Genomic DNA, 57671 nt, shown 5'->3' with positions numbered 1-57671 from the left:
CGTCGAGATCGAGGAAATCCTCCAGCACCTGGAGGACATCAGCTTCGTCGCCCACCGCGACACCAAAGAGGCCCTGCCGGCCATCCGCCCGTTTGGCGTCACCATTGCGCGGCGCTGGATCGAGACGGCCCGCGACCTGTTCTTCCATGACCGGGAGTCCGGCAAGAGCTTTATGCGTCACTCCGCGCGGCTGGCCGAGCACATGCAGACGGTGGAGCTGTGGCTGGAACAGGCGACCCGCTTCAAGGAGTGGGTCAATTCCAACTACGCGCTGGAAGGCTTCATGGCCCAGGCCGACCGGGTCTACGCCACATGGGGCGAGGAAGGCGAGCGCGAGTGGGCCGAGATCGGCCTGCGCTGGTGCGCGCGCAGCCTGCCGGATGCCCGGGCCTATTTCGAGACCGACTTCGAGAAGCTCGCCGGCGGGCGTGGCATCGACGGCCTGCGCGCCCTGATCGAGCCGGCCGAGACGCTGTTCGACGAACGCGGCCTGACCCTGGACGCCTATCTCGAGGGTGCACCGATCGCCCGCAACCTGGTCGGCGACCAGGGCCTGCTGTCCTGGGCGCGGCGCGGCGCGGACCTGCTGAAGGCCGGGCGCTCGCGCGGCGAGGCCTACTTTCGTCTGGAGAGCGACGAGAGCCTGAAGCTGCTGCTGGAGGCATTGCCGGGCTTTCGCCCTCGCATGCACGGGCGCTTCCTGCGTCTGGTGCTGATGGCCTGGCTGGACGCCGACATCCCGCTGGCCGATTCCAGCTGGAAGCCGGGCGAGGGCCGCCCGATGCTCGAGACCGACGGCCGACGGCTGTACATGCCGGCGGTGATGGACTCGCGCGAGGAGGCGATCGTCGCCACCCAGCATGCGGCCGCGCATCTCGCCTTCGATACCTATGCGCACAGCGACGTGGAGCGCCTGTTCGCACGCGCCGGCGCCGAGCATCCGCCGCTGGACGACAAGTCGCGCATCACCTGGCGCCCGCTGTTCGCGCCATTCGAGGCGCGCATGTTCCGCTTCCAGGTGCTGTTCGATCTGGCCGAAGATCTGCGCGTAAATGCGCGCCTGGCCCCGCGCATCCCGAACTTCCTGCCACGCCTGGTGGCGCTGGCCGAGGTCCACGGTCGCCCGGAGGGCGTGGCCGGCGTCTATTTCGACTTCGCACTGCAGGCCCACCAGGCCCTGCTGCGCGACGAGCCGCAGGACCCGCGTCTGGCGCGTGTGCTGGAGCCGGACGCGGACGTCGTAACCGCCTGGGCGGTCGGCGAGGAGCTGTTCGCCGACGAGGCCTTCCCCGAGATCACCATCGAGGATCGCGCCGAGGCCTATCTGCCCGGGCTGTCGCTGAACCAGTCGCTGCCGGTGTATCCGCAGCGCAAACGCGACGGCAGCCTGGCCGACTTCCGCGACCACGAGGCGCACGACGAGCACCGCTTCGAGCATCAGAAACAGGAAGAACAGCCGCAGCAGGCCCCGGAGCAGGCGCAGAAGGACCCGGACGCCGACATCCAGACCCCGCAGCAGGAGACTTCCGGCACCGGCGGGCGCATCGGCACGGGCATCCCGCAGCCGGCGCAGGTGGCCAAGCGCGCCGCGCCCTACACCCCGAAGAAGGACGGCATCCCGTATCCGGAGTGGGACTACCGCGAGCAGCGCTACATCTCCGACTGGGTGAATCTCTACGAGCGGGTGCTGGACGACGAGGACCCGGAGCGGGCGGCCACCATCCTGTCCGAGAACGCCGACACCCTGAAACGCCTGACCCGCGGCCTGGAGATGCAGCGCCCGATGCGCCTGGCGCCGCTCAGGAAACAGCTCGACGGTGACGAACTGGATACCGAGGCGGTGATCGACTACATCGCCGACAAGAAGGCGGGGCTGTCGCCCAAGGCCTTCATCTACCGCCGCCGTGCGGTGCAGCACCGCGATACCGCCGTGCTGATGCTGGCGGACATGTCCACCTCGATCATGGCGCGCCACCCGGGCGGGCAGGGCAAGATCGTCGACCGCGTGCGCGAGGGGATGATGCTGTTCGCCGAGGCGATCGAGAAGGTCGGCGACCCCTACGCGATCTCCGGCTTCGCCTCCAAGCAGCGCGACCAGGTCAACTACTACTGGCTGAAGGACTTCAACGAGGACCTGAACGACACCGTCCGCGCCCGCATCGCCGGGGTTTCCGGGCGTCTGGCCTCGCGTATGGGCGCGGGCATTCGGCACTCGCTGGAGGCATTCCGGCGCAGCTCGGCCCAGCGCCGGCTGCTGCTGATCCTGTCCGACGGCCGCCCCGCTGACTACGACGACGGCGGCGATCAGCGCTACCTGCACGAGGACACGCGCATGGCGATGAAGGAGGCGGTGGACGCCGGCGTGCACCCGTTCTGCATCACCCTGGACCCGTCCGGTTCGGAATACCTGCCGGCGATCTTCGGTCCCGGCCACTACACCATCATCGACCACGTGGACGAGCTGCCGCGCCGTCTGCCCGAGATCTACCTGAGGCTGCGCCAGTGAGTGCCACCCCCGAAGCCATTGACGCCTCCACCGGGGCCGCGGCCCGGCACCCGGAGCCGGCCCGTCGTCATGCCACGCTGTTGCATGCCCCGCGCTATCGCGGGCACAGCTACGGCGACAACCACCCGCTCGGGATCCCGCGTGTCTCGCTGACCATCGACCTGATCGAGGCCTACGACGCGATCACCCCGGCGGAGATGGCCGTCACCCGCCGCGCCCAGCCCGCCGAGCTCGAGTGGTTCCACACCCGCGAGTACGTGGCCGCGATGCAGCGCGCCGAGGCGCTGGGCAAGGTCTTCCAGCGCTACCGCGACCGCCACAACATCGGCAACTTCGAGAACCCGTTCTTCGCCGGTTTCTTCGCGACCCCGGCCACTGCGACTTTCGGCTCCATCCAGGGCGCCGAGGTGGTGCTGGACGGGCGCATGGCCTTCAACCCGGCCGGCGGCATGCACCACGCCGCACCCGACCAGGCCCGCGGCTTCTGCTACTTCAATGACCCGGCGCTGGCGATCCTGCGCCTGCGCCAGGCCGGGCAGCGCGTACTCTATCTGGACATCGACGCCCACCACGGCGACGGGGTCGAGGCCGCGTTCACCGACGATCCGGACGTGCTCACCGTCTCCCTGCACATGGACACCGAGTATGGCTATCCCTTCGAGGGCGGGCGCATTGAGGACACCGGACCGCTGGGCAACGCCGTCAACCTGCCGCTACCGAAGGAGACCAACGACACGGAGTTCCGCGCCGCCTTCACGGCCGTCTGGGAGGCCGTGCGCACCCGCTGGCAGCCGGATGCGGTCGTGGTCCAGGCCGGGACCGATGCGCTGCTGCCGGACCCGCTCGGCAAGTTCGGCATCTCCACCCAGTGCTTCCTCCAGTGCATCGACGACGTGATCGAGACCAGCCCGCGCCACGCCGACGGCACGCCGAAGCTCCTGGTCCTGGGTGGCGGCGGTTATCACCCGCTGGCGCTGGCACGCTGCTGGACCGGGGTCTGGGCCCTGCTGACTGGTCGCGAGCTACCCGCCGCGATCCCGGCGGCCGGCCAGGCCCTGCTGCGCGAGGTCGACTGGGACATGGACGAGGAGGAGGACTGGTACGAGAACCTGTTCGTCTCCCGCCTCGACGCCGACCGCTCGGGCCCAGTCCGCCCCGAGCTCGAGGCGCGACTGGCGCAGCTGCGCGCCACACACCCCTTGCTGCGCGGCTAGCGCGGGCGGCCTGGCCCTGCGGCGGCAGGGGCGGCGTCCTTAGTGGAGGACCGGTCCCCTCGGTCCCCGGTGTAAAGATGTCCGACGCCTCTACGGTGGATATTCGGCGTTCAGCGTCGGATCTTTTTACATAACAGCCTCTCGGGGTGAACATATTCACGAAAACGCATAAACAAACCAGCCGCTTACGGATTTGGTCCGGCGTTTGCTTCGTATTCCAGCAAGGGGCGATGGGCGCCCTCGAAGGCCGCGGGGCCGGGAGCTGGAGGTGGGTGCGATGCGCAAGTGGTGGGCGAATCAGGTTGCAGTGCTGGCGGGCGTGATGCTCGCGGGATCGGTGGCGAATGCCGCCATCATCGAGCTTCCGGGTATCGATGAAACCTACGACGGGATCCCGGTCGCGCTGCAGTACAACGACTTTTATTCCTATTCCGGTTCCCTGCTGTACCAGTGGGGCTTCCTCACTCAGAACCAGTACACCGGTCAGGGCACGGGATCGCTCGACCTGATCGTGGGCACGGGATCCAGTGGCCAGGACAATCAGAACATCGGGCCGGGGGGTAGCTACAGTTTCGAGAGCCCCATGCCTTTCCCCAGCGGCAATACCTCGGAGTTTGACGGCACCTGGGGCATGGGCACGCAGGCCAATGGCCCGGTCCTGGTGGATAATCTGCTGGCCTACCTCGACGCCATCAATCCGGGCGCGACGATTCCCACCTTCATTTTCGACCACAACCAGACCGGGGGCTCCCCCGATCTGTGGGTGCAGGCCGAGGTCTTCATCTACGACCCCGAGACCGGGGAACGCGTGGCCCGCTGGATCTTCGACGATGGCAACGGCAACCCGGCGCTCTCGCCCGGTAACGTGGAGGTGATCGGCGAATCCGGCACCGTGTACGAGGCCAATGCCAATGTCGGGAGCGGCCGACTGGACTACATCGTGTTCGCGCCGACCATGGACCTCAGTCTGTTTGCCGGGGCCGGCTATCTGTTCGGGATCGATTTCTTCATGAATGACCTGAACAATGGTTTCGAGGAGCTCTACCTCAGTGGCCGGTTCACCAACGGTACGCCGGTGTCGCTGCCCGGTTCGTTCCTGCTGCTGGGGCTTGGCCTGGCCCTGCTGGTGTTAGTCGTACGCCGGCGCGGTCGCGCGGGTCCAGCAGCCCACTAGGCGCCCGGCCCCTCTCGGCCTTTCCGCGCTTGACCCTGCGCCCCGGCATATGCCGGGGCGCAGTGCATTTGGGGTGAAACGGCGCAGTAGTGGCCCGCTCGCGTTGCGGGTTTTCGCAAATCCTGGCCGCTGACGTAGGATTCCTCCCGCGCCCGGACCCCGTTCGGCCCGGGTCGGCCAGCCCCCGCTGGCCGGATGAGGGATGGCTGCGACCGAGCGAGGAAACGCATGGAGTCCGAGCAGAAACTGATACCCGGATACGCCAACGCCAAGGCGACGCGCCGCTACGCGGAGCAGTTCGTGGCCGAGGGCAAGGCCGCCGAGGGGCATTACAGCGAGTTCTCGCGCGCGAAGATGCGCCTGTCGAGCCTCGGCATCGGCACCTTCGGCGGCGCGGCCACCGCCGAGGTGGACGCGCAGATCTCCGCGATCGTCGCGCGCGGGCTGACCGAGGGCGTCAACGTGGTGGATACCGGCGCGCACTACCGGTACGGGCGTTCGCTGGCGGCCGTCGGGGCGGGTGTGCGCACCGCGCTGGAGGCCGGGGTCCCGCGCGAGGCGATGTTCCTGATCTCCAAGGGCGGCTTCCTGACGCTGCGCGGCGGGCCGCCGGAGGACATGGAGGCTTGGTTCCAGCGCGAGATCGAGTCCCAGGGCATGGGGACGAAGGACGACCTGGCCAAGGGCGCGCACCTGCTGACGCCGGAATACATCCACTACCAGATGGAGCTGTCGCGCTCGCTGATGGGGGTGGAGACGCTGGATGCCTTCATCATCGACCAGCCCGAGGTGCACATCCACGAGATCGGCAAGGAAGCGACCAACCGCAAGCTGGAGCCGGTGTTCGAGGTGCTGGAGCGGGCCGCGCGCGAGAAGAAGATCCGCGCCTACGGCATCTCCACCTTCGAGGGCTTCCGCGAGGAGACCGATGCCGCGGTGTTCCAGTCGCTGACCTCGATGCAGGGGCTGGCCGAGCGCGCCGCGCAGACCGTCACCGGCGACGACCATGCCCGGCATCACTTCAAGATCGCGATGCTCCCCTTCAACCAGGTGATGCTGGAGGGGTTCACCCGCTTCAACACCGCCACCGGGCAGGGCAACGTGGCGAGCCCGCTGCAGGCCGCCCACCAGCTCGAGGTGTACATGATCGCCTCGCACTCCATGCTCAAGGGGCACCTGGCCCAGCAGTCGGTGGAGGTGGTCGAGCAGCAGCTGGCCAGCCTGCCTAATCCGGCTCAGCGCGCGATGCAGTTCAACCGTTCCACGCCAGGGCTGGGCACCTCGCTGGTCGGCATGAGTACGCCGGCGCACCTGGACGACATGCTGGCGGTGATGCGCGAGCCGATGATGGACAAGAAGGCCTACCTTGGCATGTTCAAGAAGGCCGAGGAGTAAGCCGGAGCCGGGTCTTTCCCTTGTGGGAGCCGGCTTGCCGGCGAAGCCCCTGCCTGCATCCGGCTTTGGCAGGGGCTTCGCGTGCAAGCACGCTCCCACAGGGTCCCGGGCCCCGGCTGCAATCGCGAATTCATGCACAAGGGTATGCCATGCAGGTTGATCTGAAGGTCCTCGAATTTCCCGCGATCCAGCGCCTGCTGGAGCGCCTGACCGCCACCCCCTACGGTGCCGATGCCGCGCGCGGCCTGGAGCCGGCGCCGAACCTGGATGCCGCCCGGGCCCTGCAAAAGGCGGTAACCGTCGCGCGCCAGCGCCTGGACGCCGGCACCCTGCCGAGGCTGGGCCAGCTTCCCGACGTGCGCGCGGCGCTGCGCCAGGCGGCCAATCCCGGCGCGGCCCTCCCGGTGCAGGCGCTGCACAACCTGCAGACCATCATGCGTCATGCCCGCGAGCTGGCGGACCAGCTCGCCGATACGCCGGAGATCTACCCGGCCGACCTGAACAAACTGTATCCGCCCGAGGCACTGGAAGAGCGTCTGTCCGCGTGCCTGAATCCCGGGGGTTCGCTGCGCGAGGACGCCAGTGCATCACTGGTCGAGGCCTTTGGCGAGCGCAACCGCCTGCGCGGCGAGGTCGAGGCGGTGGTAAAGAAGCGTCTGGCAGCCTCCGATGTCGCGCAGAAGGGCGAGGACGCGCTGAAGGTTCAGTGGCACCAGGAGCGCGCCGTGATGGTGCTGCGCGGGGATGCCGCCAGCGCGGTAAAGGGCGTGCGCCGAGGCACGGCCATGGGCGGGCGCGACCAGATCGTGGAGCCGATCGAGGCGGTGCCGCTGAACAACCAGCTGGATACGGTCAACGGTCAGATCAACACCGAGCAGCAACGCCTGCTACGCGAGCTGACCGATGTGGTGCGCCAGTACGGCGAGCCGCTGGAGCTGATGCTGACCGCGCTGACCTGGATCGATCTCGCCTCGGCCGCGGCGCAGCTCTCGGCCCAGATGAATGCCCACGCCCCGCGGCTGGAGGCCGAGGCGGGCGTGGAGCTGGTCGAGGCCTACCATCCGCTGCTGCTGTTGCAGTTTGCCGAGGGCAACGGCCCGCAGCCGGTGCCGCTGTCGATCCGGCTGGATGGCGAGCAGCCGCTGTTGCTGATCACCGGGCCGAACACCGGCGGCAAGACGGTCGCGCTGAAGACCCTGGGCCTGCTGGTCACCATGGCGTGGTGCGGGCTGCATATCCCGGCCGAGCAGGACTGCCGCATCGGGCGTTTCGATCAGGTGATGGTGGATGTCGGTGACAACCAGAGCCTGTTCCACCACCTGTCGACCTTCGCCGGGCATGTGGAGGTCCTGAAACGCATCCTCGAAAACGCCGGCCCCGAGAGCCTGATCCTGCTGGACGAGCTGGGCACGGGCACCGACCCGGACGAGGGCGCGGCCCTGGCAATGGCGATGCTGGACGAACTGCGTGCGCGGGGCACGCGCGGGATCGTGAACACCCACCTGGCGCCGCTGAAGGACTACGCCGCACAGCATGCGGGCATCGTCAACGCCTCGATGCAGTTCGACGCGGAGACCCTGTCGCCCACCTACCGGTTGCTGATTGGCGAGCCCGGTGTCTCCTTCGGTCTGACCATCGCGGAGAAGAACGGCCTGCCGCCGCAGCTGGTGGCCCGCGCCCGCGAGCACTTCGCCGAGCTGCCCACCGCGCAGGCTGGGGCCGAGCACAGCTGAGCCTTGATCCGAGGTGCTCCCTGGAGATCGCCGCGGCGCTGCGCGCGTCGCGATGACGATTATTTTTCGTGCCGGTCATGGCGAGGCCCCGCCGGGGCCGTGGCCATCTCTGGGCACAACCCCAACGCGGGTTGCGGCAGGCCCCTCGGCGTTGCATGAATTGCACCGATTCCGCGCGTCATGGCGTGAAATGGGGGCGATTTCATATTAGGATGGTGGGCTATTTTGATTTGTGGTGCATGATCGCTCGACGATCGTGCACAAGCCCCCGGTAAGGAAGTCGACCATCATGTCCGAGACCGCAAGTTCCTCCACCGCCATCACCGGCGCCGAAATCTTCTGCCGCAGCCTGCAGGCCGAGGGCGTCGAGGTCGTATTCGGCTATCCCGGTGGCGCGGTACTGCACATCTACGATGCGCTGTACCGGCAGGACAAGGTCTCCCACGTACTGGTGCGCCACGAGCAGGGCGCGGTACATGCGGCCGAGGGCTATGCCAAGTCCTCCGACAAGCCCGGCGTGGCGCTGGTCACCTCCGGCCCCGGCGCGACCAACGCGATCACCGGGATCGCCGATGCGTACATGGATTCCGTGCCGCTGGTGGTGTTCACCGGCCAGGTGCCGACCAGCCTGATCGGCAATGATGCCTTTCAGGAGGTCGACACCGTGGGGATCACGCGTCCCTGCGTGAAGCACAACTTCCTGGTCAAGGACGTGAAGGACCTGGCCACCACCATCAAGAAGGCCTTCTACGTGGCGACCACCGGTCGCCCCGGCCCGGTGGTGGTGGACATCCCGAAGGACGTGACCGCCGACAGCTGCGAGTTCGAGTACCCGGAGAGCATCCACATGCGCTCCTACAACCCGGTCTCGAAGGGACACACCGGCCAGATCCGCAAGGCGGTGGAGCTGATCCTGTCGGCGAAACAGCCGATGATCTACACCGGCGGTGGCGTGATCCTGGGCAAGGGTTCCGAGGCGCTGACGGAGTTCACCCGCAAGCTGGGCTATCCGATCACCAACACCCTGATGGGGCTGGGCGGCTACCCGGCGTCGGACAAACAGTACCTCGGCATGCTCGGCATGCACGGGACCTACGAGGCCAACATGGCCATGCATCACGCGGACGTGCTGATCGCGATCGGCGCGCGCTTCGACGATCGCGTGACCGGCAACATCGAGAAGTTCTGCCCGCATGCGAAGATCGTGCACGTCGATGTCGACCCGTCCTCCATCTCCAAGAACGTGAAGGTGGACGTGCCGATCGTGGGCGAGGTGGAGCCGGTGCTGCGCGAGCTGATCAAGGGCCTGGACGAGAACGGCGGCAAGCCGGATGCCGAGGCTCTGGCCACCTGGTGGAAGCAGATCGAGGAATGGCAGGCGCAGGACTGCCTGAAGTACGACCAGAATTCCGAGCTGATCAAGCCGCAGTACGTGGTGCAGAAGTTCTGGGAGCTCACCCAGGGCGAGGCCTTCGTGACCTCGGATGTCGGCCAGCACCAGATGTGGGCCGCGCAGTTCTACCGCTTCGACAAGCCGAACCGCTGGATCAACTCCGGCGGTCTGGGCACGATGGGCGTGGGCCTGCCGTTCGCGATGGGCGTGCAGTTCGCGCACCCGAACGCGACGGTGGGCTGCATCACCGGCGAGGCCAGCATCCAGATGTGCATCCAGGAGCTGTCCACCTGCTTCCAGTACCAGCTGCCGCTGAAGATCCTGAACCTGAACAACCGCTACCTGGGCATGGTCCGGCAGTGGCAGGAGTTCTTCTACCAGGGCCGCTACGCGATGTCCTACATGGATGCCCTGCCGGACTTCGTGAAGCTGGCCGAGGCCTATGGCCATGTCGGCATCCAGGTCACCCAGCCCGGGGACGTCGAGGGTGCGATCAAGGAGGCCCTGGCGCAGAAGGAGCGCCTGGTGTTCCTGGACTTCATCACCGACCAGTCCGAGAACGTGTATCCAATGATCCCGGCCGGTGCCGGCCAGAACGAGATGATCCTGGTCTGAGCCGGGTACAGGGAAGAGCCGTATGCGTCATATCATCAGTGTCCTGCTGGAAAACGAAGCCGGTGCCCTCTCGCGGGTGGCCGGGCTGTTCTCCGCGCGTGGCTACAACATCGAGTCGCTGACCGTCGCGCCGACCGACGACCCGTCGCTGTCGCGCATGACCATCGTCACCAGTGGTTCCGACGAGATCGTCGAGCAGATCACCAAGCAGCTGAACAAGCTGATCGACGTGATCAAACTGCTGGACATGACCGCCTACCCGCACATCGAGCGCGAGATGGCGCTGGTCAAGGTCCGCGTGCCGGAGGCCGCCGACCGCGAGGAGGCGAAGCGCCTGGCGGATATCTTCCGCGGCCGCATCATCGACGTGACCCACGACACCTATGTCGTCGAGATCACCGGCGAGGGCTCCAAGCTGGATGCTTTCCTCGAGGCGCTCCAGCCGTTCCCGGTGCTGGAGGTCGTGCGTTCCGGCGTCATGGGCATCGCACGCGGCGACGTCAGCCTGCAGATCTGAATCCCCGGGTCCGGCGCTGCCTGCGGTGCCGGACCCGTTTGTTTGCCCGATATCAAGGAAATTGTGATGAATCTCTACTACGACAAAGACGCCGATCTCTCCATCATCCAGGGCATGAAGGTGGCCATCATCGGCTACGGTTCGCAGGGCCACGCCCATGCGAACAACCTGAAGGACTCCGGCGTGGACGTGACCGTGGGCCTGCGCGAGGGCTCCGGTTCCCGCGCCAAGGCCGAAGAGGCCGGCCTGAAGGTCGCCGACGTCGACGCCGCGACCGCCGGCGCCGACCTGATCATGGTGCTGGCCCCGGACGAGTACCAGGCCGCGCTGTACCGCGACGTGCTGGAACCGAACCTGAAGCAGGGCGCGACCCTGGCCTTCGCCCACGGCTTCGCGATCCACTACAACCAGATCGAGCCGCGCAAGGACCTGGACGTGATCATGATCGCGCCCAAGGCCCCGGGCCACACCGTGCGCTCCGAGTTCGTGCGTGGCGGCGGTATCCCCGACCTGATCGCCATCCAGCAGGACGCCTCCGGCAAGGCCCGTGACATCGCGATGTCCTATGCCTCCGCGATCGGCGGCGGTCGCACCGGCATCATCGAGACCACCTTCAAGGACGAGACCGAGACCGACCTGTTCGGCGAACAGGCCGTGCTGTGCGGCGGTGCGGTGGAGCTGGTCAAGGCCGGCTTCGAGACCCTGACCGAGGCGGGTTACGCCCCGGAGATGGCCTACTTCGAGTGCCTGCACGAGCTGAAGCTGATCGTCGACCTGATGTACGAGGGCGGCATCGCCAACATGAACTACTCGATCTCCAACAATGCCGAGTACGGCGAGTACGTGACCGGCCCGCAGGTGATCAACGAGGAGTCGCGCTGGGCCATGCGCGAGGCGCTGAAGAACATCCAGAACGGCGAGTATGCCAAGCAGTTCATCCTGGAAGGCGCGATGAACTACCCGTCGATGACCGCCAACCGTCGCCTGAACGCCGCCCACGAGATCGAGCAGGTGGGCGAACGCCTGCGTGCGATGATGCCGTGGATCAAGGCCAACCAGCTGGTCGACAAGTCCCGCAACTGATGCGGCTCCCCGCGGCGGGCGTTCCGGCCCGCCGTGGTCCTTCATTCCTGCCGAGCGCCCGATGCTGTTTCCGCTAGCCCCTGAAGGCCGCCTGTTCGTGATCATCGCCGCGTGGATGGCGGTCATCACGTTGCTGGTCGGGGAGGCGGAGCTGGGCCTGTTCATGGTGATCCTCACCGTGTTCCTGATGGCGGTGTTCCGTGACCTGCGGCGCAAGGCCCCGGCGCCGGCCCTGGGCGTGATCGCCCCGGCTGATGGCACCATCGAATCGGTCGCCGAGGCCCGCGACCCGTTCACGAAGAAGCCGGCGGTCTGCATCCGCCTGCGCCAGCGGCGGCTGGGCGAGTACAACGTGCACGCCCCGCAGGAGGCCGAGATCCGCGAACGGGTCTGGCCGGGCAAGGAAACCGATGAAGCCCCGGATGCGCAACTGGAGGGCCGCCTGGCCTACGCGCTGGAGACCGACGAGGGCACGCGGCTGACCCTGGCCCTCAGTGTCGATCACTGGCCGCGGATGATCCGCATGCAGAACAACGTCCCGGGGAATCGTCTGGGGCGCGGCAAGCGCATGGGGTTCGCCGGCTTTGGTGGTACCTTCGAGGTGTGGCTGCCGGCCGGGTCGCAGGTGATGGTCGAGCCGGGGCAGCGGGTGCTGGCCGGTTCCGCCCTGCTGGGCGGACTGCCGGAGTCCGAATCCACCGGGGACGCCGAGGGGGCCGTGGAGATGCTGCAATGAGTACAGGCGACGAAGGCGACCGCCGCGCGGAACCCGACTACATCGAGGGCGAGGACACCATCGCCGACGACCAGCCCCCGCATCGTCGGCGCCGGCGCGGCGTGTTCCTGCTGCCCAACCTGTTCACCACGGGGGTGCTCTTCTCCGGCTTCTTCGCCATCGTCTCGGCGATCAACGGCGAATACATCACCGCCGCCATCGCGGTCTTCGTGGCCATGGTGCTGGACACCCTGGACGGCCGCGTCGCGCGCATGACCGACACCCAGAGCGAGTTCGGCGCGCAGTACGATTCGCTGTCGGATCTGGTCTCGTTCGGCGTTGCGCCGGCGCTGATCGTCTACCTGTGGCAACTGCATGACCTGGGCAACTTCGGCTGGGTGGCGGCGTTCTTCTTTACCACCGCCGCCGCGCTGCGTCTGGCGCGCTTCAACAGTCGCCTCGCGGTCAGCGACAAGCGCTTCTTCCAGGGCCTGCCAAGCCCCGCCAGTGCCGCGATCCTGGTCGGCATGGTCTGGGTGCTGGAGGACTGGGGCATCCCCGCCGAGCTGGCCGATCCGTACGTGGTCGGCATCCTGGTGGTTACCGTGCTGTCCGGGGCGGCAATGGTCAGTAACCTGACCTACTTCAGCTTCAAGGACATGGACTTCAAGCACCGGGTGCCCTTCCTGGCGATCGTCGGCGTGGTGGTCGCGCTGATGCTGCTGGCCCTGGATCCGCCCAAGGTCCTCCTCGCGGGCTTCGTGATCTACGCCCTGTCCGGTCCGCTGCTGACCCTGGAGCGCTGGCGCCGGCATCGTCGCCGGGCGCCCTCGGGGGAGTAGTCGCGTGTCGCTGTCGGTGCGCCAGCGCCGCATCCTCGCGGATATGGGTATCCCGGTGTGGCGGTCGCGGGTCGCGGCCGCCCCGGCGATCGAAGCGCCGCCGGGCGAACCGCTGGCCCCGGCCGCCGAGGTGCCGTCCGGGGCGGCGGATGCGGGTGGCGGGGGGCAGGACGCCGCCGTCGCGACCCTGGACTGGGAGGCCCTCCAGACACGCGTGCGTGACTGCCAGGCCTGTGCCGAGCTGGCGCGCGAACGTACGCAGACCGTGTTCGGGGTGGGCGATCCGCGCGCCCGCTGGCTGTTCATTGGCGAGGCCCCCGGCGCGGAGGAGGACCGGCGGGGGGAACCCTTCGTCGGCCGTGCCGGACAGCTGCTGGACAACATGCTGCGGGCGCTGGGGCTGGAGCGGGGCCACGATGTCTTCATTGCCAACGTGCTGAAGTGCCGGCCCCCCGGAAACCGCGACCCGAAACCGGAGGAATCGGCGGCCTGCCGCGCCTACCTCGATCGCCAGATCGCCCTGATCCAGCCCCAGGTCATTGTCGCCCTGGGACGGATCGCGGCCCAGAGCCTGCTGGCATCGGAGGAGCCCCTGGGACGCCTGCGCGGGGCGCAGCACCGCTATCAGGGCGTGCCGCTGGTGGTGACCTATCACCCGGCCTACCTGCTGCGAAAGCCGGGAGACAAGGGCAAGGCCTGGCAGGACCTGCAGCGCGCCCGGGCCTTCCTGGAGTAACCCGATTCCCGTTGTGGAGATGGGAACCCGGGCAGCATTCCCGGGCTCGGAATTCCCGGAAGCGCCCCGTATCCCCTTCGTTCACCCCGTTCAGGAGGAAGCTGCGACATGAGTGCTGAACCCCGCGTCCAGCCCGAGTTGCGCCGTATGCAGACGGCGGATGTGGAGGGGGTGATGCGCGTGGAACGCGAGGCCTATGACTACCCGTGGACCGCCCGCATCTTCGAGGACTGCATCCGTGTGGGCTATGACTGCTGGGTGCTCGAGGTGGATGGCCGCCAGGTGGGCCACACCGTGCTGAGCGTGGCCGCGGGCGAGGCCCACCTGCTGAACCTGACGGTGGACCCGCGCTGGCAGGGCAACGGGCTGGGCCGGTTCATGGTGCGGCGCTTGTTCGACTATGCCTGTGAGCAGGAGGCCGAGGCGCTCTTTCTGGAGGTCCGTCCGTCGAACGTGGCCGCGGTCCAGCTCTACCGTTCCGAGGGCTTCGAGCATGTCGGCACCCGCCCGCGCTACTACCCGCTACCCAGCGGCCGCGAGGATGCCTGGGTTCTGACACGTCGCTGCAACGCCCCGGCCGGGGCCTGACGGGTTCCGCTGGCGGCGTGAAACCGGTCACAGTCCCGGGTGACCTTTGCGTGATGTGCGCCCGTTTTGCCGTCATCGGTTCTCGTCCTGCCACCCCCGCGTTGTGACGGCCCGCCCCCCGGACTATGATCAAAACCGGTATTCGCCCCGACACCGGATGAGGTAACCCATGTCCCGATCCCTGCGCGCACTGTTCGTTTCGCTCCCTCTGGCCCTGCCACTGGCGCTGTCCGCCGGGGCCGTTCAGGCCCAGCAGTCCTTTGGTTATGACGAGGCCGAGCGCCAGCAGGAACTGCTGGAGGTCTGGTACGAGATCCGCGAAAGCAACGCGCAGAAGGGCAATACCGCGGCGATGTTCGACGTGGGTATGGCCAACTACTCCGGGCGGGGTACGCCAGTGGACCACGACCAGGCCGTGCGCTGGTTCGCCCGCGCAGCGGATGCCGACCACGCCGGGGCCCACTACTACCTGGGCTATCTCCTGGCGGCCGGCAAGGGCGCCCCGGCGGACCCCGAGCGCAGCCGCGAGCACTACACCCGCGCCGCCGAACTGGGACATGCCGATGCCCAGTACTGGCTAGGGAGCCACCTGGCCAATGGCGAACAGGACCCGGCCGCCGGTCTCGAATGGCTGACCCGGGCCGCGGATCAGGGGCTGCCCGCCGCCCAGTACTACGTCGGGTTGCTGCACGAGAACGGCCAGGGCACCACGCGCGATGCGGCCGCCGCCGCCCGCTGGTACACCGCCGCGGCGGAACAGGGCTACCGGCATGCCCAGATCGGGCTGGGCCGGCTGCACCAGAACGGCCGCGGGGTCGAGCGTGACCTGGTGCAGGCGCATGTCTGGTACAGCCTGGCCCAGGACGAAGAGCGCATTGCTACGCTCGAGGCCCGCATGAACAACCGCGACCTGGTGACCGCGCGCGGGCGTCTGGAGGAGCAGAACGCGGCGATCCAGGCGGCCGCCGCACGCTGAGCCCGCAGCGGCCAGTGTGGGGTTGCACAACGGCCCCGGCTTCCGGGGCCGTTTGCGTTTCGGGGGCATCCGGCTGAACCGGACCCCCGATTTCGCGTTAAACTTGCGGGCTGTTCCCAGCGGCCCGAATGCATGTCCTTTATCGAGGAAACCCGCCGACGCCGGACCTTCGCGATCATCTCGCACCCGGACGCCGGCAAGACCACCATGACCGAAAAGCTCCTGCTGTACGGCGGCGCGATCCAGCTCGCCGGTACGGTCAAGGGGCGCAAGTCGTCGCGCCATGCCACCTCCGACTGGATGGAGATGGAGAAGTCGCGCGGGATCTCGGTCACCTCGTCCGTGATGCAGTACCCGTACAAGGGGCGCATGGTGAATCTGCTGGACACCCCCGGGCACGCGGACTTCTCCGAGGACACCTACCGCACGCTGACCGCGGTGGACTCCGCGTTGATGGTGATCGACGCGGCCAAGGGCGTGGAAGAACGCACCATCAAGCTGATGGAGGTCTGCCGGCTGCGCGACACGCCGATCATGACCTTCGTCAACAAGATGGACCGCGAGGGCCGCGACCCGATCGAGCTTCTCGACGAGGTCGAGGAGGTACTGAAGATCGAGTGCGCCCCGGTCACCTGGCCGATCGGCTCCGGCAAGCGCTTCCGTGGCGTCTACCATATCCGTCGCGACGCGGTGCACCTGTACGATCCCGAGCAGGGTGGGAAGAAGTCCACCGGCGAGATCATCGAGGGCCTGGACAATCCGCGCCTGGACGAGGTGCTGGGCGATCAGGCGCAGGAGCTGCGCGAGGAGCTCGAGCTGGTGCAGGGCGCCTCGCACGCGTTCGACGCGGACGCCTACCTGCGCGGCGAGCAGACCCCGGTGTTCTTCGGCTCCGCGATCAACAACTTCGGCATCGAGGAGTTGCTGGACGATTTCGTCGAATACGCCCCGGGTCCGCTGCCGCGTCCGACACACTCGCGCAAGGTCGAGCCGACCGAGGAGAAGTTCACCGGCTTCGTGTTCAAGATCCAGGCGAACATGGATCCGAATCACCGTGACCGCATCGCCTTCATGCGCATCTGTTCCGGCACCTTCGACAAGGGCGCGAAGCTGCGTCACGTGCGGATCGGGCGCGACGTGAAGATCCCGGATGCGCTGACCTTCCTGGCCTCCGACCGCGAGCATGTGGAGACCGCCTATCCGGGCGACATCATCGGCATTCACAACCACGGCACCATCCGCATCGGGGATACCTTCACCCAGGGCGAGGACCTGACCTTCACCGGCGTGCCCAACTTCGCCCCGGAGCTGTTCCGGCGCGCGCAGCTGAAGGACCCGCTGAAGATGAAGCAGCTCGCCAAGGGCCTGCAGGAGTTGTGCGAGGAGGGTGCGACCCAGCTCTACCGCCCGCTGACCAACAACGACCTGATCCTGGGCGCGGTCGGCGTGCTGCAGTTCGACGTGGTCGCCGAGCGCCTGCGTACCGAGTACAAGGTCGAGGCGCAGTTCGAGAACGTGAACGTCCAGACCGCGCGCTGGGTCGAGTGCGACGACCCGAAGAAACTCGAGGAGTTCAGGGAGAAGGCCGCGGCGAACCTGGCGATCGATCACGGTGGCGATCTGGTCTATATCGCCCCGACTCGGGTGAACCTGCAGATGGCGATGGAAAAATGGCCGGAGATCCGCTTCGAGGCGACCCGCGAGCACGGCCAGCCGACGGAGTAGATCGCCGCTCCGGGGTGCACTGGAACCGCCATCGGGAGGAGCGAAGCGACGTGGCGAACTCCATCCGAAATCAGCGGCCCCGGGCTTGATGCCAGCTTGAGGCGATTGCCACGGTGTCTTCGACGCCTCGCAATGACGGTGCAGTTGTGTGGTGCAGGAGGAGAATATGGCGTTTCGATTCTTGTCTGTGATTGGCGTGGTCGTGGCGCTGGTGGTTGGCGGCTGCGCGGTGCACAAGACCGAGACCCGGGGCGATGGACCCGAGCCGCGACCGGGTACGGTCGAGCGGATGAACCCGTTCCTGCACTTCCTCGAGAGTCGGCCGACGCCCGAGGAGTTCGAGCGCGTCTACCCCGACGTGATGCTGGTGCTGCCCGGCGACATCGTGACCCAGGAATACCGCACGGATAACAGCCGCTTCTTCGCCGAACTGGACGCGGATGGCCGCATCCATGGCGGCGATTTCCGCTGATTCCCCGATGCTGCGCATTTCCAACAGCGTGAGCGTCCCCGAGCACGAGATCGAGCTGACCGCGATCCGTGCCCAGGGGGCCGGCGGGCAGAACGTGAACAAGGTGGCCTCGGCCATTCATCTGCGCTTCGATATCCGCGCCTCCAGCCTGCCCGACGTCTACAAGGAGCGCCTGCTGCGCCGCCATGACCAGCGCATCACCAAGGACGGCGTGGTCGTGCTCAAGGCGCAGCAGTACCGTACTCAGGAAGCCAACCGCGAGGATGCGCTGGAGCGCCTGGCGGAGCTGCTGCGCGAGGTGGGTCGCCCGATCAAGGCGCGCAAGCCGACGCGCCCCACGCGCGCCTCCAAGCTGCGCCGCCTGGAGGGCAAGACCCACCGCGGCCGCAAGAAGGCCCTGCGCGGCCGCGTCGATCCCGACTGACTGCCAAGAGCTCTTTATTCACCACGAAGCACACGAAGGCACGAAGAAGGGCCAGGTCAATGGCATAAAAGCGGACAGGAAGACGGGAAGGTCGGAAGGATTTCTGGTTGGGGCGCCGGGCACCGGCTGGCCACATCCGCGCGCCCGGGCATCAGGGGCTCTGGGAGACGCACCCTATTCATCTTCCCGTCTTCGTACCTTCCTGTTAACCGCCCTTGAATTCCTTCGTGCCTTCGTGTGCTTCGTGGTGAATAAAAGGGTTCAGGTCCCGGCATTCGGGCGCGGATCGACGGGCGCGGGTTCGTGTTCCTGCTGGTGTTGCCACAGGCGGGCGTAGGCGCCGCCCGCCGCGAGGAGTTCGCGGTGGGTGCCGCGTTCGACCACGCGTCCCTGATCGAGGACCACGATCTGCTCGGCATCCTTCACGGTCGACAGGCGATGTGCGATGACCAGCGTGGTGCGCCGCGCCGAGACCTCGTTCAGCGCCTGCAGGATCGCCTTCTCCGAGCCCGAGTCCAGGGACGAGGTGGCCTCGTCGAAGACCAGGATCGGCGGGTCCTTCAGCAGCATGCGGGCGATGGCGATGCGTTGCTTCTCGCCGCCGGAGACCTTGAGGCCGCGTTCGCCGACGACCGTATCCAGGCCGTCGGGCAGGCGCTGGATGAAATCGTCCAGGTGCGCCAGACGCACCGCGCGCCGGATGGCCTCCTCGGAGGCCTCCGGATCACCATAGGCGATGTTGTAGCGAATGCTCGCGTTGAACAGCACGGTATCCTGCGGGACCACGCCGATCGCACTGCGCAGGCTTTGCTGGGTCACCTCGCGGATATCCTGGCCGTCGATAGTGATGCGCCCGTCCGTCACGTCGAAGAACCGGAACAGCAGGCGTGCGAGCGTGGACTTCCCGGCCCCGCTGGGCCCGACGACCGCCAGCTTGTGCCCGGCTGGGATTTCCAGTGATACGTCCTCGAGGATCGGGCGCTCCGGCTGGTAGTGGAAGGCGACCTGCTCGAAGCGCACATGCCCCTCCGCGACGTCGAGATCCGGCGCGCCGGGCCGGTCCTCGACCTGTACCGGTTTTTCCAGCAGGCCAAACAGGCGCTCGATGTTCGCCAGCGACTGCCGGATCTCGCGGTAGACGAAGCCGAGGAAGTTCAGCGGCATGAACAGCTGGATCATGTAGGCATTGACCATCACCAGATCGCCCAGCGACATCTGCCCCGAGGCCACCCGGCTGGCGGCCAGCAGCATCATCACGGTGATCGCGGCGGCGATGATCAGGGCCTGGCCGGAGTTCAGCAGCACCAGCGACAGCACGTTCTTGGTGCGCGCCTGTTCCCAGGTCGCCAGGCCCTCGTCGTAGCGCCGGGCCTCGAAGCCCTCGTTGCCGAAGTACTTCACCGTTTCGTAGTTCAGCAGCGAGTCGATCGCGCGGGTGTTGGACTCGTTGTCGCGCTGGTTGGCCTCGCGCACGAAGCGGGTACGCCACTCGGTAATCCATACCGACCAGGCGATGTAGGCGGCCACCGCGAGGATCACGGTGACGGTGAAGACCGGACCGACCGCCACCAGCAGGATCACCGCGACCAGCGCGATCTCGATGATGGTCGGCAGGATGTTGAACACCATGAAGCGCAGCAGGAAGCTGATGCCGCTGGTGCCGCGCTCGATGTCGCGTGCCAGGCCACCGGTCTCGCGCGCCAGGTGGAAGCTCAGCTCGAGCCGGTGGAGGTGCTCGAATACCCGCAGGGCCGCGCGCCGCATGGCCCGTTCGGCCACGCGCACAAAGACCGCGTCGCGCAGCTCGCCGAACAGGGTACTGCCGAAGCGCAGCAGGCCGTAGGCGATCACCAGGGCCACCGGGACTGCGACCAGCGCCTCGGTGCCGCCGTCCTCGAAGTGGTCGACGATGTACTTCAGCGCCAGCGGGACCAGCACGGTCGCCAGCTTGGCCAGGCCCATCAGGCCCAGGGCCAGGAACAGCCGGCCGCGGAACTCCGCGAGATAGGGGAACAGGGAGCGAACGATGCGCCAGTTGATCGCATCGTCGGGCGCATCGTGCACGCTGGAGTGACCGCGCATGGGGGAGTCCGGGGCTGGGTAGGCTGCCTACTTTAGGAGGTCCCCGCCGGGTACGCACATGGGCGCGCGTTCCGTGGCGGCTCCCCGGCCCGGTGCGGCCCGGCCGCGCATCTCACCGGTGGATGCGGTAGCCGTCGCCCCGGTCCTGTTCCAGGTCGATCCGCAGGCGCTGGTGACTCCAGCCGTCCTGCGAGCAGCGGGCCTCGATCTGCAGGAATCGCTTGCCATCGGGGATCGACAGCCGGCGCAGGCTGCGGGTAAACGGCTGCTCGTTGACATGCGGGTGGTGCAGGATGCGTTCACCGAGGACGTTCCCATCGGCGTCCAGCACACGCCAGGCATCGGCATAGTGATCCCAGCCGGTATCGGGATGCTCCACGGTGACGGCGACCCGCCACTGGTTCGGGCCGCTGGCATGCAGCTGGGCCTCCAGCATGTCGACCGGGTTTGCCTGAGCGGGCAGGGCCAGAAGGCCCAGAAGGGTGGCGAGGGTCAGTCTCTTCGTGCACATGGCAAGGCTCCTTTTGCCGATCGGGGTGAATGCGTTCCTGCGGTTACCGGGCGGGACGCCCCCGGGGCCGGATTGATTTCACGCGCCCTGTACCCGGTTGCGCCCGGCGTGCTTGGCCGCGTACAGGGCGCGGTCGGCCCGGTCCACCAGGGATTCCGCGCTCTCGCCTGGCTTCAGCTGGGCGACGCCGAAGCTGGCGGTCAGTGGCTGTCCGGTCTGGAAGTCGTGGGTCTCCAGGCAGTGGCGCAGGTCCTCGGCCAGCCGGGCTGTGGCGGCGATGTCATCTTGCGGGCAGAGAATGAGGAACTCCTCGCCACCCCAGCGCGCGGCCCGATCGGTGGCGCGGATGCGGCCCGTTATCAGCTGCCCGACCGCGGTCAGTACCGCGTCGCCGCGACCATGTCCCAGGGTGTCGTTGATCGGCTTGAAGTGATCAAGGTCCAGCAGGATTACGCTGAGCGGGCTCGCGTGACGCTCGGCCCTCAGGATCTCTTCGGCCAGGGCCTCGCTGGCCTTCATGCGGTTGTTCAATCCGGTCAGCGGGTCGGTGGTGGCGAGGTGTTCCAGGTGTTGCTGGGCGGCCTCCAGGGAGTGCGTGCGTTCCCGTACCAGGCGTTCGAGCACCTGTGCGCGCTCCTCCAGCTCCTTCACCGGGTAGGGTTCGTCGTCTCCATGGACGCTCGCGGGGAAGGAGCCATGCAGGTGCTCCAGGCGCCAGCCGTCGGCGGTCGCGTGCAGCACCAGACTGGCCCGCAGGCCGTTCAGTCGGACCCGCTGCCCGCGGGTATCCAGGATCATGTCGAAGATCAGCATGATCAGCGCCACGTCATCCGTCAGCAGTCGGATCTCCTCGCGGTGGATCGCGAAGTCGAAGGGCTCCGGTACCTGTTCGATGTCGCGCCCGGCGATGCGTTCGACCTCTTCGGGGTTGAAGGCGGCCTCGTCGGCACCGGTGCCAAAGCCGCTGACCCCAGGGGTGTGAAAGCGCAGCAGGGCCGCGAGATCGCGCTGGCGCAGCCAGGCGTCCAGGTAGGCGTGAACCGTGCCGCGGATCGCCTCCGTGCGTGGATCTGTCATGTACGGGTTGTGTTCAGTCGATGCCGACGGCGCGCTGTTCCTGGCGGATCCAGGCGATGATATGGGCGGTCTCCTCGCCGGTGACCCCGGCCACCGGCGGCATGTCGCCAAAGTCCCAGTGGTGCGCGTGCACGCCCAGGGCCACGGCGCGATGGAAGGTGATGTCCGGGTGGTGCGAAGGCTCGTAGATGCGGTGGATCAGCGGCGGGCCCTGGTCGGTGCCGCGGGCGTCCTCGCCGTGGCACTGCATGCAGTTGGCGCGGAACAGCGAGCGCCCGGCCTCGGGGTCGGCGGCGAAGTCCTCTGGCGGCAGGCTGTAGTCGAGCTGCGCGGTGGAGCCGGAGGCCGCGCTCGAGTCTTCGCTGGATGCCTGCGCAGGCGCCTCGGCGGCGGTGTCCGGTTCCGGGGCGTCGGAACAGGCGGTCAACGCGAACAGGGCCAGCAAGGCGGCGGGCAGGAGGCGGGCGTTTGTCGGCATCGGGCGTCCTGGATTTTGGTATTCAGGTGGGGAGTTTATCGCGGCGGGTCACGGCGGGCGACTGCGCACCGGGAGGGATTGCGGCCGGCGCGGGGCGGTTGTGGCGCTGGTGGCTTGCAGCAGTGGCGGGCATTCGGCAGTCTTCGTGGCTTGTCTTCCCGTCTGGAGTACGTCCATTGGAACCCTCGGGTCTTGCAGCTGGAGAAGCGCAGGGAAGCGCTCCGGCGGCGGCGCCACTGGAGATCCTGCGCGAGACCTTCGGCTACACGGAATTTCGCGGTCAGCAACAGGCCATCGTCGAGCATGTGACCGCGGGTGGCGACGCCGTGGTGCTGATGCCCACCGGCGGTGGCAAGTCGCTGTGCTACCAGATCCCCGCGCTGGCGCGGCCCGGGTGCGGCATCGTGATCTCGCCGCTGATCGCGCTGATGCAGGATCAGGTGGCGGCCCTGCGCCAGAACGGCGTGGCGGCCGCCAGTCTGGATTCCGGCCAGAAGGCGGACGAGGCCCGCTCCGTGCTGGCCGCGCTGCATGCGGGCGAACTGGATCTGCTGTACATGTCGCCGGAGCGCCTGTTCGCCGCGGGCATGCTGGAGCGCCTGGAGGGTATCGAGCTGGCGCTGTTCGCCATCGACGAGGCCCACTGCGTCTCGCAATGGGGGCATGACTTCCGCCCGGAGTACAGCCAGCTGGCGGTGCTGGCCGAACGCTTCCCGCAGGTGCCGCGTCTGGCCCTGACGGCGACGGCGGACGGGCCCACTCGCCAGGAGATCCGCGAGCGGCTGCGCCTGGAGCAGGCCCGTGCCTTTGTCAGCTCGTTCGATCGCCCCAATATCCGCTACCGCATCGCCCAGGCCGACGGGGGGCGCGGCGGTTCCGCACGCGACCGGCTGCTGCGCTTCATCCGCGAGGAACACGCGGGCGAGGCCGGTATCGTCTATTGCCTGTCGCGCAAGAAGGTCGAGGCGGTGGCCGAGTGGCTGGCGGAACAGGGCATTACCGCGCTGCCCTATCACGCGGGTCTGCCGGCGGCGACCCGCGCGGAGAACCAGACCCGGTTCCTGCGCGAGGAGGGCGTGGTGATGGCGGCGACCATCGCCTTCGGCATGGGGATCGACAAGCCGAACGTACGTTTCGTGGCTCACCTGAACCTGCCCAAGAGCCTGGAGGGCTACTATCAGGAGACCGGCCGCGCCGGGCGCGACGGCCTGCCCGCGAATGCCTGGATGGTCTATGGCCTGCAGGATGTCGTGACCCTGCGCCAGATGCTGGAGGGCTCGCAGGCCGGCGCCGAGCGCCAGCGCATCGAGCAGCAAAAGCTGGAGGCGATGCTCGGGTTCTGCGAGATCACCAGTTGCCGGCGCCAGGCCCTGCTTGCCTACTTCGACGAGCGCATGCCCGAGCCCTGCGGGACCTGCGACAACTGCATGCAGCCGCCGGCCACCTGGGATGCCAGTGTCCCGGTGCAGAAGCTCCTGTCCTGCATCTACCGCACCGGCGAGCGCTTCGGCGCGGGGCACGTGATCGACGTGCTGCGCGGCTCCGCGAGCGAACGCCTGAGCCGCCTCGGTCACGACCGCCTGAGCACCTTCGGGATCGGCAAGGAACTGGACAAGGCACAGTGGCGCGGCGTGGTGCGTCAGCTGCTCGCCCGCGGCCTGTTGCGCCTGGACGAGGAGGGCTACGGCGGGCTGAAGCTGGACCCGGCCTGTCGCCCGGTGCTGCGCGGCGAGGAGTCGATCCACCTGCGCGAAGAGTTGGCGCGCCCGGAACGCGAGGCGCGCACGGCCCGCCCGGCCCGCCGCGACACCGCCCGCAGTGTGGCGGCGATGGACAGCGAGGACCGCGCGCTGTGGGAGGCCCTGCGCGCATTGCGCACCGACCTCGCGCGCGACCAGGGGGTGCCGCCCTACGTGATCTTCAGCGATGCCACACTGCTGGAGATGGTCGCGGCCGCCCCGCGCAGCCGTGACGAGATGGCCGGGATCTCCGGGGTCGGCCAGCACAAGCTGGAGCGCTATGGCGATGCCTTTATCAAGGCCATTGAGGGGCATTTCGGGCTATAGTGGTGCGAAAAACCACGCCGCAATACGATTTCGGGGAGACCGCGTGACCGACAAAAGCTTCCTTGAGGATTTCTACCGCCATCGCGACGGTCAACTTGTCGTGACCCCGGAGCAGGGCAGTGACTTTGCCAAGACGCTCGCCGGCGATTTCAATCCGATCCACGATGCCGACAACCGGCGCTTCTGCGTGCCGGGCGATTTGCTGTTCGCGCTGGTGCTGGATACCTACGGCGCCAGCGCGAACATGCACTTCCGCTTTACCGGCATGGTGGGGGGCAACGTGCCGCTGATCTTCCCGGAGGCCCCGGGCGAGGCCTTTGCGATTACCGACGACAATGGCAAGAGCGTGATCGAGGTCGAGCGCTCCGGCGCGGTGATCGACGAGCCCAACGCGATTGAATCCCTGATCCGCAGTTATGTGAGCTTCTCCGGGCAGAACTTCCCGCATGTGCTGGTGCCGCTGATGGAGGAGCACGGCGTGATGGTGAACCCGAAGCGCCCGCTGGTGATGTACGAGCGCATGGGCTTCCGCCTGCCCGAGCCGCTGGCCGCCAGCGCCGGGGTGCCGGAGCCGCGCCTGAAGGACGCGGTGATGACCGTCAACGGCAAGCGCGGCGAGATCCGCCTGGACTACGAGCTGGTGATCGATCAGTCCGTAGTCGCCGACGGCAGCAAGCACCTGGTGCTGAGCGGCCTGCGCCCGTTCGATGCCGCCGACGTCGAGCAACTCGTCGCCGACTACGAGAGCTGGAAGGCCGCCTACTTCAACCAGACCGCAGCCCGCGCCCACGCCTGAACGTTTTTATTCACCACGAAGCGCACGAAGGCACGAAGAAGGTCAAGGGCTTGGAGCGGACAGGAAGGCGGGAAGATCGGAAGAAAGGCAAGATACGGCTGATCCGGGCGATGCAGTTAATAGCCCTCGATGGCCGGCCGCCCCCCGAGTCCATCTAACCGATCGTTTTTACTTCTAGTCTTCCCATCTTCCTGTTAACCGCCCTTGACCTGGCCCTTCTTCGTGCCTTCGTGTGCTTCGTGGTGAAAAAAGTCAGTAGAACTGGCCGAGTGCGGAGCGGACCTGGACCTCGGTCTCGGGCGTCAGGTGGTCGGCGAGCTTCAGCGGATGGTCGGGCAGCAGCACCACCACCGAGGACCCGAGGTTGAAGCGGCCCATCTCGGCCCCGCGTTCCAGGGTGATATCGCGGTCCGGATACTCGCTTACGCTGATCTCGCGCCCGCGCGGCGGGGTGACCTCGCCGGCCCAGACGGTCTCGATGGAACCGACGTTCTGGGCACCGATCAGGGCCATGGCCATGGGTCCGACAGGCGTGTCGAAGCAGGCCACGACCCGCTCGTTGCGGGCGTAGAGCCGCGGTACGTGGCGCACGATGCGCGGGGCCACCGAGAACAGCCGCCCGGGCACATGGATCATGTGGGTCAGGGTGCCGGTCAGCGGCATGTGCAGCCGGTGGTAGTGGCGCGGTGACAGATACAGGGTGACGAAGTGTCCGTGGCGGAAGGCCTCCGCCAGATCGTCCTCGCCACCCAGCAGCTCGCGCACGGTGTAGTGATGGCCCTTGGCCTGGAAGATCTGGCCGGCCTCGATGCGCCCGGCCGCGCTGACGCGCGAATCGGCCGGGCTGACCACCGTGTTGGCGTCCCCCTCCAGCGGCCGCGCATCCTCGCGCAGGGCCCGAGTGAACAGTGCGTTGAAACTGGCATAGGCCGCGAGGTCTGGCTCGGCGGCCTCGTCCAGGTTCAGGCCGAAGCGGCGCACGAAGGCGCGCAGCAGGGGCTGCAGGCGCGGCGACTCGATGCGCGCCAGCCAGTGCACGCCGCGCGAAAGGGCGTGCTGGGGCAGCAGGTGCGACAGACGCGCCAGCCAGGGGTCGATCTTGCTCATGTGATGTCCGACGGGATGGGTGGCGTACAGGCCGGGTTCGAGACGGTATGATGACCGCCCTCGCACGTAACGGAAAGACCGGGCATGGATTCGACCACCGGATTGCGCAGCCTGCGCGACTTCATTCGCTTCGGCGCCAGTCAGTTTCGCGGCGCCGGCCTGAGCTTCGGGCATGGCACCGACAACGCCTTCGACGAGGCCGCCTGGCTGGTACTGCACACCCTGCATCTGCCGCTGGATCTTCCCGAGTCCTGGTGGGATGCGCGCCTGAGCGAGGTCGAGCGCACGCGGGTGGTCGCGGTGCTGCGCGAGCGGGTCGCCACGCGCAAGCCCGCGGCCTATCTGACCCGCGAGGCCTGGTTCGCCGGGTTGCCGTTCTATGTCGACGAGCGCGTGCTGGTGCCGCGCTCGCCGCTGGCCGAGCTGATTGCCGCTGGTTTCGAGCCCTGGGTCGACCCCGATGGCGTGACCCGCGCGCTGGATCTGTGCACCGGGGGCGGGTGTATCGGGATCGCAATGGCTCTGGCGCTGCCGCAGGCGCAGGTGGACCTGGCGGATGTGTCGACGGATGCGCTGGCGGTGGCGGGGATCAACATCGAGCGCCACCGGGTGGGCGATCAGGTGCGCGCTGTGCAGTCCGACGTGTTCGACGGGCTGGAACCCGGGGATCGCTACGAGCTGATTGTGTCCAACCCCCCATACGTGGATGCCGAGGACATGGCGGCCCTGCCGGACGAATACCGTCACGAACCCGCGCTGGGGCTGGCCGCTGGCGGCGACGGACTGGATATCGTGCGCCGGATCCTCGCTGGGGCCCGTGGACACCTGAAGGAAGACGGCGTGCTGATCGTCGAGGTCGGCAACAGTCAGGCCGCGGTGGAGGCGGCCTTCCCGGAGCTGCCGCTGATCTGGCTGGAGTTCGAGGCCGGCGGGCACGGGGTGTTCCTGGTCTACGCGCGCGATCTCCCCGGCGCCTGAGGGCGCTACGGGCGGGAACGCTCGAACGCACGCGAATCCGAAAACCCGCCGGACGGCCCTGTAAACGGCACCGGTGGCGATGCATACTGCGGGGCTATGGAATCACGTCTGGTGGATATGCAGAGTCGGTCCGAGGAAGAGCGGGCCGAGGTCAGCCTGCGCCCGAAGCGGCTCGCGGACTACACCGGCCAGCCCCGCGTAGTCGAGCAGTTGGGGCTGTTCATCGAGGCCGCCCGCCGGCGCGACGAGGCCCTGGATCACACCCTGGTCGCCGGCCCGCCCGGGCTGGGCAAGACCACGCTGGCGCACATCGTCGCCAACGAACTCGGCGTGGGCCTGCGCCAGACCTCTGGTCCGGTACTGGAACGCGCCGGTGACCTGGCCGCCATCCTGACGGCCCTGGAGCCGCGCGATGTCCTGTTCGTCGACGAGATCCACCGCCTGCCGACGGTGGTGGAAGAGGTGCTGTATCCGGCCCTGGAGGACGGCCAGCTGGACATCGTGATCGGCGAGGGCCCGGCAGCGCGCTCGATCAAGGTGGACCTGCCGCCGTTCACGCTGGTGGGCGCGACCACCCGCGCGGGGCTGCTTTCGGCCCCGTTACGTGACCGGTTCGGTATCGTGCAGCGTCTCGATCATTACACTGTCACCGATCTCGCGCATATTGTGGATCGCGCGGCCGGTTTGCTGGGCGTGGGGATCGAGGCCGAGGGAGCCGCGGAGATCGCCCGCCGGGGCCGCGGCACGCCGCGGCTGGCCAACCGCCTGCTGCGGCGGGTACGGGATTTCGCCCAGGTCCGGGCCGATGGCGTGGTGACCCACAACGTGGCGGCGCAGGCGCTCGACCTGCTGGCGATCGATGCCTCCGGGCTGGATGCCCAGGACCGTCGCCTGCTGGAGGTGCTGGTGGAGAAGTTCGACGGTGGCCCGGTCGGGGTCGAGAGCCTGGCCACGGCGATGAACGAGGACCGTGGCACGCTGGAGGATGTGGTCGAGCCCTTCCTGATTCAGCAGGGCTACCTGCAGCGCACTCCGCGCGGGCGCCAGGCGACCCGGCGTACCCTGGCGATGTTCGGCCTGACCCGGATGGACGAGGGCGATCTGCTGACGCCCGCGGCGGAGGGTCCGCGCCAGCCATGACCGCAGCATTCGAGTGGCCGGTGCGGGTGTACTACGAGGATACCGACGCCGGCGGCGTGGTCTATCACGCCAATTACCTGAAATTCATGGAGCGCGCGCGTACCGAATGGCTTCGTGCCCTCGGCTTCGAGCAGGACCGGCTGCGGTCCGAGTATGGAATTGTGTTCGCCGTGCGGCGTCTGGCTGTGGAGATGCAGCGTCCCGCGCATTTCAACGAGGCCCTGACGGTCACCTGCCGGGTCACGCGCATGCGTCGCGCCAGCGTGGAGTTCGCGCAGGTCGTGCAGCGCGAGGCGACGGCGCTGGCAACCGGCGAGGTCGCCATTGCCTGCGTCGATGTGGCCCGGCAGGCGCCGGTGGCGATCCCCGATGAAGTGGCGCGCGCGATGCGGGCGGCGGACGGAACAACGGCATAACGGGAGATGGACAAGTGACAGTCGACTTTTCGATGTACCAGCTGATCATGGACGCCAGTCTGATCGTGCAGCTGGTCATGGTGATCCTGGTGATCGCCTCGGTGCTCTCCTGGCTGGTGATCATCATCAAGGCGCGCTCGCTGAACGCGGCCCAGCGGGCCAGCGACGAGTTCGAGGAACGGTTCTGGTCGGGCGCGGACCTCTCGCACCTGTACGAGGGCGTACGCCGCAAGTCCGAGATGTCCGGCATGGAGCACGTGTTCTCCTCCGGCTTCAAGGAATTCCTGCGTGCCCGCCAGCACGGCATGGTGGCCGGCGAGCCGGCCCATCGCGCGATGCGCGTGGCCATCGCCCGCGAGACCGACGAGATGGAGCGCTATCTGCAGTTCCTCGCCACAGTCGGTTCCACCAGCCCGTACATCGGCCTGTTCGGGACCGTGTGGGGCATCATGCATGCCTTTCTCGGGCTGTCCGGCGTGCAGCAGGCCACGCTGGCGATGGTCGCCCCCGGGATCGCCGAGGCGCTGATCGCCACCGCGCTGGGCCTGTTCGCGGCCATCCCGGCGGTCATCGCCTACAACCGCTTTGCCGGGGACGTCGATCGCGTGGCCTCGCGCCTGGAGAACTTCAGCGACGAGTTCGTGGCCCTGCTGAACCGCCAGGGCGCGGGCAAGCCGGCCGAGGGCGCCGCCGGGGCGCCGGCCTGAACCATGGCCGAGTCGCGTCGCAACAGCCGCCGCCTGCGGCGGCCCATGTCGCAGATCAACGTCGTGCCGTTCATCGACGTGATGCTGGTCCTGCTGATCATTTTTATGATCACCGCCCCGATGCTGCAGCAGGGGGTGGAGGTCGATCTGCCGGAGGCCGATGCCGAGGCCCTGGACGAGGATCCATCCGCGGCCGAGCCACTGGTGGTCACCGTGGATGCTTCCGGGGCCATGAGCCTGAACCAGGGCCCGTACGTGAACGAGCCGCTGGCGCCGCAGGAGATGACCGAGATCGTGCGCGAGTTCCTCGCCGAGAATCCGGGCACCCAGACCTTCGTGCGCGGGGACCGCAACGTGGACTACGGCCGGGTGATCGATGCAATGGTCGCCCTGCAGCGCGCCGGGGGCGGTCGTGTCGGCTTGATCACCGAACCGCCACGTAACAACCAGGACTGAGCTACACGCCGTGTTCGAGCTCCTGCGCCGTCACCCCCTCAGCCTGCTCCTCGTCCTGATCCTGCACGGGGTGCTGTTCGCGGCGTTGCTGCTGAACGTGAGCCTGATGTCGCCGACCTCGACCCGGGCGGCGGTGGAGATCTCGGTGCAGGAGGATATCGAGGTGATCGACGCGGTCGCGGTGGATGCCGAGACCTTCGACCGCATCGAGCACCAGCGCGAGGTGGCCGAACAGGAGCAGGTCGCCGAGCAGCTGCGAGCGGAAGAGGAGCGCCGCCGTGCCGAGGAGCAGGCCCGGCGCGAGGAGGAACGGCGCCAGGCCGAGGAACAGCGCCGCCGCGAGGAAGCCGAGCGCGCGCGCCAGCAGGCGCTGGAAGAGGCCGAGCAGGCGCGCCGCGAGGCGGAGGAAGAGCGGCGCCGCGCGCGCGAGGAGGCCGAGGCCGAGCGCGAGCGCATCCGCCAGGAACGCGAGGCCGCGGAGCAGGCGCGGCGCGAGGCCGAGGAGGCGCGCGAACGCGAGGAAGCCGAGCGGCGGGAGCGCGAGGAGGCGGAGCGCCAGGCGCGGGAAGAGGCAGAGCGGCGCGAACGCGAGGAGGCCGAACGCCGCGAGCGGGAGGAGGCGGAGCGTCGCGCCGAGCAGGAGCGTGAGCTGGAAGAGCAGCGCCGGCGCGAGGCGATGGAGCGCGAGCGCGAACGTCTGGCCGAGGCACAGGCGCAACGCGAGGCCGCCGAGCGCCAGGCGCAGCTGGACCGGGAGCTGAACGAATGGCGTGCCCAGGTGCAGTCGGTGGTGCAGCGGCGCTGGCGCCAGCCCTCGGGCCTGGATGCGTCGGACCGTGCCATTGTTCTCGTGCGTGTCAACGAGACCGGGCGTATCATCAATTTCGATATCGAGAGCTGCTCGGGCGGGTCCGCCTTCTGCGAATCGGTCCGCCAGACCATGGACCGTTTGTCCTCGCTGCCGCGTCCGCCCGACGCGGATGCCGTGCGCGGCGGGGTGCGCATCCGTTTCGAGCCCGACTGACCGGCCCGCTCCCAACCGGGCCACGAGGAACACCATGCAACGAATGATTCACGCGATGCTGCTGGGGCTGGCGCTGCTGTGGTCGGCGCAGGCTCACGCGGTGCTGGAAGTGACCGTGACCGAGGGTGTGACCGGGGCCATTCCGGTCGCGGTCGCACCGTTCACCTGGGAGGGTGAGGGCCGCCCGGACGAGGATGTGGGGCGAATCCTGGCCGCGAATCTGACCCGTAGCGGTCTGTTCGACGTTGAGCGCGAGGGGCTGCCGCGGGCCCCCTCGGGCCCGGCCGACTTCATCGCGCAGCCCTGGGCCGACGCCGGCATGGAGTACCTGGTGGTGGGCTCCAAGCGCCCGGACGGGGACAACGTGATCGTGGAGTTCCACGTGTTCGACGTGCTGGCGGAGGAGCGCCTGGGTGGCTGGCGCATCCCGGTGCCGGCGGACATGCTCCGGAGGGGCGCCCACCGCGTATCGGACATCGTCTACGAACAGATCACCGGCGACCCGGGCGCCTTCAGCGCGCGTATCGCGTTCGTCAGTGTCGAGCGCCAGAACGACTCGCGCACCTTCCGGCTGGAGGTGGCCGATTCCGACGGGGCCAATCCGCGCACCCTGTTCCGCTCCGAGGATCCGATCATGTCGCCCGACTGGTCCCCGGATGGCCGCGAGCTGGTCTACGTCTCGTTCGAGAACCGCCGTTCCGAGGTCTTTCGCCAGAATGTGGAGACCGGCGAGCGCTCGCGTATCGCCAGCTTCACCGGGATCAATAGTGCCCCGGCCTGGTCGCCGGACGGTCGCCAGCTGGCGCTGAGCCTGTCGCGCGACGGCTCGCCGAACATCTATGTGATGGACCTGGCCTCCGGGGATCTGCGGCAGCTGACGCGTTCCAGCGCGATCGAGACCGAGCCGGTCTGGTCGCCGGACGGCGAGACGATCTATTTCACCTCCGACCGGGCGGGGGCCCCGCAGATCTATGCCCAGCCAGCCGGCGGCGGGAATGCGCGGCGTCTGACCTTCGAGAGCGGCTACGCGGCCGCCGCTACCATCTCGCCGGACGGGCGGTCGCTGGTGTATGTCCATGGGGGTGACGGCGGATTTCAGCTGGCCCGACTCGATCTGGATGACCGCCGTGTGACGCGCCTCACGGACGGACGCGATGCAGAGTCGCCAAGCTTTGCCCCCAATGGCAGCATGATCCTGTATGCCATGACCGACGGGGGGCGGGGCGTGCTCGGTTCCGTCAGCCGCGACGGCCAGGTGCACCAGCGTCTGGCCGCCCGTGAAGGCGAGGTGCGCGAGCCGGCCTGGTCACCCCTGAACTGATTTTCGGACCCTTTGACTGTCACCTTCTTTCGAGGAACCAACACCATGAACAACGCGTTTCGTCTGACCCTTGCCGCCGTGGTGATCGCGGCCCTGTCGGCTTGTGCCACTCCGACCCGCGATGCCGAGGATGCCGAGCGTGCCGCCGAGCGCGAACGTGCCGCCGAGCAGGAGCGGGCCGAACGCGAGGCCGCCGAGGCCCGTGGTATCGGTCGCGACCGGGAGTTCGATGCCGCCGCCCTGGACGACCCGGACAGTCCGCTGGCCGAGCGCCTGGTCTACTTCGACTTCGACCGTGACGAGGTGAAATCCGAATTCATGCCGATGCTGGAGGCCCACGCGGCCTACCTGGCGGAGAACCCCGGCGCGCGCATGCGCCTGGAGGGGCATACGGATGAGCGCGGCACCCGCGAATACAACCTGGCCCTGGGCGAACGCCGTGCGCAGTCCGTGCGGCGGGTGCTGAATCTGAACGGCGCCTCGGATGACCAGCTCGAGGTCATCAGTTATGGTGAGGAGATGCCGGTGGCCTTCCAGCAGAACGAGGAGGCCTGGGCCAAGAACCGCCGGGTCGAGCTCGTCTACGAATCCCGGCGCTGAGTCAGGGTAGGTAAACCCGGGAAGCCAGATGCGATCGATGTTCAGGACGTCTTGCGGAGATGCCCCCTCGGGGGCATTTCTGTTTCGGAACCCGGCGCGCCCGGGGCCGTTCCTGGCGGCCATGCTGGCCGCGGCCTTTGTCCTGACCCCGCTGGCTCTGATGCCGGGGACCGCCGGGGCGCAGGACGACACCGTGTTCGCGACCCAGTCGCAGATCCGCCAGCTGGATCGGCGCCTGGACCGTATCGAACGCGTGCTGGACTCCAGCGCGATGAACGAGCTGCTGCAGGTTTCCGAGTCGCTGAACCGGGACCTGCGCGAACTGCGCGGGGAGGTGGAGACCCTGCGCCACGAGGTGAACCGCCTCAGTACCCGTCAGCGCGACCAGTTCCGCCACCTGGACGAGCGCGTGGCCGCCGTCGAGGGTGGGGCCCCGGTGCCGGACGCAACCCCGCGCGAGGAGGTGGTCGAGCTGGATCTGCCTGAGGCCGACGAGCAGGCCGCCTATCAGGAGGCCTTTGACGATCTGATGGCCGGTGATTACGCCACCGCCATGCGCAAGCTGGAGCGTTTCATCGAGGATTACCCCGAGGGGAGCTTTACCGCGAATGCGTGGTACTGGCTGGCGGAGGCGAAGTACGCCAGCGGCGAATTCGAGGCGGCGCTCGAGGACTTCCAGCGCCTGCGCGAGGATTTCCCCGAAAGCGACAAGAGTGGGGATGCCCTGCTGAAGATCGGGTACTCCCACTACGAGCTGGAGGACTTCGATGCGGCCCGCGAGGCCCTGGAGGCAGTGCGTGCCGACTATGGCGGTACGACACTGGACCGCCTGGCCCGCGAACGCCTGCAGCGGATCGATCGCGCCCAATGACCACCGCCCCGTTGCGTGACGCCCGTGGCTCGGGGGTCGTCGACCCGGCGTCGGTGCGGCTGCGGATCAGCGAGATGTTTGTCTCGCTGCAGGGCGAGGCGGCGCAGGTCGGCTGGCCCACGGCCTTCGTGCGCCTGACCGGTTGCCCGCTACGCTGCCGCTGGTGCGACAGCGAATACGCCTTCGAGGGCGGCGAGGCGCTGATGTTGCCGACGGTCCTCGACTGGGTCGGGCGCACCGGGGTGCGGCATGTCTGCGTGACCGGTGGTGAACCCCTGGCCCAGCCGGGCTGCCTGCCGCTGCTGGAGGCACTGTGCGACGCCGGGTTCACGGTTTCGCTGGAGACCAGCGGGGCGATGGACATCGCCGGTGTCGACCCCCGGGTCGCCATCGTGATGGACTGGAAGGCGCCGGGCTCGAAGGAGGCCGAACGCAACCTCCCCGATAACATTCCGCGGCTGAAGGCCGGGGACCAGCTGAAGTTCGTGCTGGCCGGGCGCGCAGACTTTGACTGGGCCCGGGCCGAGCTCGAGCGCCTGGGGCTGGACCCGGAGGTCGAGGTCCTGTTCTCGCCCGTGTTCGGCGAACTGGAGCCGCGGACCCTGGCTGACTGGATCGTGGCCGAACGTGTGCCGGTACGCTTCCAGGTGCAGCTGCACAAGCTCCTCTGGGGCGATCAGCCGGGCCGCTGATATGAACGAACGCGCGGAACAGGCCGTGGTGCTGCTCTCGGGCGGGCTCGACTCGGCGACCTGCCTGGCCATGGCGCGCGCCGAAGGCCTGGAGTGCCATGCCCTGTCCATTGACTATGGACAGCGCCACCGGACCGAGCTGGAGGCTGCGCGGCGGGTCGCCGCGGACCAGGGCGTGACCGACCACCGCGTGGTGGCGGTGGACCTGAGCGCCATCGGCGGCTCGGCGCTGACAGACACGGCGATCGATGTACCGACCGCGCCGACCGAGGGCATCCCGGTGACCTACGTGCCGGCGCGCAACACGGTGTTTCTGGCCCTGGCCCTGGGGCTGGCCGAGACCCTGGACGCGCGGCTGCTCTACGTCGGCGCCAATGCGGTGGACTATTCCGGTTATCCGGATTGCCGTCCGGCCTTCATCGACGCGTTCCGCGACCTGGCCCGGGTGGCCACCCGCAGCGGGGTCGAGGGCACGCCCTGGGAGGTGCGGGCGCCGCTGATGCACCTGTCCAAGGCCGAGATCATCCGGGCGGGCAGCGAGCTCGGGGTGGACTACCGCCACACGGTCAGTTGCTATCAGGCCGATGCCGAGGGGCGCGCCTGCGGCCGCTGCGACAGTTGCCGCATCCGGCGCGAGGGCTTTGCTGCGGCCGGCGTGCCGGACCCGACCCGCTATATCCCCGCGTGATGCCCGCCGGCAGCCCGCCGGCTGCATGTTCGTTCCCGCAGGAATGAAAACGGGCTCGATCTCGTCTAGCGTCCGATGTATGCTGCGCACCCCGTGGGTGCAGGCCTGCCCTGAAATCTTTCGTCGAGAGGATACGTGATGGAATTCTCCAGTTTTTCAACTGCCGCGATGGCGTTCCTCGGTGGGGCGTTCATCCTCGCCTTCATCATGGGGGCCGTGGCGAACAAGACCAACTTCTGCACCATGGGCGCCGTCTCCGACTGGGTGAACATGGGTGATACCGGGCGTATGCGCTCCTGGCTGCTGGCGATCGCCGTGGCCATGCTGGGCGTGGCCATCCTCGAGTTCTTCGGGGTGCTGAGCGCCGACGGTTCCTTCCCGAACTACCGCATGAGCGAGTTCCAGTGGGTCGAGCACGCCCTGGGCGGCTTCCTGTTCGGGATCGGCATGACCTACGCCTCCGGCTGCGGGAACAAGACCCTGGTGCGCGTCGGTGGCGGCAACATCAAGTCGCTGATGGTGCTGATCGTGATCGCGATCATCGCCTACTACATGGTGCGCCCGCTGCCGGGTACCTCCGATACCCTCTATTCCCTGCTGTTCATGGACTGGACCACCGCGCTGGCCATCTCCACCCCGGCGGGCCAGGACCTGGGTACCCTGGTGGCCGGCGAAGAGAACGGCCTGACCGCCCGCCTGGTGCTGGGCGCGGTGATCGGCGTGCTGCTGCTGGCCCTGATCTTCAAGGCCGCGGACTTCCGCAAGAGCTTTGACAACATCCTGGGTGGTCTGGTGATCGGCCTGATGGTGCTCGGCGCCTGGTGGCTGACCAGCAACATCCAGATCGACGACGGCATGGACACCTACACCCCGCAGGCCTACGTGGCCGACTGGGACTTCGTGGCCGATGCAGACGCGGGTGAGCGCCCGTCCGAGAGTGCCCCGTGGGCCAACCAGTCGTTCACCTTCATCAATCCGATGGGCCAGAGCCTGCGTTACGTGTCGAGCGGGTTTGACAACACCGTGCTGTACTTCGGCGTGATGGCGCTGGCCGGCGTGATCCTCGGCTCCTTCTTCTGGGCCCTGGTTACCCGTGCGTTCCGCTTCGAGTGGTTCGCCTCGGTGCGCGACTTCGTGAACCACTTCATCGGCGCGATCCTGATGGGCTTCGGTGGCGTGCTGGCGATGGGCTGCACCATCGGCCAGGGCATCACCGGGATCTCCACGCTCGCGCTGGGCGGCTTCCTGACCTTCATCATGATCGTCTTCGGGGCCGCGCTGACCATGAAGATCCAGTACTACAAGATGGTCTACGAAGACGAGGCCTCCTTCGGCAAGGCGCTGATCACCTCGCTGGTGGACATGAAGCTGCTGCCGGGTGGCATGCGCAAGCTGGAAGCCATCTGATGGCGTAGCGGCGGGGGCGCCTTGCGTTTTCCCCGCCGCGCCGTAAACTACGCGGCACTGGAGGCCCGGTGATCCCGGGCCTTCGGTTTTGCAGCTCGGCCAGGGCGACCCGCGGGGTCGCCGCCGGCCAAACCGAATAGGGTCGTTAGCTCAGTTGGTAGAGCAGTTGGCTTTTAACCAATTGGTCGTAGGTTCGAATCCTACACGACCCACCATTTTCTCCGGTCCCCGCGCCGGCACAAGGGCCCGTTCATACGGGCCTTTTGTGTTTGCGGGCGGGGAACACGCTAGAATGTGCGGCTGTTGCGCGGTAACAGCGCGAGAAACGAGAGTTTTCTGCAAGATCGCGAAAGTGGCGGAACTGGTAGACGCGCTGGGTTTAGGTCCCAGTGGGGTAAAACCCGTGAGAGTTCGAGTCTCTCCTTTCGCACCACAGTCCGCATTTCCCAACGCCATGAAGGTTACCACTGCGATCGGCAGGGATGACCGATATCCGAACTATGACGAGGCCCTCCATGCAAGTTTCTGTTGAAGCCACCGGCAACCTGGAACGCAAGATGACCATCCAGGTCCCCTCCGAGCGGGTCGACACCGAGGTCGACAACCGCCTGAAGTCCCTGGCCAAGCGGGTCAAGCTGGACGGGTTTCGCCCGGGCAAGGTCCCGCTGAAGGTGGTGCGCCAGCGCTATGGCACCGGCGTCTACCAGGAGGTGCTGAGCGAGGTCCTGCAGGAGAGCTACCGCGAGGCGGTGCAGCAGGAGGGTCTGGAACCGGCCGGCAACCCGAGCATCGAGCCGACCAGCCTGGAGGGCGGCGACGCCATCGAGTTTACCGCCAGCTTCCAGGTGTTCCCGGAGGTGCAGGTGGCCGACTTCGCCGACGTCGAGATCGAGCGGCCGAAGGCCGAGGTGGCGGACGAGGACATCGACCGCGTGATTGACTCGCTGCGCGAGCAGAACAAGGAGTGGGCCGAGGTCAAGCGCAAGGCGAAGAAGGGCGACCGTGTCACCCTGGACTTCGTCGGCACCCTGAACGGCGAGGAGTTCGAGGGCGGCAAGGCCGAGGACTTCCAGGTCGAGGTCGGCGCCGGGCGCCTGATCGAGAGCTTCGAGAAGCAGCTCAAGGGCGTGAAGGCCGGCGAGGAGCCGACCATCGACGTCACCTTCCCCGAGGATTACCCGGCGGAGAACCTGAAGGGCCAGACCGCGCAGTTCGCCCTGACCATCAAGCAGGTCGAGGGGCCCAAGCTGCCGGAGGTCGACGAAGAGTTCGCGAAGAAATTCGGCATCGAGGACGGCTCGGTGGAGAAACTTCGCGCTGATGTGCGGTCCAATATGGAGCGGGAACTGCGTCAGGCCCTGAAGGGCCGGGTTAAGCAGCAGGTCCTGGAGGCCGTGGTCGACAAGCACGACTTCGACCTGCCGGACGCCCTGGTGAAGTCGGAGATCAACCGTCTGCGCGAGGAAGCCGAGAAGCGCTTCGGTGGCGCCGAGCAGACCCAGCCGCTGCCGGACAGCCTGTTCGAGGACGAGGCGAAGCGCCGCGTCCGCCTGGGGCTGGCCCTGCGTGCGATCATCGACCAGAAGGGCTTCGAGGTGGACGCCGAGCGCGTCGAGCGCGATCTCGAGGAGATGGCCGCGACCTACGAGGACCCGGAAGAGGTGAAGAACTACTACCGCTCCAATCCCCAGGCCAAGAGCAACCTGGAGTCGCTGGTGCTGGAAGACCAGGTGGTCGACTGGGTGGTCGAGCAGGCCAAGGTCACCGAGAAGGAAACCAGCTTCCAGGACGTCATGAATCCGAACAAGGAGTCGACTGAATGAGCCACGACATGGCCGACCAGGGTGCGCAGCATGCCCAGGGCCTGAACCTGGTCCCGATGGTGGTCGAACAGACCGCCCGCGGCGAGCGCGCCTACGACATCTATTCCCGTCTGCTGAAGGACCGGGTCATCTTCTGTGTGGGTCCGGTCGAGGACTACATGGCCAACGTGATCGTGGCTCAGCTGCTGTTCCTCGAGTCGGAGAACCCGGACAAGGAGATCAGCCTGTACATCAACTCCCCGGGGGGCGCGGTCACCGCCGGCATGGCGATCTACGACACCATGCAGTTCATCAAGCCCGAGGTCAGCACGCTGTGCGTGGGCCAGGCCGCGAGCATGGGCGCTGTTCTGCTGGCGGGCGGGGCCCCCGGCAAGCGCCATACGCTGCCGCACTCGCGGGTGATGATCCACCAGCCGCTGGGCGGCTTTCAGGGTCAGGCGTCGGATATCGATATCCATGCCCGCGAGATCCTGAAGATCCGCGACGAGCTGAACCGCGTACTGGCCCACCACACCGGCCAGCCGATCGAGAAGATCGAGCAGGACACCGATCGCGACCGCTTCATGACCGCGACCGACGCCAAGGAATACGGCCTGGTCGACCACGTCCTGACCCACCGCAACTCCGCGGACGACTGATCCCCTCGTCCGCGCCGATCGCAACCGCGCCCCGGAGACCGGCTCCGGGGCGGGGCCTCAATACCGGACTTCTGCTTGGCCCGTTTGCAACTCACAGGCAAACGGGGCATGTTTTGAAGAACACTGAAATCGCAACCGAGGCAAACGGATGAGCGACGAAACCACCCCCTCCGCCGACGGCAAGCTCCTGTACTGTTCTTTCTGCGGAAAGAGTCAGCACGAGGTGCGCAAGCTGATCGCCGGGCCATCCGTATTCATCTGCGACGAGTGCGTCGAGCTGTGCAATGACATCATCCGCGAGGAGATGCAGGAGGCCGGCCACACCGAGCGGGATTCCCTCCCGACCCCGCACGAGATCCGCGCGATCCTGGACGACTACGTGATCGGCCAGAACTCCGCGAAGAAGATCCTCTCGGTCGCGGTGTACAACCACTACAAGCGTCTGCAGGCCAAGGCCGGCAAGGACGATGTCGAGCTGTCCAAGTCGAACATCATGCTGATCGGCCCGACCGGCTCCGGCAAGACGCTGCTGGCCGAGACGCTGGCGCGAGTACTGAACGTCCCGTTCACCATCGCCGACGCGACCACGCTGACCGAGGCCGGTTACGTGGGCGAGGATGTCGAGAACATCATCCAGAAGCTGCTGCAGAAGTGCGACTACGATGTGGAGAAGGCCGAGAACGGCATCGTCTACATCGACGAGATCGACAAGGTCTCGCGCAAGTCGGACAACCCCTCCATCACCCGTGACGTCTCGGGCGAGGGTGTGCAGCAGGCGTTGCTGAAGCTGATCGAGGGCACCACCGCCTCGGTCCCCCCGCAGGGCGGGCGCAAGCATCCGCAGCAGGAGTTCCTGCAGGTCGATACCAGCAACATCCTGTTCATCTGCGGCGGGGCCTTCTCCGGGCTGGAGAAGGTCATCCAGCAGCGCGCCGAGAAGGGCGGCATCGGCTTTGGCGCCGAGCTGCGCACCACCGAGGCGGCCAAGTCTGGTGGCCAGTGGCTCAAGCAGCTGGAGGCCGACGACCTGGTGCGCTATGGCCTGATCCCCGAGTTCGTGGGGCGCCTGCCGGTACAGGCGACCCTGGACGAGCTGGACGAGGACGCGCTGATCACCATCCTGACCCAGCCGAAGAACGCCCTGGTCAAGCAGTACGCCCGCCTGTTCGAGATGGAAGGGGTGGAACTGGAGTTCCGCGACGATGCCCTGTCCGCGATCGCCCACAAGGCGATGGAGCGCAAGACCGGGGCGCGCGGCCTGCGCACCATCATGGAGAACATCCTGCTCGACACCATGTACGAGCTGCCGTCCATGGAAGGCGTCAGCAAGGTGGTGATCGACGAGGCGGTGATCCGCGGCGATGCCGAACCGTATCTGGTGTACGAGAACGACTCGTTCGCCAAGAAGCAGGCGGCCGCGGATTCCTGAGCGGAAGTGTTGCGGCGCCCTTGAAATGGGCGCCGCCGCCCCCACTTCCTCCTGTACATTCGTCCAGCCCTGAGGGGGCAACATGACCGATACCCACTCCTCCCAGAACGAGGTGGACTCCCCCGTCAAGCGCGTCGCGGTGCTGCCGCTGCGCGATGTCGTGGTCTATCCGCACATGGTCATCCCGCTGTTCGTGGGTCGCGAGAAGTCGATCCGCGCGCTGGATTCGGCCATGGCCGAGAACAAGCAGGTCCTGCTGGTCGCCCAGAAGAGCGCCGAGGTCGACGAACCCGAAGCCGGCGATCTGCACGATATCGGTACCCTGGGCAACATCCTGCAACTGCTGCGCCTGCCCGACGGCACCATCAAGGTGCTGGTGGAGGGAGCCCAGCGCGCCCGCGTGATGGATGTTTCCACCACCGGTGATGCCGAGAAGGAGGAGGACTACTTCGTCTCCGACATCCGCCTGATCGACGAGGAATACGACACCGAGGACAAGGAACTCGAGGTCCTCGGGCGGTCCGCGCTGAACCAGTTCGAGCAGTACATCAAGCTGAACAAGAAGGTCCCGCCGGAGATCCTGACTTCGCTGGCCGGGATCGACGACACCTCGCGCCTGGCCGATACCATCGCCGCGCACATGTCCCTGAAGCTCGAGGAGAAGCAGCAGGTCCTCGAGATCGCCAATGTGCGCGAACGCCTGGAGCACCTGGTCGCCAAGATCGAGGGCGAGATGGACGTGCTGCAGATCGAGAAGAAGATCCGCGGCCGCGTGAAGCAGCAGATGGAGAAGTCCCAGCGCGAGTACTACCTGAATGAGCAGATGAAGGCCATTCAGAAGGAGCTGGGCGACCTCGAGGACGCGCCGAACGAACAGGAAGACCTGGCCGAGAAGATCGAGAAGGCCGGGATGCCGGAGGAGGCCAAGAAGAAGGCCACCGCCGAGCTGAACAAGCTGAAGATGATGTCGCCGATGTCGGCCGAGGCCACCGTCGTGCGCAGCTACATCGACTGGCTGGTCAATGTCCCGTGGAAGAAGAAGACCCGGGTCAGCAAGGATCTGGCGCGTGCCGAGAAGATCCTCAACGAGGACCACTACGGCCTGGAAGAGGTCAAGGAACGCATCCTCGAGTACCTCGCCGTGCAGTCGCGAGTGCGCAAGCTGAAGGGCCCGATCCTGTGCCTGGTGGGCCCGCCCGGCGTCGGCAAGACCTCGCTGGGCCAGTCCATCGCCCGTGCGACCAACCGCAAGTTCATGCGCATGGCGCTGGGCGGGGTGCGTGACGAGGCCGAGATCCGCGGCCACCGTCGCACCTACATCGGCTCGCTGCCGGGCAAGATCATCCAGAACCTGGCCAAGGTCGGGGTGCGCAACCCGCTGTTCCTGCTCGACGAGATCGACAAGATGGCGATGGATTTCCGCGGCGACCCCGCCTCGGCCATGCTCGAGGTGCTGGATCCGGAGCAGAACCACACCTTCAGCGACCACTATCTGGAGGTCGATTTCGACCTGTCCGACGTGATGTTCGTGGCCACGGCCAACAGCATGCACATCCCCGGGCCGCTGCTGGATCGCATGGAAGTCATCCGGCTGTCCGGCTACACCGAGGACGAGAAGGTCAACATCGCCCACAACTACCTGCTCGACAAGCAGATCAAGGCCAATGGCCTGAAGCCGGCCGAGATCCAGATCTCCGATGCGGCGGTGCGCGACATCGTGCGCTATTACACCCGGGAGGCCGGTGTGCGCTCGCTGGAGCGCGAGATCGCCAAGGTCTGCCGCAAGGTGGCCAAGCAGCGCCTGCTGGCCAGCGAGAAGGAGCGTGCGCGGACCACATCGGTGACCCCGAAGACGCTGGAGAAGTACCTGGGCGTGCGCCGTTTCCGCTTCGGCCTGGCCGAGGAGAACGATCAGATCGGTCAGGTGACCGGTCTGGCCTGGACCGAGGTCGGGGGCGAGCTGCTGACTATCGAGGCCAGCGTGGTCCCGGGCAAGGGCAAGACCCAGCAGACCGGGAAGCTCGGCGACGTGATGCAGGAATCCATCCACGCGGCGCTGACCGTGGTGCGCTCGCGTGCCGAGGCCCTGGGGCTGGAGGAAAACTTCCACGAGAAGAAGGACTTGCATATCCACGTGCCGGAGGGTGCGACGCCCAAGGACGGACCATCTGCCGGTATCGGCATGTGCACCGCGATCGTCTCGGCACTGACCGGGATCCCGGTGCGAGCGGATGTGGCGATGACCGGGGAGATCACCCTGCGCGGCCAGGTCCTCCCGATCGGCGGGTTGAAGGAGAAGCTGCTGGCCGCCCATCGCGGCGGGATCCGCACGGTCCTGATCCCCGAAGAAAACGAGAAGGATCTGGTCGACATCCCGAAGAACATCAAGCAGAAGCTCGATATTCGCCCGGTGCGCTGGATCGACGAGGTCCTGGAGGTGGCGCTGACGCATATGCCGGAGGGCAAGGCGGGCGAAACCCCGGAGAAGGTCGAAGAAGTCGTCAAACCGGCCAAGGAATCCGGCCGTCGCCGGGTTCGGCACCACTAAGCGTCTGTAAACGGACGGAAACCGCGGGGACCCGCAGACCGGGGCTCCGCGGTTTTTTGTGGACTGGATCACACCCGTGCGGGGGCGGTCAGGAGATCGCGTTTGACTCGTTTTCCGGGGGCTTGCTATAACCCCATCCGCATCACCTGATTTCTCGCCGAGGGCAGTCGCGGGGCCATGGAGAAAAGGCCTCCGGCTGGTGTAAGCTAGGCCCAGTCCGGCAGAAAGCCTGAGTCACCACTGAGATAAGGAAGCGCTTCATGAATAAATCCGAACTGATCGACGCGATCGCGGCGGAAGCCGATGTCCCCAAGGCCCAGGCCGGCCGGATCGTGGATGCCATGGTAAGTGTTGTTGGCGACACCCTCGCCAAGGGTGACCAGGTCTCCCTTGTCGGCTTCGGTACCTTCCTGGTGCGCGAGCGTGAGGCCCGCACCGGTCGTAACCCGCGTACCGGTCAGACCATCCAGATCGCCGCTTCGAAAACGCCTTCGTTCAAGGCTGGTAAAGCGCTCAAGGATCGAGTAAACTAGCGCGCTTTATCGGGTGCTTAGCTCAGTTGGTAGAGCGTCGCCCTTACAAGGCGAATGTCGGCGGTTCGAACCCGTCAGCACCCACCAAGTGCAACCCTGACCCTGGTTGCACTGCAAGAATACGGAGCGGTAGTTCAGCTGGTTAGAATACCGGCCTGTCACGCCGGGGGTCGCGGGTTCGAGTCCCGTCCGCTCCGCCATCTCCGAGAAAGGCGCCCTTGTGGCGCCTTTTTCTTTTTTGGGCCATCACGAAGCAGGTTAAGGGCGACTCACAGGAAGATGGGAAGACAGGAAGGGTCGTGACGGGTGGTGTGACTGACTCCGCGCGGCGCGTCGCACCGGCGCTCTCCGGAACCCCGCTCCCAACAACAAGAAACTTCCCGCCTTCCTATCTTCCTGTGAATCGCCCTTGCCCTTCGTCGCGGCGTCGTGTGCTTGCTGGTGGACCCGCAAGCGCAGACGCGCGCGGGCGCGCCTGCTACCATCGGCGGTCGATTCCCGATTTCCTCTCCACGGCGGAGTGAGCAGAGACCATCATGTTGCAAGCGATTCGTGACCGGGCGAGCGGCTGGCTCGCCTATGTGATCATCGGCCTGATCACCATCCCCTTTGCCCTGTGGGGCCTGGGCGAGTATTTCGGCGGGGCCGGCCCGCTGGTGGCGGCCGAGGTGAACGGCACGGATATCGCGGTGCGCGACGTGCATCAGGAAGCGCGCGCCCAGCGCGACGAAATGGCGCGCATGTTCGGCGGCGAGATCCCCGAGGACGTGCTCGACGAGCAGGGTATCCGTCTGCAGGCCCTGGAGACGCTGATCCGGCAAGAGCTGTTGCGCCAGGCGGCGGACTCCGCGGGCTTCAAGGCCGCCGGAGACAGCGTGCTGCGCGAGATCCGCGGTATGCCGGTGTTTCAGGAAGAGGGCCGCTTCAGCCGCGAACGCTACAGCCAGCTGCTGAACGCCCAGCGGATCAGTCCCGCGGACTTCGAACAGGACATCGCGCGCAGCATTGTGCTGTCGCAGATCCAGCGGGGGATCCAGGCGACCGGCGTGGTACCGGAAAGCCTGGTGGAAGACTACAGTCGTCTGCGCAACCAGACCCGCGTGGCCAGCTGGCGGGTCTTCTCCGCGGACGAGTTCGACCGTCCGGACGTGGTGGACGAGGACGCCATCCAGGCGTACTACGAAGCCAATCCCGATGAGTTCACCACCACCGAGCGCGTACGGGTGAGTTATCTCCGGCTGGATCCGGAGGGCCTGGAGGCCGGGGTCGAGGTCACCGAGGACCAGGTGCGCGAGCACTACCGGGTGAACCGCAGCCGCTACGAGCAGCCGGAGCTGCGCGAGGTGCGCCAGATCCGTATTCAGGACACGGGCGAGGAGGGCGAGGCCCGCATCCGGGAGCTGCGCGAGCGGCTGGAGGCCGGCGAGGACTTTGCCGAGCTGGCCGAGGAATACTCGGAGGACAGCCTGACCGCCGACCGTGGCGGGGAGCTGGGCGAGATCGCCCGGGGGGATCTGGGCTCCACGCTGGAGACCGTGATCTTTACCCTGCCGAAGGACCTGATCAGCCAGCCGGTGCGCACCGAGCGAGGCTGGTTCATCCTCGAGGTGACCGCGATCCAGGAGGCCCAGCCGCAGCCGTTCGAAGAGATCCGCGACGAGGTCGAGCAGGATCTGCGCGATCGCACGGCGGAGCAGATGCAGATCGACGCCCTGGACGACATGATGGCGCTGGGGATCGAGTTCCCCGAGAGTCTGGAGCCGGCGGCCGATGCGACCGGGCTGGAGATCCAGACCAGCGACTGGTTCTCGCGGGGCTCCGGGGACGGCATTGCGCGGCACCGCTCCATTCGCAACGCGGCGTTTGATCCGCGGGTGCTGGAAGACGGCCACAACAGCGAGGCAATCGACCTGCAGGACGGCTCCACGGTGATCCTGCGGGTCGACGAACACCAGCCGTCCGAGGTGCGCCCGCTGGCGGAGGTGGAAGACACGATTCGCGAGCGCCTGCAGCGTCAGGCGGCGGCCGATGCCGCCCGTGAAGCCGGCGAGGCCCTGATCGAGCGCCTGACCGCGGCGGAGGACTGGGCCTCAGAGGCGGACGAGAACGGGGCCTGGAGTCGCTCGGTCGAGGTCACCCGCGAGCGCGCCGCGGAACTGCCCACCGGCTTGCAGGACCACCTGTTCCGCCTGCCGGCCCCGGGCGAGGGCGCGGTGGAGATCGCCGGTGCCCGGATCGGCGACGGCGACTTTGCCGTGACCGTGCTGGAAGAGGTGCGTATGGGCGAGGACGTCGCCGATGCCGCTGCACGCCAGCAGGCGCGTGACCAGATCGGTAATGCCTATGGCAGCGCCGAATTCCGGGCCTACCTCGCCTGGCTGGAAGAGCAGGCCGACATCAAGCGCTTCCCCGACGCGCTCGACTAGCCTGAGTCGTTGTATGGAAAGGCCAAGGGACGTAACACCACGGAGGACACGGAGCCCACGAAGAACGTCGTTTGTGACTGACTGGACGGGGCGCGGGGAGCGATGCGTTTGTCCTGTCTCTCGGAATACCTTCGCGCTAAGCAGTCCCTGCGAATTCTCCGTGTCCTCTGTGCACTCTGTGGTTCAACGCCCTTGCCTTATGGCCGCTAATGCCGAGCGGGTTTGATTGGCCGAGACCGGTTGCAGCCCGAAAACAAGAAAGCCCGGCTCCGCTCATGCGGGCCGGGCTTTTCCATGTCTGCCACGGGAAGAGGCGGCATCGGGGCCGAAGCCCGCGAGCTACTTGTTGTCGAGGCCGATCTCGGCCGCGCCCAGGCCCACCGTGTTGTAGCCGGAGTCGACATACATGATCTCGCCGGTGATGCCGGAGGCGAGATCGGAGCAGAGGAAGGCGCCGGCGTTTCCGACCTGTTCGGTGGTCACGTTGCGCCGCAGCGGGGCATTGGCCTCGACGTGGTCGAGGATGCGCTTGAACTCGCCGATCCCGGAGGCCGCGAGGGTGCGGATCGGGCCGGCGGAGATCGCGTTCACCCGGGTGCTCTCCGGTCCCAGCGTATAGGCCAGGTAACGGACGTTCGCCTCCAGGCTCGCCTTGGCCAGACCCATCACGTTGTAGTTGGGCATCGAGCGTTCGGCGCCCAGATAGCTGAGGGTAAGGATGGAGGCGTCTCGATCCTTCATCATCGCGCGGCCGGCCTTGGCAAAGGCCGCGAGGCTGTAGGAGCTGACGTCGTGCGCGATGCGGAAGCCGTCGCGGGTCATGTTGTCGAGGAAGTCGCCTTCCAGTTGCTCCTTGGGTGCGAAGGCCACCGAGTGCACCAGGATGTCGACGCCGTCCCAGTAATTGTCCAGGTGCTCGAAGACCTGTTCAATCTCGCGGTCATCCTCGACGTTGCAGGGCACCAGGATGTCGGAGTCGAAGTCCGCGACCAGTTTCTCGACGCGATCGCGCAGGCGTTCGTTCTGGTAGGTGAAGGCGAGCTCGGCGCCCTCGCGATGCATGGCCGCGGCAATGCCGTAGGCGATGGAACGGTTGCTGGCAACGCCGACGATCAGTGCGCGCTTGCCCTTCAGAAAACCCATGTGACACTCCTTGGTTCGGATCCGTGCGGACGTACCCGGGCGGGCCGTCTCGACGGCGCCCGCCCGGCTGCGGAACCGGGGACGGGCGCGACTGTCTCCGGGATCATACCGATGTGGTGCTAGTGCGGCCAGCACCCGATGAGCCGAAGCAGGTGGCTTGCTATAGTGCCAGCACCCGCGGTCCCCGCGACCGCTCGCCCGTCATGCCGAAAACAGTGTGGCGGGCGGCCAGCGCAACAACCCGGAGGTCTTGTGAGTCGTCATTTCGGTTGGATCGTGACCCTGATCGTGCTGGGCATCCTGTTGCTGCTGGTGATGGTCCAGATCGACCGCCAGTGGCAGCGCATGGCCTCCATGCAGAACACCATGAGCGAGCAGGCTCGGGACCTGCGGGCGCTGCGGCGCAGCCTGCAGGGGCTGGAGTCGGACCTGGCCTCGGGACGTTTCGCCGGCATGGAGGCCGAGCAGGCCCCGCGGGCGGACGCGGTCCCGTCGGCCTTCCGCCGCGCGGCACGGGCCGCGGAGCAGGAGGACTACGCCGAGGGTGACTGGCTGGTGCAGGCCTTTGGCACGGGGCTCGCGACCATTACGCCGTATGTGTCCTCGGATGCCTATGCCTCCGAGGTGCAGAACTATGTGCTGGAGTCGCTGGTGGTTCGCGATCCGGACACCCTGGAATGGCAGGGTCTGCTGGCCGAGTCCTGGGAATTCGACGACAGCGGGACGGAGCTGACCTTCCGCCTGCGTTCGGGGCCGCAGTTTTCCGATGGCGAGCCACTGACCGCGGAGGACGTCGAGTTCACCTTCGATTTCCTGATGACCGATGCCATCGCGGTGCCGCGGTCGCGCGCGTTCCTGGAGAAGGTCGAGGCCGTGGAGGCCGTGGACGAACGCACGGTACGGTTCGTGTTCGAGGAACCGTTCTTCGATGCGATGCGGGTGGCCGGGGGGCTCGATGTGCTGCCGAAGCATTTCTACGAGCGCTACCTGGAGGACCCCGAGACCTTCAACGAGTCGCGCGGCATCCTGCTCGGTTCCGGCCCCTACCGGCTGGAGGACCCGACCGGCTGGACGCCGGACGCCGGGCGCATCGAGCTGGAGCGCAACCCGCGCTACTGGGGTCCGATCGAGCCGCCATTGGATCGCCTGGTCTGGCGCGTAATCCAGAACGACAGCGCGCGCCTGACCACCTTCCGCAACCGGGATATCGATGTCTACGGCGCGCGGCCGCGTGAATACGCCCGGCTACGTGACGATGAGGCGCTGCGCGAACGCGCGGACACTCACGAGTACATGAGTCCGACGGCGGGCTATTCCTATATCGCCTGGAATCAGCAGCGCAACGGCGAGCCAACGCGCTTCGCCGATCCGCGGGTGCGCAAGGCGATGAGCTACCTGACCGACGTGGACCGGCTGATCGAGGAGGTCATGCTGGGGTATGCCGAGCGGGCGATCTCGCCGTTCTCGCCGCGCAGCGATCAGCACAATCCGGATCTCGAACCGATCCCCTTTGATGTCGAGCGGGCCCTGGAGCTGCTCGCCGAGGCCGGCTACCGCGAGCGTAACCGGGATGGCGTGCTGGTGAACGAGGACGGCGAGCCGTTCTCCTTCGAGCTGGCGTATTTCCAGGACAATGAGGACACCCGCCGCATCGCTCTGTTCCTGCGCGATCTCTATGCGCGTGCCGGAGTGGAGATGCGGCCCCAGCCGACCGAGTGGTCGGTGATGCTGGAAAAGCTCAGTCGCCAGGACTTCGACGCCATCACGTTGGGCTGGACCAGTGGCGTCGAGGTGGATATCTACCAGATGTTCCACTCCAGCCAGACCGTTTCCGGCGGCGATAACTTTATCCACTACCAGAACCCCGAGCTGGACGCGATCATCGAGGCGGCCCGCGGCGAGGTGGACGAGCCGGCGCGCATGGAGCTGTGGCGCGAGGCCGAGCGCATCCTGCACGAGGACCAGCCCTACACCTTCCTGATGCGGCGCCAGACGCTGGCCTTCATCGACCGGCGCATCCAGAACCTGGAACAGACCGCGCTGGGGCTGAACCTCGGGGCGGTGCCGCTGGAGATCTACGTGCCCTTCGAACTCCAGCGCTACGGACAGTAGTCGCCCATGGGCCACGTAGTGGAACCGATCGGCAGGCGGCGCGCGGGATGCTGACCTATATCCTGCGCCGCATGATCCTGATGGTGCCGACCCTGTTCGGCATCACCGTGGTCGTGTTCGCGGTGATGGCGGCGGCGCCCGGGGGCATCAGCGCCCTGACCCTGGTGGAGGGGCAGGGCCTGGAGCCGCAGGCGCAGAAGGCGATGGAGGAGTACTACAACCGCCTCTACGGCCTGGATCAACCGGCGCCGGTGCAGTTCGGACGCTGGCTCAACAACATCTCGCCGATCGGATTCGCCCAGGACGCGGACGGTTCGCTGACCGGATGGCCGCACTTCAAGGCGCCCAACCTGGGGACCAGTTTTCGCTACGGCCGCCCGGTGGTCGACCTGATCGCGGAGCGGTTGCCGATTACGCTGCTGCTGAACGTGCTGTCGATCCCGCTGATCTACATCGTCGCGGTGGCCGTGGGGGTGCGCGCGGCCACCCAGCACGGCCAGGCCTTCGACTCGCAATCCGGCGTGGTGTTGCTGGCGCTGTGGTCGGTGCCGACCATGCTGGCGGGCGTGCTGCTGATCGGCTTCTTCGCCTCCGACCAGTTCTGGCAGTGGTTTCCCACCGGGGGCATCAGCCAGCGCGCGGCACTGGACATGACCTTCCTGCCGACGGTGGAGGTGGTGTGGGCCCTGCCGCTGCTGCTGGTCCTGCCGTTTCTGGGCGCGGCCCTGGGGATCTACCTGGCGCGAACCCTGCCGGCGCGGATCCGTGGCGGGCTCGGGGCCGTGCTCGGGGCCCTGTGTGGCTGGCTGATGTTCCGCGACCTGGCCGTTGCCGGGACGGTCAGTACCGGGGTCGCCATGGGGGTCGGCGCCGCGGTCGGCTGGCTGATGGCGCACAGTGACTGGGGGGTGCTGCGCGGCTTCTATCTGGGCACGCTGGGGCTGGGCGCGGGGCTTGCGCTGGCCCTCGGACTGGCGCCGGGCAGCATGGTGCCCGGCTTCCTGCTGGATCGGGCCTGGCATCTGGTGCTGCCGGTGCTGTGTCTGTCCTACGGCGGGCTGGCGTTCCTGGCCAAGCTGTCGCGCTCGGCGGTGCTGGAGAACCTGACCTCGGACTATGCGCGCACCGCGCGGGCCAAGGGGGTCGCCGAGCACGACGTGCTGTGGCGCCACGTGTTCCGCAACTCCCTGCTGCCGCTGATCACCGTGTCCGCCACCCTGCTGCCCTCGCTGCTGGCCGGGTCGGTGATCGTGGAGGCCATCTTCTCCATTGACGGCATGGGCAAGCTGGCGGTGGAGGCCGTGCAGACGCGCGACCGCGAACTGGTGCTGTCGATCACCCTGATCTCCGGGGTGCTGACCCTGGTCGGCTACCTGCTGGCGGACCTCGCCTACGCCATCGTCGATCCGCGGGTGAACTATGACTGAGCCGAGCCGCCATCCGGAAACCGGGGGTCGCCGCAGCCGCTCCTGGGCGCGGCGCGTGGTGGGCGAGGTCCTGCTGCGCTGGGGCGCGCGCCTCGGGATTGGCTGGATCGCGCTGTTGACCCTGGTGGCGATCCTCGCGCCGGTGCTGGCGACCTCCCATCCGCTGCTGGTGCAGACCACCGACGGCGAGTGGGCGATGCCCTTCCTGCGCTATCTGACGGCAGCCGACGTGACGCTGTTCGGTCTGCTGGTGCTGGCGCTGGTCTTCTGGCGCCTGCCCGGGCGGCCCTGGCGACGCTTCGGGCTGTGGGCCGCGCTGGGCGCGGTGCTGGCCGCGGTGGCCTGGCAGACGGTCTCGCCGCCGTCGCTGGTGATCCACGATCAGTACCGCGAGGCCGAGCGCATGGGCGAATACCAGACTGTGATTCGCGCCCCGATCCCGTATTCGCCGCGCGACTACCTGCGCGACTATGCCGATACCGGCCTGGAGGCCCCGCGCGAGGCGCCGGATCGGGTGCACTGGTTCGGCACTGACGACACCGGTGCGGATGTCCTCTCGCGCATGATCCACGCCTCGCGCATCGCGCTGTCCATCGGCTTCATCGCCACCGGGATCGCGCTGGGGATCGGGGTGATCCTGGGCGGGCTGATGGGCTACTTCTCGGGGATCGTGGACATCATCGGCATGCGCCTGGTGGAGATCTTCGAGGCGATCCCGACGCTGTTCCTGCTGCTGACCTTCGTCGCCTTCTTCGGTCGCTCGCTGTACCTGATGATGCTGATCATCGGCCTGACCTCCTGGTCCGGCTACGCGCGCTATGTGCGCGCGGAGTTCCTGCGCCTGCGCCAGCAGGACTTCGTGCAGGGGGCGATCGCGTCGGGGCTGTCGCTGCCGTCGATCCTGTTCCGGCACATGCTGCCGAACGGGATCGCGCCGATCCTGGTGGCGGCCAGTTTCGGGGTCGCCTCGGCCATCCTCGCCGAGGCGACGCTATCGTTCCTCGGCCTGGGTCTGGTGGATGATCCCTCCTGGGGGCAGATGCTGAACCAGGCGGTACAGAGTTCCACCTTCAACTGGTGGATGGCGGCCTTCCCCGGCGGGGCGATCTTCCTGACGGTGTTCGCCTACAACCTGATCGGCGAGGCCCTGCGCGACGCCGTGGACCCGCACGCGCGCTCGGCCGCGCGCAGTGCCAATCGCGATGCCGGCGCGCGTCCGGCGGCCGGTGCCACCAGCGCGACCAGCGGCGGGGTGCGCTGAACATGCTGGAGGTGCGCAACCTGCAGATCCGTCACCGTGACAGCGAGGCACCGCTGGTTGCGGAGGCGAGCTTCGCCATCCGCGGTGGCGAACTGTTCGCGCTGGTCGGGGAGTCGGGTTCCGGCAAGTCGATCACCGCGCTGGCGATCATGCGCCTGCTGGACGAGGGCTTCGAGCGCCCCACGGGCGAGGTCTGGCTGGCCGGGCGCGAGGGACGCCAGGAACTGCTGGGGCTGCCAGCCCCGGCGATGCAGCAGGTACGCGGCGACCGAGTGGGGATGATCTTCCAGGAGCCGATGACTTCGCTGAATCCGGTGCTGACCGTGGGCGATCAGATCGAGGAGGTGCTGCGTCTGCACCGCCCCCAGATGAGCCCGGAGCAGCGCGCCGCGCGCACGCTGGAGGTGCTGCGCGAGGTGCAGCTGCCGAACCCCGAACAGCGCCGCGACGAGTATCCGCACAAGCTCTCCGGCGGGCAGCGCCAGCGGGTAATGATCGCGATGGCGCTGGTGGCGGAGCCGGACCTGCTGATCGCGGACGAGCCGACTACCGCGCTGGACGTGACCATCCAGGCCGAGATCCTGAAGCTGATCGACCGCCTGCGCGAGAAGAACGGCATGGCGGTGCTGCTGATCACCCACGACTTCGGGGTGGTGGCCTCGGTGGCCGACCGCGTGGCGGTGATGCGCGAGGGGCGTCTGGTAGAGCAGGGCGAGTGCCTGCCGTTGTTGCGCGACCCGCAGGATGCTTATACGCGCAAGCTGATCCAGGCCCTGCCGGAGAATCTGCCCCCGCTGCCGCCGGTGCCGGGCGCCGGACGCAATGCGCTGCTGCAGGTCTCCGGGCTGCAGGTGCACTTCCCGGTGCTCAAGGGGCTGATGCGCCGCCAGGTCGACGTGGTGCGCGCGGTGGACGATGTCAGTTTCGAGCTGGAGAACGGCGAGGTGCTGGCGGTGGTCGGCGAATCCGGCTGTGGCAAGACCACCCTGGGCCGGGCCATCCTGCGCCTGGTGGAACCGACCGGTGGCGAGGTCCGCTACCGCGGCGAGTCGCTGACCCGCATGCCGCGCAAGCCCCTGCGCCGACTGCGGCGCCACCTGCAGGTGGTGTTCCAGGACCCGGCCTCGTCCCTGAATCCGCGCCTGAACGTGCTGACGCTGCTGACCGAGCCGATGGCGGTGCACGGCATCGGGGCGGACGTGGACGAACGCATCGCCCTGGCCGGGCAGGTCCTGCAGCAGGTGGCGCTGCCGGAAGATACCCTGTGGCGCTATCCGCACGAGTTCTCCGGCGGTCAGCGCCAGCGCATCGCGATCGCGCGGGCCCTGGTGCTGGATCCGGACGTGATCATCTGCGACGAGGTCACCAGTGCGCTGGACGTGTCGGTGCAGGCCGAGGTGTTGCAGATCCTTGCCCGGCTGCGGGCCGAGCGGCGTCTGGCGATGATCTTCATCACCCACGACATGGGCGTGGTCGAGTACTTCTCCGATCGCATGCTGGTGATGCACGACGGACGCATGGAAGAGATCGGCGCCACCGAGGAGGTGCTGGCCAGCCCGAAGGCCGAGTACACCCGCCACCTGCTGGACGCCGTGCCCCGCGTCTCGCGCTACCTTTGAACCGGGCGAGCCGGCGGCAATGTGCCTTGGTGCGGTCGTTTTGATTCACCACGAAGGCACGAAGAAGGTCAAGGGCATTTTTGCACCACAGAGGAGACCGAGTGCACGGAGAAGACCAAGGGCGGTTTGTAGTGGGCTGGCAATCGGTCTTGTCCTGGGTGATATCCAGGCTCTCCGCTTCTCGAGGGTTGGTATGACCGCGATCACACTCCATACCAGAAGAAACCTTCGCGAGCTTCCTGTCTTCCTGTGACCCGCCCTTCTCCGTGTCCTCCGTGCCCTCTGTGGTAAAAAAGCCTTTCGCGGCCTCCAGGCCACAGCGGGCGGCTATTTCTGGCAGGTGGGGCAGTAGCTGCTGGCGCGCTGGCCGATGCGGCGGGTGCGCAGTACATCGGCGCAGACGTGGCAGGGTTCCCCGGCGCGGCCGTAGACGTGCAGGGACTGGCGGAAGTAGCCGTGGGTACCGTCCTCGCGGAGGAAGTCGCGCAGGGTGGTCCCGCCCTGCTCGATGGCCTCGGCCAGTACGGCCTTGATGTGTGCGGCCAGGCGCTGGTATTCCGCGCGGGTGACCCGGCCGGCCGCGCGACCGGGCCGGATGCCGGCGAGGAACAGGGCCTCGGTGGCGTAGATGTTGCCGACCCCGACCACGATGGCCTGGTCCATGATGAAGGCCTTCACCGGGCCACGGCGGCCGCGGCTGCGCAGGAAGAGGGTGTCGCCATCGAATGCGGGGTCCAGGGGTTCCGGGCCGAGCTCAGCCAGGAGCGGATGCGGGGTGCCGTCGTCCGGTAGCGGCAGACAGCAGCCGAAGCGGCGCGGGTCATGCAGTCGGACCTGATAGCCGTTGTCGAGGTGCACGATCAGGTGGTCGTGGCGCCGCAGTGGTGTCTCCGGCGGGCAGTAGCGCAGGCTGCCGGACATCCCCAGGTGCAGCAGCACGCCGGCGCGATCCGTCTCCAGCAGGAGATACTTGGCCCGGCGGGCCAGTCGGTGGACCTGCGCGTCGGTCAGTCGCCTGGTCAGGTCTTCGGGGACGGGCCAGCGCAGGCGTGGCTCGCGGACCTCGAAGGCGGTGATGCGGCGCCCGGCCAGCAGGGGTTCCAGTCCGCGTCGGGTGGTCTCGACCTCGGGCAGTTCAGGCATGCACGCCCTCGATCTCCAGCAGCAGCTCGCGGCGGCAGATGTCGCCGCGCACCCACTGCACGATCGGACCCGGGTGGGCCGCGTTGTAGTGTTCCGCCAGCACGGCCGCGACCCGGGGGCGGTCCTCCGGGCGGCGCAGGTAGACACGCAACCAGGACGGCCGGGGCAGCTTGCGCCCGGCGGTATTGTGCAGGGCCTGGAGGTTGGCGAGGGTCTCGCGCGCCTGGGCCACTACGTCGTCCGGGTGCCGGCTCTCGTGGCCGACGATGCTGGCGGTGCCGGAGAGCAGGATCAGCGGGCCGTCGGCCGTATCCAGTTGTGTGGCGCGGGCAAAGGTCGGGCTCTTCGGGCTGTAGCGCGCCGGGTAGTGGTAGGCGCTGACCTGGCGCGGGTTCTCCAGCGGTTTCGCCGGTGTCCGGGTGGCGATCAGGTAGATCACCAGCTGGCGCCGGTCGCCACCGATCGCGGTGGCGGCCGGCATGCTGGCCAGCGGGACCTGCAGGGCCTCCAGGGCGGCGGCGCGCCCGACACAGAACGCCTGGTAGCGTTCCAGTCCGTCCTCTTCGCCGTGGATATCGCCGAAGAAGTTCCAGATGCGCGCCAGGTGTTCGTAGCCGCGCGTGCGGCAGGCGGCCAGCAGCGACTGATAGGCCTGTTCGGTCTGCTCCCGCAGTCCGTGGTCCGGGCCGGTCCAGCTCGCAAACAGCACATCGTCGTGTTCCAGCAGGTGCACGGGGCCCTCGCGGGATGAGCGCGGTGTGCCGGGGGCGGTCCAGTATTCGACATAGTCATCCGGTGCCAGGGGGCTCAGGCCCGGATGGATCTCGAGGGTGCCGCGCGCGGCCTCGATCCCTGCGGGCTCGCGCAGCCGGATCCGCAACCCCGTGTCGGGGCCTGTCGCGGCTTCCGGCATCAGCTGGCTGCGCAGGGTGAGGGGCATCGTCTAGGGCTCCGCCAGGGATGCGAGAAGGTCCTCGGTCCAGCGTACGGCTTCCAGGTAGAGGCGGCTGGAGACCGGCGCGGGGACGGGGGCATTCGCGCTGTCGGGCGGCAGCGCGGGGCCCTCGAAGGCGGCAATGGTCGCCAGCAGCGGCGCCAGCGGGCCGCTCCCCTCCAGCAATGCCTGTTCCATCTCCGTGGACAGGTGGAGTTCGCCGAGGATGCGCCGCAGCGGCACACCCAGCACCCGGTCCAGGCCGGACAGCATGCCGAGCGTGAAATAGCGCTCGCATTCCTCCGGGGGCAGGCCCAGGGCGCGGGCCATCAGCATGCCCATGCGGGCGCGGATCATGACCTGTTCGAGACCGTGGCTCTGGCCGTCGGCGCCGCGCAGGACCATCAGCATCGCCAGGCGCTTGATTCGCCCCTGGCCCAGCCGCAGGATCGCGTCGTACAGGGAGTCCGTGGCCCGCCGGCCCCGGTAGGCCGGGCTGTTGGCGAGGCGCAGCAACTGGATCGCCAGCCCCGGTTCGGCGGCGATCAGGCTCTCCAGTTCGGCCGGCGTGGGATCGGGTGCCTGCAGGGCCTTCAGCAGGCGCAGCAGGGCGAGCTCCAGGCTCTCCAGGCGCTGCCCCTCGATCACGTGGGGGAAGGACAGGTGAAAGCCCTGGAACAGGCTGAACCCGAGGTGTCGGCAGCGCGCATAGTCCTCGGCGGTCTCGACCTTCTCGGCCAGCAGTTCCACTCCGAAGCCGCGCAGGGTGTCGACTTCCTGCTCCAGGCGTTCGCGGCCCAGGGTCAGCACGTCGAGCTTGACGAGATCGGCCAGCTCGACCAGTTCCGCGTGGCTCTCCTGGAACTGGTAGTCGTCGAGCGCAATGCGGAAGCCCCGGGCCTTCAGGCGTCGCACGGCGGCGACCACCTCGGTGTCGATCTCGACATCCTCGAGGATCTCCAGCACCACCTGCTCCGGTGGCAGGCTGGTGATGACGTCGTGCTCGAGGAAGCCGCGGGTCAGATTGACGAATGCCAGGTGCTCGCCGACGAGATGCTCCAGCCCGATGTCGATAAAGGCGCTGCGCAGGAGATCGGAGGTGGCCAGGTCGCCGTCGGTGACCGAGGCGGTATCCATGTGCCCCGCGCGAAAGAGGAGCTCGAAGCCGATCAGGTTCTCCTGATCGTCGAAGATGGGTTGCCGGCCGACAAAAATTGGTTGCATGCTTGCGTCAGGTGAACACGATCAATCACGGATGGGCGGCCACGACGAAGTGCGGCAGGCCGGCTCGGGAGGAACACACGCACCATGGATTCGATTGATGCGCCATTTGGCGAAGTCGTGGAGTTGCGTCAGATCCTGCACGACTCGGGGGTTCCGTTGCTGCGGGTTATTATCCGCGATGGCGAACGTTATACCAAGATCGAACTGGACCCGGCGACCGCGCATCGTTGGGGGCGCGTGATGACGCGCTGGGCGGAGACCGCCGCGGAGGGCAGCGCGGCATCCGGGAAGGGTGGTCAGCCGGATCCCGTTTGAGGATAGGCCCCGGGTACGCGTTGCGGTGCATCCGGGGCTTCCGGCCACGCAGACACAACACGCAGACACAAAAAGGGCCCGGCACCGCGTGAGCGGGCCGGGCCCTTTTTCGCCCGGGATCAGGCAATCGTGCCGGGAGGCGCGATTACTTGATCTTGGCTTCCTTGTACATCACGTGCTTGCGGACGACGGGATCGAACTTCTTGATCTCCATCTTCTCGGGCATGTTCCGCTTGTTCTTGGACGTGGTGTAGAAGTGGCCGGTGCCGGCGGAGGACACCAGGCGGATCTTGTCGCGTGCGGACTTGGCAGCCATCGTGAAGCCTCCTTAGACCTTTTCACCGCGGGCACGGCAGTCCGCCAGGACCGCGTCGATGCCGCGCTTGTCGATAATGCGCATGCCCTTGCTGCTGACGCGCAGGCGTACGAAACGGTTCTCGCTCTCCACCCAGAAACGGTGGGAGTGCAGATTGGGCAGGAAGCGCCGCCGCGTCTTGCGGTGGGCGTGCGAAACGTTGTTACCGGTCGCCGGGCGCTTGCCGGTCACCTGACATACTCGGGCCATCGGGGG

At 67.4% G+C, this 57671-nt stretch carries 52 protein-coding genes and 4 tRNA genes (1 of these 56 cut by a window edge); 45 read left to right on the top strand and 11 right to left on the bottom strand.

Annotated features, from left to right (window positions below):
* From C996_RS0111210 to arfB, 16 genes are all read left to right on the top strand, one after another.
* A protein-coding gene (locus tag C996_RS0111210) for a nitric oxide reductase activation protein NorD (protein ID WP_018867532.1) crosses the window boundary here: on the top strand, positions 1-2506 show its 3' portion. Its footprint begins 50 nt before the window's first position; the window shows 2506 of its 2556 coding nt (coding positions 51-2556); the start codon falls outside the window, past its left edge; its stop codon occupies positions 2504-2506.
* Positions 2503-3720 (top strand): acetoin utilization protein AcuC, encoded by a 1218-nt coding sequence (locus C996_RS0111205; protein WP_018867531.1) that lies wholly within the window; start codon positions 2503-2505, stop codon positions 3718-3720. Before C996_RS0111210 ends, C996_RS0111205 begins: the two co-directional genes overlap by 4 nt.
* A gap of 277 nt (positions 3721-3997) precedes the next feature.
* Positions 3998-4894, top strand: a complete 897-nt coding sequence (locus C996_RS0111200; protein WP_018867530.1) for a hypothetical protein — start codon at positions 3998-4000, stop codon at positions 4892-4894.
* Between the two features lie 228 nt (positions 4895-5122).
* Positions 5123-6289 (top strand): aldo/keto reductase, encoded by a 1167-nt coding sequence (locus tag C996_RS0111195; protein ID WP_018867529.1) that lies wholly within the window; start codon positions 5123-5125, stop codon positions 6287-6289.
* 149 nt (positions 6290-6438) lie between these two features.
* Entirely contained in the window at positions 6439-8022 is a 1584-nt protein-coding gene (locus tag C996_RS0111190) for a DNA mismatch repair protein MutS (RefSeq protein WP_018867528.1), read from the top strand.
* 289 nt (positions 8023-8311) lie between these two features.
* Positions 8312-10030: a biosynthetic-type acetolactate synthase large subunit gene (gene ilvB, locus C996_RS0111185; RefSeq protein ID WP_018867527.1), complete on the top strand. Its 1719-nt coding sequence runs from the start codon at positions 8312-8314 to the stop codon at positions 10028-10030.
* A 22-nt stretch (positions 10031-10052) separates the two neighbouring features.
* Positions 10053-10547, top strand: coding sequence for an acetolactate synthase small subunit (gene ilvN, locus C996_RS0111180; protein ID WP_018867526.1), 495 nt, complete (start codon positions 10053-10055; stop codon positions 10545-10547).
* A gap of 66 nt (positions 10548-10613) precedes the next feature.
* Entirely contained in the window at positions 10614-11630 is a 1017-nt protein-coding gene (ilvC, locus tag C996_RS0111175) for a ketol-acid reductoisomerase (protein WP_018862774.1), read from the top strand.
* A gap of 61 nt (positions 11631-11691) precedes the next feature.
* Positions 11692-12366, top strand: a complete 675-nt coding sequence (locus tag C996_RS0111170) for a phosphatidylserine decarboxylase (protein ID WP_018867525.1) — start codon at positions 11692-11694, stop codon at positions 12364-12366.
* A complete protein-coding gene (gene pssA / locus C996_RS0111165) occupies positions 12363-13187 on the top strand; it encodes a CDP-diacylglycerol--serine O-phosphatidyltransferase (RefSeq protein WP_018867524.1) in 825 nt (274 codons plus the stop codon). The genes C996_RS0111170 and pssA overlap by 4 nt, the downstream gene beginning before the upstream one ends.
* Positions 13188-13191: 4 nt before the next feature.
* Complete coding sequence (locus C996_RS0111160; protein WP_018867523.1) at positions 13192-13923, top strand: uracil-DNA glycosylase family protein; 732 nt, start codon at positions 13192-13194, stop codon at positions 13921-13923.
* 108 nt (positions 13924-14031) lie between these two features.
* On the top strand, positions 14032-14511 hold the full coding sequence (rimI, locus tag C996_RS0111155; protein ID WP_018878531.1) for a ribosomal protein S18-alanine N-acetyltransferase: 480 nt from the start codon (positions 14032-14034) through the stop codon (positions 14509-14511).
* A 169-nt stretch (positions 14512-14680) separates the two neighbouring features.
* Positions 14681-15487: a tetratricopeptide repeat protein gene (locus C996_RS0111150; RefSeq protein ID WP_018867521.1), complete on the top strand. Its 807-nt coding sequence runs from the start codon at positions 14681-14683 to the stop codon at positions 15485-15487.
* A gap of 132 nt (positions 15488-15619) precedes the next feature.
* Positions 15620-17212, top strand: coding sequence for a peptide chain release factor 3 (locus C996_RS0111145; protein WP_018867520.1), 1593 nt, complete (start codon positions 15620-15622; stop codon positions 17210-17212).
* Positions 17213-17378: 166 nt separating this feature from the next.
* Positions 17379-17684 (top strand): hypothetical protein, encoded by a 306-nt coding sequence (locus tag C996_RS0111140; RefSeq protein WP_018867519.1) that lies wholly within the window; start codon positions 17379-17381, stop codon positions 17682-17684.
* A 7-nt stretch (positions 17685-17691) separates the two neighbouring features.
* Entirely contained in the window at positions 17692-18108 is a 417-nt protein-coding gene (gene arfB / locus C996_RS0111135) for an alternative ribosome rescue aminoacyl-tRNA hydrolase ArfB (RefSeq protein WP_018867518.1), read from the top strand.
* 261 nt (positions 18109-18369) lie between these two features.
* On the opposite strand, the gene C996_RS0111130 is transcribed toward arfB, so the two are convergent.
* The 4 genes from C996_RS0111130 to C996_RS0111115 all read right to left on the bottom strand — a co-directional run bounded on the left by C996_RS0111130 (position 18370) and on the right by C996_RS0111115 (position 22256).
* Positions 18370-20190, bottom strand: a complete 1821-nt coding sequence (locus C996_RS0111130; RefSeq protein WP_018867517.1) for an ABC transporter ATP-binding protein/permease — start codon at positions 20188-20190, stop codon at positions 18370-18372.
* A 112-nt stretch (positions 20191-20302) separates the two neighbouring features.
* Positions 20303-20701 carry a hypothetical protein gene (locus C996_RS0111125; RefSeq protein WP_018867516.1) on the bottom strand — a complete coding sequence of 133 codons (399 nt, stop codon included), beginning with the start codon at positions 20699-20701 and terminating at the stop codon, positions 20303-20305.
* Positions 20702-20779: 78 nt separating this feature from the next.
* Positions 20780-21778, bottom strand: a complete 999-nt coding sequence (locus tag C996_RS0111120) for a diguanylate cyclase (RefSeq protein ID WP_018867515.1) — start codon at positions 21776-21778, stop codon at positions 20780-20782.
* A gap of 13 nt (positions 21779-21791) precedes the next feature.
* Positions 21792-22256 (bottom strand): c-type cytochrome, encoded by a 465-nt coding sequence (locus C996_RS0111115; RefSeq protein ID WP_018867514.1) that lies wholly within the window; start codon positions 22254-22256, stop codon positions 21792-21794.
* A 176-nt stretch (positions 22257-22432) separates the two neighbouring features.
* Here C996_RS0111115 and recQ point away from each other — a divergent pair, with 176 nt between their 5' ends.
* Together recQ and C996_RS0111105 are read left to right on the top strand one after the other, a co-directional pair.
* On the top strand, positions 22433-24322 hold the full coding sequence (recQ, locus tag C996_RS0111110; protein WP_018867513.1) for a DNA helicase RecQ: 1890 nt from the start codon (positions 22433-22435) through the stop codon (positions 24320-24322).
* A 43-nt stretch (positions 24323-24365) separates the two neighbouring features.
* Entirely contained in the window at positions 24366-25118 is a 753-nt protein-coding gene (locus C996_RS0111105; protein WP_018867512.1) for a DUF3581 family protein, read from the top strand.
* A gap of 252 nt (positions 25119-25370) precedes the next feature.
* Here the strand turns inward: C996_RS0111105 and asd are convergent, their stop codons facing one another.
* Positions 25371-26225, bottom strand: coding sequence for an archaetidylserine decarboxylase (asd, locus tag C996_RS0111100; protein WP_018867511.1), 855 nt, complete (start codon positions 26223-26225; stop codon positions 25371-25373).
* 84 nt (positions 26226-26309) lie between these two features.
* On the opposite strand from asd, the gene prmB reads away from it, so the two are divergent.
* The 22 genes from prmB to C996_RS0110990 all read left to right on the top strand — a co-directional run bounded on the left by prmB (position 26310) and on the right by C996_RS0110990 (position 45922).
* Positions 26310-27203 (top strand): 50S ribosomal protein L3 N(5)-glutamine methyltransferase, encoded by an 894-nt coding sequence (gene prmB / locus C996_RS0111095; protein WP_018867510.1) that lies wholly within the window; start codon positions 26310-26312, stop codon positions 27201-27203.
* A 96-nt stretch (positions 27204-27299) separates the two neighbouring features.
* Positions 27300-28343 carry a Holliday junction branch migration DNA helicase RuvB gene (gene ruvB, locus C996_RS0111090; protein WP_018867509.1) on the top strand — a complete coding sequence of 348 codons (1044 nt, stop codon included), beginning with the start codon at positions 27300-27302 and terminating at the stop codon, positions 28341-28343.
* Positions 28340-28759: a tol-pal system-associated acyl-CoA thioesterase gene (ybgC, locus tag C996_RS0111085; protein WP_018867508.1), complete on the top strand. Its 420-nt coding sequence runs from the start codon at positions 28340-28342 to the stop codon at positions 28757-28759. Before ruvB ends, ybgC begins: the two co-directional genes overlap by 4 nt.
* 32 nt (positions 28760-28791) lie before the next feature.
* Positions 28792-29466 carry a protein TolQ gene (tolQ, locus tag C996_RS0111080; protein ID WP_018867507.1) on the top strand — a complete coding sequence of 225 codons (675 nt, stop codon included), beginning with the start codon at positions 28792-28794 and terminating at the stop codon, positions 29464-29466.
* A 3-nt stretch (positions 29467-29469) separates the two neighbouring features.
* Positions 29470-29922 (top strand): protein TolR, encoded by a 453-nt coding sequence (gene tolR / locus C996_RS0111075; RefSeq protein ID WP_018867506.1) that lies wholly within the window; start codon positions 29470-29472, stop codon positions 29920-29922.
* 10 nt (positions 29923-29932) lie between these two features.
* On the top strand, positions 29933-30946 hold the full coding sequence (gene tolA / locus C996_RS0111070) for a cell envelope integrity protein TolA (protein ID WP_018867505.1): 1014 nt from the start codon (positions 29933-29935) through the stop codon (positions 30944-30946).
* A 34-nt stretch (positions 30947-30980) separates the two neighbouring features.
* Complete coding sequence (gene tolB, locus C996_RS0111065) at positions 30981-32267, top strand: Tol-Pal system beta propeller repeat protein TolB (RefSeq protein WP_038032937.1); 1287 nt, start codon at positions 30981-30983, stop codon at positions 32265-32267.
* Positions 32268-32312: 45 nt separating this feature from the next.
* Positions 32313-32867: a peptidoglycan-associated lipoprotein Pal gene (gene pal / locus C996_RS0111060; protein ID WP_018867503.1), complete on the top strand. Its 555-nt coding sequence runs from the start codon at positions 32313-32315 to the stop codon at positions 32865-32867.
* A 121-nt stretch (positions 32868-32988) separates the two neighbouring features.
* Positions 32989-33738: a tol-pal system protein YbgF gene (gene ybgF / locus C996_RS0111055; protein WP_018867502.1), complete on the top strand. Its 750-nt coding sequence runs from the start codon at positions 32989-32991 to the stop codon at positions 33736-33738.
* Positions 33735-34430, top strand: a complete 696-nt coding sequence (gene queE / locus C996_RS0111050) for a 7-carboxy-7-deazaguanine synthase QueE (RefSeq protein WP_018867501.1) — start codon at positions 33735-33737, stop codon at positions 34428-34430. Before ybgF ends, queE begins: the two co-directional genes overlap by 4 nt.
* Before the next feature lies 1 nt (position 34431).
* Positions 34432-35118 (top strand): 7-cyano-7-deazaguanine synthase QueC, encoded by a 687-nt coding sequence (gene queC / locus C996_RS0111045; RefSeq protein WP_018867500.1) that lies wholly within the window; start codon positions 34432-34434, stop codon positions 35116-35118.
* 138 nt (positions 35119-35256) lie between these two features.
* Complete coding sequence (locus C996_RS0111040) at positions 35257-36525, top strand: YeeE/YedE family protein (RefSeq protein ID WP_028484713.1); 1269 nt, start codon at positions 35257-35259, stop codon at positions 36523-36525.
* Between the two features lie 139 nt (positions 36526-36664).
* Positions 36665-36740 (top strand) — tRNA-Lys (locus C996_RS0111035).
* 131 nt (positions 36741-36871) lie between these two features.
* Positions 36872-36958, top strand: a tRNA-Leu gene (locus tag C996_RS0111030).
* A gap of 82 nt (positions 36959-37040) precedes the next feature.
* Complete coding sequence (tig, locus tag C996_RS0111025; RefSeq protein WP_026279296.1) at positions 37041-38348, top strand: trigger factor; 1308 nt, start codon at positions 37041-37043, stop codon at positions 38346-38348.
* Positions 38345-38986: an ATP-dependent Clp endopeptidase proteolytic subunit ClpP gene (gene clpP / locus C996_RS0111020; protein WP_018867497.1), complete on the top strand. Its 642-nt coding sequence runs from the start codon at positions 38345-38347 to the stop codon at positions 38984-38986. Before tig ends, clpP begins: the two co-directional genes overlap by 4 nt.
* A 148-nt stretch (positions 38987-39134) precedes the next feature.
* Positions 39135-40415: an ATP-dependent Clp protease ATP-binding subunit ClpX gene (gene clpX, locus C996_RS0111015; protein WP_018867496.1), complete on the top strand. Its 1281-nt coding sequence runs from the start codon at positions 39135-39137 to the stop codon at positions 40413-40415.
* 82 nt (positions 40416-40497) lie between these two features.
* Complete coding sequence (gene lon, locus C996_RS0111010) at positions 40498-42963, top strand: endopeptidase La (protein WP_018867495.1); 2466 nt, start codon at positions 40498-40500, stop codon at positions 42961-42963.
* A 260-nt stretch (positions 42964-43223) separates the two neighbouring features.
* Entirely contained in the window at positions 43224-43496 is a 273-nt protein-coding gene (locus C996_RS0111005; protein WP_017940837.1) for an HU family DNA-binding protein, read from the top strand.
* A gap of 11 nt (positions 43497-43507) precedes the next feature.
* Positions 43508-43583, top strand: a tRNA-Val gene (locus C996_RS0111000).
* A gap of 36 nt (positions 43584-43619) precedes the next feature.
* A tRNA-Asp gene (locus tag C996_RS0110995) sits at positions 43620-43696 on the top strand.
* Positions 43697-44032: 336 nt separating this feature from the next.
* A complete protein-coding gene (locus C996_RS0110990; protein WP_018867494.1) occupies positions 44033-45922 on the top strand; it encodes a SurA N-terminal domain-containing protein in 1890 nt (629 codons plus the stop codon).
* A 339-nt stretch (positions 45923-46261) separates the two neighbouring features.
* On the opposite strand, the gene C996_RS0110985 is transcribed toward C996_RS0110990, so the two are convergent.
* On the bottom strand, positions 46262-47065 hold the full coding sequence (locus C996_RS0110985; protein WP_018867493.1) for an enoyl-ACP reductase: 804 nt from the start codon (positions 47063-47065) through the stop codon (positions 46262-46264).
* Between the two features lie 252 nt (positions 47066-47317).
* Between C996_RS0110985 and C996_RS0110980 the strand changes: the two genes are divergently transcribed.
* From C996_RS0110980 to C996_RS0110965, 4 genes are read left to right on the top strand one after another with little or no spacing between them, the layout of a single operon-like run.
* Complete coding sequence (locus C996_RS0110980) at positions 47318-49177, top strand: peptide-binding protein (protein ID WP_018867492.1); 1860 nt, start codon at positions 47318-47320, stop codon at positions 49175-49177.
* 47 nt (positions 49178-49224) lie between these two features.
* Positions 49225-50604, top strand: coding sequence for an ABC transporter permease (locus C996_RS0110975; protein ID WP_018867491.1), 1380 nt, complete (start codon positions 49225-49227; stop codon positions 50602-50604).
* Positions 50597-51865, top strand: coding sequence for an ABC transporter permease (locus C996_RS0110970; RefSeq protein ID WP_018867490.1), 1269 nt, complete (start codon positions 50597-50599; stop codon positions 51863-51865). Before C996_RS0110975 ends, C996_RS0110970 begins: the two co-directional genes overlap by 8 nt.
* A 2-nt stretch (positions 51866-51867) precedes the next feature.
* Positions 51868-53484 carry an ABC transporter ATP-binding protein gene (locus tag C996_RS0110965; RefSeq protein WP_018867489.1) on the top strand — a complete coding sequence of 539 codons (1617 nt, stop codon included), beginning with the start codon at positions 51868-51870 and terminating at the stop codon, positions 53482-53484.
* 327 nt (positions 53485-53811) lie between these two features.
* Here C996_RS0110965 and mutM read toward each other — a convergent pair whose 3' ends face one another.
* The 3 genes from mutM to C996_RS0110950 are packed head-to-tail and all read right to left on the bottom strand — an operon-like array spanning position 53812 to position 56785.
* A complete protein-coding gene (mutM, locus tag C996_RS0110960; protein WP_018867488.1) occupies positions 53812-54627 on the bottom strand; it encodes a bifunctional DNA-formamidopyrimidine glycosylase/DNA-(apurinic or apyrimidinic site) lyase in 816 nt (271 codons plus the stop codon).
* Positions 54620-55567: a hypothetical protein gene (locus C996_RS0110955; protein WP_018867487.1), complete on the bottom strand. Its 948-nt coding sequence runs from the start codon at positions 55565-55567 to the stop codon at positions 54620-54622. The genes mutM and C996_RS0110955 overlap by 8 nt, the downstream gene beginning before the upstream one ends.
* Positions 55568-55570: 3 nt before the next feature.
* Entirely contained in the window at positions 55571-56785 is a 1215-nt protein-coding gene (locus tag C996_RS0110950; protein WP_018867486.1) for an EAL and HDOD domain-containing protein, read from the bottom strand.
* A gap of 84 nt (positions 56786-56869) precedes the next feature.
* Here C996_RS0110950 and C996_RS0110945 point away from each other — a divergent pair, with 84 nt between their 5' ends.
* Positions 56870-57100 (top strand): hypothetical protein, encoded by a 231-nt coding sequence (locus C996_RS0110945; protein WP_018867485.1) that lies wholly within the window; start codon positions 56870-56872, stop codon positions 57098-57100.
* Positions 57101-57245: 145 nt separating this feature from the next.
* Here C996_RS0110945 and rpmG read toward each other — a convergent pair whose 3' ends face one another.
* Positions 57246-57416 (bottom strand): 50S ribosomal protein L33, encoded by a 171-nt coding sequence (rpmG, locus tag C996_RS0110940; RefSeq protein WP_017941410.1) that lies wholly within the window; start codon positions 57414-57416, stop codon positions 57246-57248.
* 12 nt (positions 57417-57428) lie between these two features.
* Complete coding sequence (gene rpmB, locus C996_RS0110935; protein ID WP_017941409.1) at positions 57429-57665, bottom strand: 50S ribosomal protein L28; 237 nt, start codon at positions 57663-57665, stop codon at positions 57429-57431.
* Between the last annotated feature and the right edge of the window lie 6 nt (positions 57666-57671).

The organism is Thioalkalivibrio sp. ALE25 (assembly GCF_000377285.1).
Classification (GTDB): Bacteria; Pseudomonadota; Gammaproteobacteria; order Ectothiorhodospirales; family Ectothiorhodospiraceae; genus Thioalkalivibrio.
The sequence above is the reverse complement of the archived record's forward strand: the minus strand, read 5'-3'. Positions and strand labels throughout refer to the sequence as shown.

Bases quoted from the DNA above. Each gene is read 5' to 3' on its own strand.
- C996_RS0111200 (WP_018867530.1), top strand. From the start codon at position 3,998: ATGCGCAAGTGGTGGGCGAATCAGGTTGCAGTGCTGGCGGGCGTGATG.
- C996_RS0111195 (WP_018867529.1), top strand. From the start codon at position 5,123: ATGGAGTCCGAGCAGAAACTGATACCCGGATACGCCAACGCCAAGGCG.
- C996_RS0111190 (WP_018867528.1), top strand. From the start codon at position 6,439: ATGCAGGTTGATCTGAAGGTCCTCGAATTTCCCGCGATCCAGCGCCTG.
- ilvB (WP_018867527.1), top strand. From the start codon at position 8,312: ATGTCCGAGACCGCAAGTTCCTCCACCGCCATCACCGGCGCCGAAATC.
- ilvN (WP_018867526.1), top strand. From the start codon at position 10,053: ATGCGTCATATCATCAGTGTCCTGCTGGAAAACGAAGCCGGTGCCCTC.
- ilvC (WP_018862774.1), top strand. From the start codon at position 10,614: ATGAATCTCTACTACGACAAAGACGCCGATCTCTCCATCATCCAGGGC.
- C996_RS0111170 (WP_018867525.1), top strand. From the start codon at position 11,692: ATGCTGTTTCCGCTAGCCCCTGAAGGCCGCCTGTTCGTGATCATCGCC.
- pssA (WP_018867524.1), top strand. From the start codon at position 12,363: ATGAGTACAGGCGACGAAGGCGACCGCCGCGCGGAACCCGACTACATC.
- rimI (WP_018878531.1), top strand. From the start codon at position 14,032: ATGAGTGCTGAACCCCGCGTCCAGCCCGAGTTGCGCCGTATGCAGACG.
- C996_RS0111150 (WP_018867521.1), top strand. From the start codon at position 14,681: ATGTCCCGATCCCTGCGCGCACTGTTCGTTTCGCTCCCTCTGGCCCTG.
- C996_RS0111145 (WP_018867520.1), top strand. From the start codon at position 15,620: ATGTCCTTTATCGAGGAAACCCGCCGACGCCGGACCTTCGCGATCATC.
- C996_RS0111140 (WP_018867519.1), top strand. From the start codon at position 17,379: ATGGCGTTTCGATTCTTGTCTGTGATTGGCGTGGTCGTGGCGCTGGTG.
- arfB (WP_018867518.1), top strand. From the start codon at position 17,692: ATGCTGCGCATTTCCAACAGCGTGAGCGTCCCCGAGCACGAGATCGAG.
- C996_RS0111130 (WP_018867517.1), bottom strand. From the start codon at position 20,190: ATGCGCGGTCACTCCAGCGTGCACGATGCGCCCGACGATGCGATCAAC.
- C996_RS0111125 (WP_018867516.1), bottom strand. From the start codon at position 20,701: ATGTGCACGAAGAGACTGACCCTCGCCACCCTTCTGGGCCTTCTGGCC.
- C996_RS0111120 (WP_018867515.1), bottom strand. From the start codon at position 21,778: ATGACAGATCCACGCACGGAGGCGATCCGCGGCACGGTTCACGCCTAC.
- C996_RS0111115 (WP_018867514.1), bottom strand. From the start codon at position 22,256: ATGCCGACAAACGCCCGCCTCCTGCCCGCCGCCTTGCTGGCCCTGTTC.
- asd (WP_018867511.1), bottom strand. From the start codon at position 26,225: ATGAGCAAGATCGACCCCTGGCTGGCGCGTCTGTCGCACCTGCTGCCC.
- prmB (WP_018867510.1), top strand. From the start codon at position 26,310: ATGGATTCGACCACCGGATTGCGCAGCCTGCGCGACTTCATTCGCTTC.
- ruvB (WP_018867509.1), top strand. From the start codon at position 27,300: ATGGAATCACGTCTGGTGGATATGCAGAGTCGGTCCGAGGAAGAGCGG.
- ybgC (WP_018867508.1), top strand. From the start codon at position 28,340: ATGACCGCAGCATTCGAGTGGCCGGTGCGGGTGTACTACGAGGATACC.
- tolQ (WP_018867507.1), top strand. From the start codon at position 28,792: ATGTACCAGCTGATCATGGACGCCAGTCTGATCGTGCAGCTGGTCATG.
- tolR (WP_018867506.1), top strand. From the start codon at position 29,470: ATGGCCGAGTCGCGTCGCAACAGCCGCCGCCTGCGGCGGCCCATGTCG.
- tolB (WP_038032937.1), top strand. From the start codon at position 30,981: ATGCAACGAATGATTCACGCGATGCTGCTGGGGCTGGCGCTGCTGTGG.
- pal (WP_018867503.1), top strand. From the start codon at position 32,313: ATGAACAACGCGTTTCGTCTGACCCTTGCCGCCGTGGTGATCGCGGCC.
- ybgF (WP_018867502.1), top strand. From the start codon at position 32,989: ATGCTGGCCGCGGCCTTTGTCCTGACCCCGCTGGCTCTGATGCCGGGG.
- queE (WP_018867501.1), top strand. From the start codon at position 33,735: ATGACCACCGCCCCGTTGCGTGACGCCCGTGGCTCGGGGGTCGTCGAC.
- queC (WP_018867500.1), top strand. From the start codon at position 34,432: ATGAACGAACGCGCGGAACAGGCCGTGGTGCTGCTCTCGGGCGGGCTC.
- C996_RS0111040 (WP_028484713.1), top strand. From the start codon at position 35,257: ATGGAATTCTCCAGTTTTTCAACTGCCGCGATGGCGTTCCTCGGTGGG.
- tig (WP_026279296.1), top strand. From the start codon at position 37,041: ATGCAAGTTTCTGTTGAAGCCACCGGCAACCTGGAACGCAAGATGACC.
- clpP (WP_018867497.1), top strand. From the start codon at position 38,345: ATGAGCCACGACATGGCCGACCAGGGTGCGCAGCATGCCCAGGGCCTG.
- clpX (WP_018867496.1), top strand. From the start codon at position 39,135: ATGAGCGACGAAACCACCCCCTCCGCCGACGGCAAGCTCCTGTACTGT.
- lon (WP_018867495.1), top strand. From the start codon at position 40,498: ATGACCGATACCCACTCCTCCCAGAACGAGGTGGACTCCCCCGTCAAG.
- C996_RS0111005 (WP_017940837.1), top strand. From the start codon at position 43,224: ATGAATAAATCCGAACTGATCGACGCGATCGCGGCGGAAGCCGATGTC.
- C996_RS0110990 (WP_018867494.1), top strand. From the start codon at position 44,033: ATGTTGCAAGCGATTCGTGACCGGGCGAGCGGCTGGCTCGCCTATGTG.
- C996_RS0110985 (WP_018867493.1), bottom strand. From the start codon at position 47,065: ATGGGTTTTCTGAAGGGCAAGCGCGCACTGATCGTCGGCGTTGCCAGC.
- C996_RS0110975 (WP_018867491.1), top strand. From the start codon at position 49,225: ATGCTGACCTATATCCTGCGCCGCATGATCCTGATGGTGCCGACCCTG.
- C996_RS0110970 (WP_018867490.1), top strand. From the start codon at position 50,597: ATGACTGAGCCGAGCCGCCATCCGGAAACCGGGGGTCGCCGCAGCCGC.
- C996_RS0110965 (WP_018867489.1), top strand. From the start codon at position 51,868: ATGCTGGAGGTGCGCAACCTGCAGATCCGTCACCGTGACAGCGAGGCA.
- mutM (WP_018867488.1), bottom strand. From the start codon at position 54,627: ATGCCTGAACTGCCCGAGGTCGAGACCACCCGACGCGGACTGGAACCC.
- C996_RS0110955 (WP_018867487.1), bottom strand. From the start codon at position 55,567: ATGCCCCTCACCCTGCGCAGCCAGCTGATGCCGGAAGCCGCGACAGGC.
- C996_RS0110950 (WP_018867486.1), bottom strand. From the start codon at position 56,785: ATGCAACCAATTTTTGTCGGCCGGCAACCCATCTTCGACGATCAGGAG.
- C996_RS0110945 (WP_018867485.1), top strand. From the start codon at position 56,870: ATGGATTCGATTGATGCGCCATTTGGCGAAGTCGTGGAGTTGCGTCAG.
- rpmG (WP_017941410.1), bottom strand. From the start codon at position 57,416: ATGGCTGCCAAGTCCGCACGCGACAAGATCCGCCTGGTGTCCTCCGCC.
- rpmB (WP_017941409.1), bottom strand. From the start codon at position 57,665: ATGGCCCGAGTATGTCAGGTGACCGGCAAGCGCCCGGCGACCGGTAAC.